Raw genomic sequence first — 57,274 nt, forward strand, 5'->3', positions numbered from 1 at the left:
CCGTACCGCCGCCGGGAACACCGCGGGCCAGCAGGTCGCCCAGAAGGTCGGCTGTATCAGCGAAGGGGTGCTCCGCAACGCGTACATAGCGCGCACCCAGATGGAGGACGGCGGGTGGACCGATCTGCGCACCGACCTCATCGTCTGGAGCCTGCTCCCCGAGGACCTGGAGGGCGCGCCCGAGCAACGGGACGACACCGAGGGCATCAGCGTCTTCCCCACGTACTCCGAGTACACCGACTGGCGCTGAACCCCGGCGCGCCGGGACTCCAATGCGCCCCCGGCGCACCACCCCCGCCCCTGCCCCCGGTCCGGCGGCGCGGGCCGGGCGGGGTAATCTCTCCGGGCTGAGCACCTGCGGGCCGGGCCCGCCCACCGCCGCGATACGGGCGTCCACGGCACGCGCACCGCAGCGCACCCGCCACGGCCGCCGCGGCACGCCACCCGCGCGCACCACGCTCCGCGCGCCGCGCGCACCACCCGCGACCGACCTGCGACACAAATGGGAGACAGACGACGATGGCCGACCGCGTCACGGTGATCGGTTGGGACGGCTCCCCGCTCACGGACGTGGCCCGATCCGCCCTCGGCGCGGCCACCCTCGTGGCCGGTGCCGCCCACCACCTGGCGCTGCCCGAAGTCCCGCCCGGCGCCGAACGCATCCGGCTCGGCAGCGTGGACCTCGCCGCCCGGCGCATCGCCCAGCACCGCGGCTCGGCCGTGGTCCTGGCCGACGGCGACCCCGGCTTCTTCGGCGTCGTACGCGCCCTGCGCGCCCCCGAGCACGGCCTGGAGGTCGAGGTCGTGCCCGCCGTCTCCTCCGTCGCCGCCGCCTTCGCCCGGGCCGGGATGCCCTGGGACGACGCCCAGGTCGTCGTCGCCCACAGCCGCGACCTGCGGCGCGCCGTCAACGTCTGCCGCGCCCACACCAAGGTCGCCGTCCTCACCTCACCGGGAGCGGGCCCCGCCGAACTCGCCCTGCTCCTCGGCCCGGTGCACCGCACCTTCGTCATCTGCGAGGCCCTGGGCACCGAACGCGAGCAGGTCACTGTGCTGACCTCCGACAAGGCCGCCGACCACACCTGGCGCGACCCCAACGTCGTCATCGTCATCGGCGGCTCCGGCGTCGCCGCCACCCGCACCGGCACCCCCACCGGCGCCGCCCGGGGCGCCCTCCAGAGCGGCAGCTGGATCGCCGGGCGCGACCCCGGCTACCCCGGTTCCGTACGCGGCTGGGCGCTGCCCGCCCCCGCGTACGCGACCGTGCTCGGCGAGCACGAGTCGCAGCAGCTGCGCTCCTTCCAACTCGCCCGCCTCGGTCCCCGCGTCGGCGACCTGGTCTGGGACATCGGCGCGGGCAGCGGCGCCGCCGCCGTCGAAACCGCCGGGTTCGGCGCCGCCGTCATCGCCGTCGACCGCGACCGGGACGCCTGCGAACGCGCCGAAACCCTCGCCCGCCGCTTCGGCGTCCAGCTCCAGGTCGTCCACGGCACCGCGCCCGACGTCCTCGAAGACCTGCCCGAGCCGGACGTCGTCCGCGTCGGCGGCGGGGGCGCGCCCGTCGTCGCCGCGTGCGCCGCGCGCCGCCCCGAGCGCATCGTCACCCACGCCACCACCCGCGACGAGGCGGAGGCCATCGGCGCCGCCCTGGAGGACGGCGGCTACGGGGTCGAGTGCCTGCTGCTGCAATCCGTCGAGTTGGACACCCGGGTGTGGTCCGAACGCGAACGCGCGGTCGCCTTTCTCCTCTGCGGACACCGCCCGCACCAGTGATTTTGTCCCTGTGACGTTCCTCCCGAGCTTCGCCCCGGTGACCTTCCGGAAGCGTCGCGCGGGGTAGGCTGGCGGATCGTTGTACTGCCTGTGCCGCTGCCCGGTGTTCGGCGCTTTATCGGCCAAAGGCCGGAATGTGCCCCTTTCTTGCCGGGTCGCGGTGGGCAAGCCTCGGGCGTGCCACGTGCCGCGCACGGCGCACGCTCGTTCTTGCTCACGGGGCTTGCTCCCGGCGGTAGGCGGTTGGAAGGAGCACTAGCGATGGGCGAGGGGTACGCATGACCGACACCGGCCAGGTCCCGGGCGAGGGACTGCCGGAGAACGCAGGCGGACGACTCGGACAACCGCACCCGGCGGATGTCCACGCCCCGCCTGCCGACGCCGGTTACACCGAACAGCCGCAGCCCGGTGTTCCGCCCGGCACCGGATACACCTTCCTCGACGGCCCCGAAACCGGCGGCGAGGAGGACGACCTGCTGCTGATGCCGGGCGCGCAGGGCGCCTGGAGCGAGCAGCAGGCCCAGTACGACCCGCAGACCGCGTACGACCAGCAGGCGCAGTACGAGCAGCAGGCGCAGTACGAGCAGCAGATGCAGGCCGCGATGCAGCAGCCGTACCCGCAAGCGCCGGACCACGGGCTGTACGAGGGCGGCGCGCTGGACCCCGGCATGGCCGCGTACGCCGACGCGCAGATGCCCGAGCCGCAGCCGGTGGCCGAGCCCCTGCCCGGGCCGGTCGAGCACCCGGCGCCGGAGCAGCCCGTCCAGCAGCAGCCCGCACCGCAGCCGCCCCCGGCCGCCGCCGCGCCCCCCACGCCTCCCCGCCGCCCCCTGCACATGGGCCCGCCCGTGCCCGACCACACCTCCGGCGGCGGCATCGTCCGTTCCCTCGCCGACCGCGGCCCGGCCGCCGGCCGGCGCACCGCGCCGCCCGTCCAGCAGCCTCAGCAGACGCCCCCGCCCGAGCCCGAGTACACCGGTGGCGTCGACTACGCCAGCGCCCCCGAGTACGCCGCCGGGCCGCAGTACTTCGCCACCCAGCCCCAGCCCCAGCCCCAGCCCGACGACCCCGGCCCGCTCCCGGGACCGCAGCTCGCCGACCTCCCGCAGATCGGCGACGCCCCGCCGCCCGGCGACGCCTGGGACCCCCAGCCGCCCGCGCCCATGCCCGCACCAGCAGAAACGGTCGGTCTCGGCGACCAGCCGCTGCCGCCGGAGGGCGCCGAGCCCGCGGCGATGGACCTGGGCTACGTCGACCCCGGCTACGCCGACCAGGGGTACGCCGACCAGGGGTACGCCGACCCCCAGGGTGGGACGCCCGCCCCGGAAGCCGGGCAACCGGTCGTCGACATCCCGGCCCAGATCCAGCCGGGCATCGCCCCGGACCAGCTCCATGCGGGCCCGCAGGCCGTCATCCCGGCCCAGATCCCCCACGAGGACGCGGAGGCCCCCCAGCCCTACGCCGACCCGACCGCGGTGGACCCGGGCCACGCGATAGTCGCCGACACGGAGGAGCAGCCCCCGCCCGCCGATGCCGAGGCGGCTGCCGCCGAGGCGCAGGCCCCGGAGGCGACGGCCGTTGAGGCGCAGGCCGCCCCGGCCGAGGCCGCGGTGCCGCAAGTCGACGCGCAGGCGGCGCCCGCGGAGGCGCAGGCCCCGGCGGACCTGGCTGCGCCCGGCGAGGCTCCGGTGCCCGAGGCCGAGGTGCAGGTGGCGCCCGCTGACGGCCAGGTCCCGGCCGCTGACGGGCAGGCCCCGGCGGACCTGGCTGCGCCCGGCGAGGCTCCGGCGCCGGAAGCCGACGTGCAGGTGGCGCCCGCTGACGGCCAGGTCCCGGCCGCTGACGGCCAGGTCCCGGCCGCTGACGGGCAGGCCCCGGCGGACCTGGCTGCGCCCGGCGAGGCTCCGGTGCCCGAGGCCGACGTGCAGGTGGCGCCCGCCGACGCGCAGGCCCAGGTTGCCCCGGACGCGGCTCCGGCGGAGGCCGACGCGCAGGACCCGGCTGCCCCCGCCGAGGCGCAGGCCCCGGCGGACCCGGCTGTGCCGGGCGAGGCTCCGGCGCCGGAGGCTGCCGAGCAGCCGCCGCCCGCAGAGGCACCGGCCGAGCCTGCCCCTGCCGAGATGCCCGTGGCAGAGGCCGCCCCGGCTGCCGCGGACGCGGACTCGGTACCGGAGGCCGACGTACACGCGGCGCCCGCCGATGCGCAGGACCCGGCTGCGCCTGGCGAGGCGCAGGCCCCGGCGGACCCGGGTGCGTCGGCCGAGGCCGAGGTGCCCGAGGCCGCCGCGCAGGTGGCGCCCGCCGAGGCGCCTGCTGAGCCTGACCCCGCCGAGCCGTCCGCGGCAGAGGCCCCGGCCGTGGCCGACCCCGCTGCGCCGGATGAGGCTCCGGTGCCGGAGGCCGATGCCCAGGCGACGCCTGCGGAGGCCGACGCGCAGGACCCGGCCCCGGCAGCCCCGGGTGCGTCGGCCGAGGCCGAGGCGCCGGAGGCTGCCGCGCAAGCGGCGTCCGCGGAGACGCCTGCCGAACCGGCCGTGGCCGACCCGGCTGCGCCGGACGAGGGCCCGGTGCCGGAGGCCGCCGCGCACGCGGCGCCCGCGGAGGCGCCCGCCGAGGCTGCCCCCGCCGAGCCGTCTGCGGCTGAGGCCCCGGCTGAGGCCGACCCGGCCGCGCCGGATGAGGCTCAGGCCCCGGAGGCCGAGGCGCCTGCCGAAGAGGGCGCCCCCGAGGCCGAGGTGGGCGCGGAAGCGCCGGAGGACGAGACAGCCACTGAGCCCGCCGACGATGCGGACGCAGCCGCTGACGCTCCCGAGAGTGAGACGGCGGAGGCTCAGGACGAAGCCGTCAGCCAGGAGGCGCCCGAAGCCACGGAGCCCGAAGAGGCCACGTCCGAGGACGAACCGGACGAAGCCGCCGAAGGCGAGGCAACCGCAGAGGCCCCCGACGCGGAGACCCCCGCCGAAGAGCCGGAGCAGCCGGAGCAGCCCGAGCAGTCCGAACAGGCCGACGCCGCGGACCACAACCCCGAGGCGGACCCCACGGACCAGCAGCCAGCCGACCCGGAAGCGGCAGACACCGAAGCCGCAGACCGCGAAGCCGCAGAAGACCCGGAGACCGCCCCCGGGCCCCTCGCCAACCCCTTCGGCCCCCGCGCCGACGCCGGGTACGACGACGCCGAGCGCGCCGCCGTGCACCGCGTGATGCGCGAGCGCCGGGACATCCGCAACGGCTTCCGGCCCGACCCCATCCCGCACGAGGTGCTGCTGCGCGTGCTGGAGGCCGCGCACACCGCGCCCAGCGTGGGGCAGTCCCAGCCGTGGGACTTCGTCGTCATCCGCTCCGAGGAGACCCGGCGCACCATGCACGAGCTGGCGGTGCGCCAGCGCGACGCGTACGCCAAGTCCCTCCCCAAGGCCCGGGCCAAGCAGTTCAAGGAACTGAAGATCGAGGCGATCCTCGAGACGCCGATCAACATCGTCGTCACCGCCGACCCGACCCGCGGCGGCCGCCACACCCTCGGGCGGCACACCCAGCCGCAGATGGCGCCGTACTCCTCGGCGCTCGCCGTGGAGAACCTGTGGCTCGCCGCCCGCGCCGAAGGGCTCGGCGTCGGCTGGGTCAGCTTCTTCGACGAGCGTGAGATGGTCCGTACGCTCGGTCTGCCGGATCACCTGGAGGCCGTGGCGTACCTGTGCGTCGGGTACGTGGACGAGTTCCCGGAGGAGCCGGAGCTGCTGCGGGCCGGGTGGTCCAAGCGCCGCCCGCTGTCGTGGGTCGTCCACGAGGAGACGTACGGGCGGCGCGCGCTGCCCGGCGAGGACCCGCACAACCTGCTGACGGAGACCCTCCAGGGCATCCGCCCGCTGGACGCCAAGGCGCTCGGCGAGGCGTGGGAGCGGCAGAAGCGGATGACCAAGCCGTCCGGCGCGCTCGGCATGCTGGAGATCATCTCCGCGCAGCTCAGCGGGCTGTCCCGGCAGTGCCCGCCGCCGATTCCGGAGCCCGCCGCGGTCGCGATCTTCGCGGGCGACCACGGGGTGCACGCCCAGGGCGTCACCGCGTGGCCGCAGGAGGTCACCGCTCAGATGGTCGCCAACTTCCTGGGCGGCGGCGCGGTCTGCAACGCCTTCGCGAGCCAGGTCGGCGCCGAGGTGTGCGTCGTGGACGTGGGCGTGACGAGCGAACTGCCGTCCACCCCCGGCCTGCTGCCGCGCAAGGTCCGCGCGGGCACCGGCGACTTCACCACCGGCCCCGCCCTCACCCGCGAAGAGGTGCTGCGCGCCCTCGAAGTGGGCATCGAGACCGCCCGCGACCTGGTCGCCGCCGGGAACAAGGCGCTGCTCACCGGCGAGATGGGCATCGCCAACACCACCACATCGGCCGCCCTGGTCTCGGTGTACACGGGCGCCGACCCGGCCGAGGTGACCGGCCGCGGTACCGGCATCAACGACGAGATGCACGCGCGCAAGATCGACGTCGTACGCCGCGGTCTGGAGCTGCACCAGCCCGATCCCGCCGACCCCATCGGCGTCCTCTGCGCCTTCGGCGGCCTGGAGCACGCCGCCATGGCCGGGCTGCTGCTGGGCGGCGCCTCCCTGCGGACGCCCGTCATCCTGGACGGGGTCAGCGCGGGCGCCGCCGCCCTCGTCGCCCGCGCCATCGCCCCCGAGGTGCTGGCGGCGTGCATCGCGGGCCACCGCAGCGCCGAGCCGGGCCACGTCGCGGCCCTCAACAAGCTGGGTCTGCGCCCTCTGGTCGACCTGGACCTGCGCCTCGGCGAGGGCACGGGCGCCCTGCTCGCCCTCCCCGTGGTGCAGAGCGCCGCACGGGCGATGCACGAGGTGGCCACGTTCGACTCCGCGGGAGTCACGGAGAAGAACTGACGTGCGCCCCCGCCACGTAGGGTGTCGGCGGGGGCCATGCCCCACCACTAGATCAGCCGCTCCAGTGCCGCAGCGGCAGGCATTCTGTACGAGGAGAGCCGCACCGCCATGTCCGAGAACTTCGCATACCCCGTCGGACTGCGCCTCACGGGGCGGCGCGTCGTCGTCCTCGGAGCGGGCCAGGTCGCCCAGCGTCGGCTGCCCGCGCTGATCGCCGCGGGCGCGGACATCCTGCTGATCTCGCCCTCCGCGACGCCCTCCGTCGAGGCCATGGCCGAGGCGGGGGAGGTGCGCTGGAAGCGCCGCCGCTACAGGGACGGCGACTTCGAGGACGCCTGGTACGCGCTGATCACCACCGACGACCCGGCCGCCAACGCCGCCGCCTCCGCCGAGGCCGAGGCGCGCCGGGTGTGGTGCGTACGCAGCGACGACGCCGAGGCCGCCTCCGCGTGGACCCCGGCCACCGGGCGCAGCGAGGGCGTCACCGTCGCCGTGCTCACCGGGCAGGACCCGCGACGCTCCGCCGCCGTGCGCGACGCCGTGGTCGAGGGCCTGCGCGACGGCACCCTCGCCGCGCCCCGCCACCGCACCCGCGGCCCGCACGTCGCCCTGGTGGGCGGCGGCCCCGGCGACCCGGACCTGATCACCGTCCGCGGCCGCCGTCTCCTCGCCGAGGCCGACGTCGTGGTGGCCGACCGGCTCGGCCCCCGCGACCTCCTCGACGAACTCCCGCCGCACGTCGAGGTCATCGACGCCGCGAAGATCCCGTACGGCCGCTTCATGGCGCAGGAGGCGATCAACAACGCGCTCATCGAGCACGCCAAGGCGGGCAAGTCGGTCGTCCGGCTCAAGGGGGGCGACCCGTTCGTCTTCGGCCGCGGCATGGAAGAGGCCGAGGCGCTCGCCGAGGCCGGTATCCCCTGCACCGTCGTCCCCGGCATCTCCAGCTCCATCAGCGTCCCCGCCACCGCCGGGATCCCGGTCACCCACCGCGGGGTCGCCCATGAGTTCACCGTGGTCAGCGGCCACGTCGCCCCCGACGACCCGCGCTCCCTCGTCGACTGGTCCGCGCTCGCCCGCCTGCGCGGCACGCTCGTCCTCCTGATGGCCGTCGAGAAGATCGGCGCCATCGCCGCCGCCCTCGTCCACCACGGCCGCGGCGCGGACACCCCCGTCGCCGTCATCCAGGAGGGCACCACCGCCGCCCAACGCCGCGTGGACGCCACCCTCGCCACCGTGGGGGACACGGTCGCCGCCGAGGGCGTCCGGCCGCCCGCGGTCATCGTCATCGGCGAGGTGGTCGCCGTCGGCTCCCGTCGGACGTAACCACCGGTAACTTCCTCACGTCGCCGCATTGGCACGGCATCCAGGACAAGGCAGTATCACTCAAGTGGCTGATCTCATCACCGTCGATGATCCCGACGACCCGCGGCTGCGCGACTACACGGGTCTGACCGATGTGGAGCTACGGCGCAAGCGCGAGCCCGCCGAAGGTTTGTTCATCGCCGAGGGCGAGAAGGTGATCCGGCGGGCTCGCCTCGCCGGTTACGAGATGCGCTCGATGCTGCTGTCGTCCAAGTGGGTCGACGTCATGCGCGACGTCATCGAGGACGTCCCCGCTCCCGTCTACGCCGTCAGCCCCGACCTGGCCGAACGCGTGACGGGCTACCACGTCCACCGCGGCGCCCTCGCCTCCATGCAGCGCAAACCGCTGCCCGAAGCCGGGGAACTCCTCACCCGCGCCCGACGCGTCGTGATCATGGAGTCCGTCAACGACCACACCAACATCGGCGCCATCTTCCGCAGCGCCGCCGCGCTCGGCATGGACGCCGTCCTCCTCTCCCCGGACTGCGCCGACCCCCTCTACCGCCGCTCCGTGAAGGTCTCCATGGGCGCCGTCTTCTCCGTCCCGTACGCCCGGCTGGAGACCTGGCCGCGCGGTCTCGAAGCGGTCCGGCACGCGGGCTTCAAGATCCTCGCCCTCACCCCCGACGAAAAGGCCACCTCCCTCGACGACGCCGCCCCCCACCGCCTCGACCGCGTCGCCCTGATGCTGGGCGCCGAGGGCGACGGCCTCTCCACCCAGGCCCTGATGTCCGCGGACGAATGGGTCCGCATCCCCATGGCCCACGGCGTCGACTCCCTCAACGTGGGCGCGGCGGCGGCGGTGGCCTTCTACGCCGTAACAACGGGCCGCCCCGAGGCGTAACGGGGGGCTCCGCCCCCCGAACCCCCCGCCGGGGCTCCGCCCCGGACCCCGTGTTTCGCCTGGTGGGCTGTGCGGGTGGGGGCGCGGTCGGTGCGGTGGGTGGTGCCGGTGCGGGGCCTCCGGGGCGGGGTCCCGGACCGTCTATTTACGGCGCCGCTGCCGTAAAGCGTGGGGTGGGCCGGGAGTCCACGGCGCCACAAATACACGTGGCGTCCGGAACCCCACCCCTGCGACCCCGCCCCTCCCGCCATCGGCGGCCACCCCCCGGTGGGCATCACCCAGGCCAGCCCCCCCATGCGCACTGGCCCCAGCCCGGACAGTCGAGGGGACGGGATCACGTCGGCCGGTGGCACCGAAGGCCGCCAGACGCCCGCCCTCTGGGCAACCCGCAGCCGGTACGGGGCCACTGACCGCTGGCACCGACGGCGAGGGCGGGGGCACTCACTCCGCCCGGGATCCGCCATTGGGCGGGCGGGAGACGGAGGGGCTGGGGCGACCGGTGGGAAGTCACCCCCGGTCGGCGCGCGAGGCGAGGCCGCTCCAACACCTGCCCGCCGGGCGGGCAGGAGCGCGGTCCACTCGCCGGTGGTCGCTGACGATGGGGGAGGGGCGGGGTTGTTCCCACCCCCGCCCGGCGCCCGGCCCGCCGGGTGAACCGGAGCCGGGCCGGAGCGCGGGCCACTCGCCGGTGGTCGCAGACGATGCGGGAGGGGCGGGGTTGTTCCCACCCCCGCCCGGCGCCCGGCCTGCCGGGTGAACCGGAGCCGGGCCGGAGTTGCGGGGCACTCGCCGGTGGTCGCAGACGATGCGGGAGGGGGCGGGGTCGCAGGGGTGGGGTCCTGGACGCCACGTGGATGTGTGGCGCCGATTGGTCGACGTTCACGACACGCTCTACGTCAGCGGCGCCGTAAAGAGACGGTCCAGGGACCCGCCCCGGAGGCGCCGCACCCGGCACCCACCACCGCACCGACCGCGCAGCCCCGCCAGGTCAGAGCCCGCCCTCAGGACCTGCCTCCGCCGCCCTCGGCGCCGTAGGCGCCCCCGGCGCCCCCGGCGCCGTCGGGACGCCCAGGCCGCGCGGCGGACCCTGGCAGCCCTGGGCCGCCGCGATGCCCAGCGCGACCAGCAGCGTCACCACCACGAAGACCGTCAGCCGCTGGCGCAGCAGCCGGACCCGGTCCGGGCTGTTGGGGCGGCGGCCGTTCGGGGAGGTGCGGACCGTACGGGCCGGGGGGCGCTGGCCGCCGCGGCGCGGCGCCGGGGGCCGCGCCGGGGTGTTGCGTCCCGTCGTACGCGCCGCCCCCGCACCGGGCGGTCCCGACCGCGGCGACGACGCCCGCGGCGCCGCCGCACCCCGGGGCGGCGTACCCGCTCCGGGGCGGCGCTCCGTGTGCTGGTCCGCGTACGCGTCGGCGCGCCGCCCCGCGGGACGCCCGTCCGCGGCATGGCCATGCTGCGCACCGTGCCCGGGCCCGTGCGGCGCATGCCCATGGGCCTCACGCGCCGCGATCTCCTTGAGCCGCAGCGAGAGCTGAAGCGTCGACGGCCGGTCCTCCGGATCCTTCGCGAGGCACGCGTGCAGCAGCGGAGCCAGCGCATCCGGCACCCCCAGCAGCTGCGGCTCCTCGTGCACGACGCGGTACAGCATCACCTCGGAACTCCCGTGCCCGAACGGCGAATCCGCCGTCGAGGCGTACGCGAGCGTGGCGCCCAGCGCGAAGACGTCCGTCGCCGGGGTGACGGCCGCGCCCCGCACCTGCTCGGGCGCGAGGAAGCCGGGGGAGCCGACGGCAGTGCCGACGTGGGTCAGCGTGCTGGCGCCGGTGGCCCAGGCGATGCCGAAGTCGATGATGCGCGGGCCCTTGGGGGAGAGCAGGATGTTCGACGGCTTGAGGTCGCGGTGGACGACCCCCGCCTCGTGCACCGCCAACAGCCCCTCGGCCAGCGCGGACCCGATGGACGCGACGTGCGCGGCCGGCAGCGGGCCCCCCTCGTTCACCTTGTCGTGCAGGGAGGGGCCGGGCACGTACTGGGTGGCGAACCACGGCCGGTCGGCCTCCAGGTCCGCGGCCACCAGCCGCGCCGTACAGCCGCCGCGGATCCGCCGCGCGGCGGACACCTCGCGGGCGAATCTCGACCGGAACTCCCGGTCCTCCGCCAGATCCGGCCGGATGACCTTCAGCGCCACCCGCTGCCCGCGCCGGTCGGACCCGAGGTAGACGACCCCCATACCGCCCGCACCGAGCCGCCGGTGAAGCCTGAAGGAGCCGACGACACGCGGGTCCTCGCGCCGGAGCCGCATCATCGCCATGTCCGTCCCCTACCTCCGGTGGGGAGCCCATCTACCCCTTGGTGGGGAGCCCCATCCGCTGCCGTCTGCTGCCGGTCCACTGCCGTCCGTCTGACGTGCACAGCTTACGGATTGACGGCCCCGCGCGCTGAGAGGCCGCGCATGCGTCGGCCTACGGATTGTCAGTGGTGCCTGGGATCCTGGAGAAGTGGGCCGGAATCGTGGCAATCCGTGCTCCGGTCTGCGCGTGCGTGATCTCAAAAGACCGTCTCAGAAGGGGGATTGAGACCGTGAAGGGTGATCGTGTGGAGATAGTGGTGGACGCGGGTGACACGACGCGTACGTATGAAGTGGTAGCCGAGAGGGCGGGGCGGCGGGTCGAGACGGCCGTGCGGCGCGGGGTGGTGGAAGTGAGCGAAGTCACCCGAAACGGGTCCGTCGTGCGGACGGCCCGCTTCATGGCGAACCGAGTCCTGGCGCTGGTGGAGCAGCCGGTGCCGCGGGGCGCGGACGGGGACGGTGAGTAGGGGCCGTTCCACCCGCCGTTCCACCCGCCCGCTCCACCCCCGGAGGGCCCCGCTCCGGCGGACCCCTCCGGGAAGACCCCAAGTCCCGGGCGGATTCTCCACCCAGGGGAGTACGAGGCCCGGTCCGGCGTCATCCTCCGGGAGGCCCGGCAAGCGGTACGAGGGCATGACGCCGGGGACCGGGTCGCGCGCCTAATGTTGAGGTCAAGCGGCGGGCGCAGCACTCGTCCCCCGAGGTCAGACGCTCGCCGCTGTAGATGTGACGGAGGAAGGACGATGGCGGACACGGTGGGACGCACGGTCGTCAGGGCGCGCAGGCGCGCGGCCCTCGACGCGTTCGGCAGCCCGCAGACCGGCACCCGCCATCCTCTGGTCGCGGTGGCGATGGTGCTGCCGCTGGCCGTCCTGCTGAGCATCGCGTTCGGCGGCTGGGAAGCCGTCGTCACACAGGCGTCGTCCGTGGCGGGAATGCTGGGGCGCTGAGCGCCCCAGGTCCGGGAGAGCGGCCCGGGCCGGGGACTTCCGGCCATCAGCCCCGTGGGGACGGGGGTGCGGCGGACGGCACGAAGCCCGGACAGCTGGGGAGCTGTCCGGGCTCGCGCCGTTCCGAACACGCTGTGAACACGCTGAACACCACACTGAACAGGGCATACGACAAAGGGCCGGAGCTTTCGCTCCGGCCCTCGGCCGATCGGTGTGGACGATACTGGGATTGAACCAGTGACCTCTTCCGTGTCAGGGAAGCGCTCTCCCGCTGAGCTAATCGTCCCGGGACTGCGTGCGCGATACTGGGATTGAACCAGTGACCTCTTCCGTGTCAGGGAAGCGCTCTCCCGCTGAGCTAATCGCGCGGGTGTGGGGCCGCGAGGGCCCCGGTGGGTGGGACCCGAAGGTCCCGAGTGGACGATACTGGGATTGAACCAGTGACCTCTTCCGTGTCAGGGAAGCGCTCTCCCGCTGAGCTAATCGTCCGAGGTGGAGACGGGATTTGAACCCGTGTAGACGGCTTTGCAGGCCGTTGCCTCGCCTCTCGGCCACTCCACCAGACGCAGGGGCGTGAACCCCCACTCCGAGCGGACGACGAGATTCGAACTCGCGACCCTCACCTTGGCAAGGTGATGCTCTACCAACTGAGCCACGTCCGCAGGTGTCGTTTCCCGGGGCGCTTCCGCGTCCCGGCGACGTGTTGAACTCTAGCGGATTCCGGAGCCAGCTCAAATTCCGTTTCCGCAGCGTGCTGCCCTGCTCACCTGGCGGCCACCTCGCCGCGGTCCCTGCCGCGACCCCCGTGACCAGGCGCCATAGACTCGCAAGCGTGCACGACCTGCCCCCTCTCGCCCGCTTCGGTGGCCTGCTCGCCACCGATCTTCGCGATGTGACCAGCGACCCCTCGGCTCTCGACACCGAGGGTTTCTGGGCTGTTGTCGCGGACTTCGAGGGGCGTGTGGTCTGTGCCCGCTTCGGTGACGTACGCCGCGAACCCGTGCCCGCCCCCGAGCCCGGCGCCTGGCACGGTCCCCGGCCCACCGACTGGACCTCCTCGCTGGACCGGGCCGGGTACACCGAGGGCGTGCGCCGCGTCCGCCGTCACATCGCGGCGGGCGAGGTCTACCAGGCCAATCTGTGCCGCGTGCTCTCCGCGCCGCTGCCCGACCCGTACGCGGCGGACGTGGACGCGCTGACCGCCCTGCTGGCCCGCGGCAACCCGGCCCCGTACGCGGGCACCGTGCGGCTGCCGGAGCACGGCGTGGAGGTCGCCACGGCCTCGCCCGAGCTGTTCCTGCGCCGCTCCGGACGGACCGTCGAGTCCGGGCCGATCAAGGGCACCGGCCGCCACGCGGAGGACCTGCTGGAGAAGGACCACGCCGAGAACGTGATGATCGTGGACCTGGTCCGCAACGACCTGGGGCGGGTCTGCGCCACCGGCACGGTGACCGTTCCCGCGCTCTGCGCGGTCGAGCCGCACCCGGGACTGGTGCACCTGGTCTCCACGGTCCGCGGCGAGCTGGCGCCGGGGGCGGGCTGGGCGGAGCTGTTCGCGGCGGCCTTCCCGCCCGGGTCGGTGACGGGTGCGCCCAAGTCCAGTGCCCTGCGCATCATCGGGGAGCTGGAGACCGCGCCCCGCGGCCCGTACTGCGGCGGCATCGGCTGGGTGGACGCGGACCGCGGCACCGGCGAGCTGGCCGTGGGGATACGCACCTTCTGGATCGACCGGCCGTCGCCCGCCGACGCCGTGCTGCGGTTCGGCACCGGAGCCGGGATCACCTGGGGCTCCGACCCGGACCGCGAATGGGACGAAACCGAACTCAAGGCGGCGCGACTGCTCGCGGTAGCGTCGGAAGTACAGCAGCCGACGGGAAGGACCATGCGGTGACGATCTGGCTCGACGGATCCCTGCACGAAGCCGACAGCGCCCAGGTGTCGGTCTTCGACCACGGGCTGACGGTCGGCGACGGCGTCTTCGAGACGGTCAAGGCGGTGGACGGCCGCGCCTTCGCGCTCACCCGCCACCTCCACCGGCTCGCCCGCTCCGCACACGGCCTCGGCCTGCCGGAACCCGACCTCGACGAGGTGCGGCGGGCCTGCGAGGCGGTCCTCGCCGACAACCCCATGGCGCTGGGGCGGCTGCGGATCACCTACACCGGCGGGTTCTCGCCCCTCGGCTCCGACCGGGGCACGGCGGCCCCCACGCTCGTCGTCGCGCTCGTCGAGACCCACCGCCGGGCGGACACCACGACCGTGGTCACCGTCCCCTGGACCCGCAACGAGCGCGGCGCGCTCGCCGGGCTCAAGACCACCTCGTACGGCGAGAACGTGGTCGCGCTCGCCCGCGCCCGGGAACACGACGCCACCGAGGCCCTGTTCGCGAACACCGTCGGCGGACTCTGCGAGGGCACCGGGACCAATGTCTTCGTCGTCCTCGACGGCGAACTCCACACCCCGCCGCTCGCCTCGGGCTGTCTCGCGGGCATCACCCGCGCCCTCGTCCTGGAGTGGGTGGGCGCGCGGGAGACCGAGCTGCCGTTCGACGTCCTGGAGCGGGCCGACGAGGTCTTCCTGACCTCCACGACCCGGGACGTCCAGGCCGTACGGCAGGTGGACGACCGGATCGTGCCCGGCACGCCGGGACCGGTCACCGCCAAGGCCATGCGGATCTTCACCGAGCGGGCCGCCGACGACATCGACCCGTGACGCCCATCGGCCCCGGACAAGCGGAACGAAGGCCTCCCGCCGTAAACCTGATGACGTGCGCCCCGGGCCCGGGTACAACACCATCGTGACCACCACCCTGCGGCCCACCACGCCCGAGCGGCACACCGATGACGGCGGGCGCGCTCGCTCGTACGAGGTGTGCGTCAACAGCCGTCCCGTCGGCAGCGTCCGGCTCACCACCGACGCCCGGCTGGGCCCGTCCGTCGGGCGGATCGAGCACCTCCACATCGACGCCGCGGACCGGCACCGCGGCCGTGGCACGGTCGCCGCGCTCGCCGCCGAGGAGGTGCTGCGCGGCTGGCGCTGCACCCGGCTGGTGGCGAGCGTCCCCGCGCAGGCGGCGACCGCCCTCGGGCTGGCGGCCGCCCTCGGCTACCGCGAGCGCGGCCGCAGAATGATCAAACCGCTGACGGGCCCGCCCGAGCTGCCCTCGGGCAGCGCGATACGGGCCATGGCGGAGGCCGACTACCCGGCCTGGCACGCCCATAGGCGCGCCCACTACGCCCGCAGCGCCCTCGACAGCGGGCTCACCCCGGAAGAGGCCGAGGCCAAGGCGGACACCGACTACGCGACGCTGCTGCCGCACGGCCCCGCCACCCCCGGCACGGTGCTGCGGATACTCGCCCACGACGGCACGGACGTGGGCACCCTCTGGGTCGCGCTGCGCGCCGGGGAGCCGGACGCCGAGGAGCGGGGCGAGGCGTACGTGTACTCCGTCGAGGTCGCCGAGGGGCACCGCGGGCGCGGCCACGGCCGGACCCTGATGCTGGCCGCCGAGCGCGACAGCCTGGCCGCCGGGGCGCGCAGCCTCGGCCTGCACGTCTTCGGCGGGAACACCCCCGCGCTGCGGCTGTACGAGTCGCTGGGCTACGAGGTGGTGGAGCACAACCTCATCAAGCAGCTGCTCTAGCCGCGCTCGGCCAGCAGCCGGGCCGCGATCTCCTCGATCCGCTCCCGCAGCCCCTCCTGGCTCTTGCCGCCGTCGAGCCGCTCGCCACCGATCACATACGTCGGGGTGCCGGTCACCCCGATCGCCTTGCCCTCGGCCTGGTCCGCGTCGACGATCAGGATGTGCCGGCCGTCGATCAGCGCGGTGTCCATCTCCTCGGCGTCCAGGCCCAGTTCCCGCGCCACGTCGACGAGCAGCAGCTCACCCCGGGCGCCCAGCTGGTCGGTGCGCTCCAGCACGGCTTCGACGTACGGCCAGCCCTGCCCCTGCGCCACGGCCTCCTCGGCGGCCTGCGCCGCCGCGTGGGCGTGCTTGTGGCGCTCCAGCGGGAAGTGCCGCAGCCGGATCTCCAGGGCGTCGCCGAAGCGCTCGCGCAGGGCGCGCACGTCCGTCAGCGCGGTACGGCAGTCGGGGCACTGGAGTTCGCACCACACGTCGAGTACGGGTCGGGCGGGATCGGTGTCGCTCATGAAGGCCAGTCTTCCAGCACCCGCGGACTCCTCCGAACCCGGAGATGACCCTGATCCCGCGCCCCGGCTGTGGCCCTTGCCGCCCGGTGGGGTGCACGATGGATATATTGACCCGTCGGCGGGAGGAACCGATGCTGACCGACACCATCTGCGCCGCGCTGTCCGCGGCCGGTCTGGGCATCGCCGGTCTGACCGCGTACCGCAAGCGCTTCCGGACCGCGGCCCGGATAGCGGCCTACGCGCTGCTGCCGGTGGGCCTGGCGATGACCGGGATCCTGGACTGGCTGACCGATCTGGTCTTCAACCCGACCGTCTGGGCGGGCTTCGGCCTGCTCGGGCTCTCCTGGCTGCTGTTCATGGTGAGCCGGGCGGCCGAGCGCCGGGCGGGCGGCACCCGCAAGGAGCGGCGCGCGGCGGCCGCCGCGGAGCGGGACGGGGCGCTGGCCCCCGGAGCCTCGGAACCCGCCCTGGGACCCGGCCGCGGGGCCACCGGAGCGAAGGCGGCGGGCAAGGGGAAACCGACCGCGGCAAGCAGCTCCGGTACAGAAGATTTCTCAGACATCGAAGCCATTCTCAAAAAGCACGGGATCTGACAAGCTCCCGATCAAAAATCGCTCGTCGGTCGCAGCGGGGGTTCGCGCTGCGCCATGATCTCCGGCGAGATGCTGCAATCACCCGGGGAGCAATCCCCTATCGAAGGACCCCCTGTTCCACCGAGCGACGAGCCGCGCGGCTGCCTGTTCGCCCTCTCCCAGCCGCCGCTGATGCTTTTCCTCGCCTTCATAGGCATGCTGCTCTTCGGCACCGCGCTCCATGACCTCTACCGATGGTGACGCGACCCCACCGCGCGTCCCTGGGCTCAGCCCGCGGCCCGGGCTCAGCCCGCGGCTTCCTTGCGCCGCGCGCGATACGCGGCGACGTGCAGCCGGTTGCCGCAGGTGCGGCTGTCGCAGTAGCGCCGGGAGCGGTTGCGCGACAGGTCCACGAAGGCGAACCGGCAGTCCGGGGCCTCACAGCGCCGCAGCCGCTCGTGTTCGCCCGCCACCACGAGGAACGCCAGCGCCATGCCGCCGTCGGCCGCGAGATGGTCGGCCAGGGACGCTCCCGGGGCGAAGTAGTGCACATGCCAGTCGTAGCCGTCGTGGTCGGTCAGCCGGGGTGTGGTCCCGGCCGCCGCGATCATCGCGTTGAGGAGTTCGGCGGTGTGCCGGGTGCCGTTGCCGGCCGTGGTGAAGACCTCGGTGAACCGGGCCCGTACGGACCGTACGGCGGTCAGGTCGCGCTCACCGAGCGTGCCGATGTCGCTGATGGCGTTGCGCTCGACGAACTGACGCAGCGCGGCCACGTCCGCGAGGCGATCCTCGCTCTCCTCGCCGGGCGGCGCGGTGTTCACCAGGTCGACGACCGCGTCGAGCGCGCACTGGGTGTCGTGGTTGATCAGCACGATTGGCTCCCTGGCCCGCTGGGTCGGCGGTGGTCCTCGACTGCCCCTCCGATGCGCTCGACTCTAGCGGCGCCGGGCCCGGAACGTGACACGGCCGTGTCCGCTCCGGAGCGTGACACGGAGCGGGCACGGAGCGTGACGCGGCGGTGCCGCCGCCGCGGACGGTACCGCGGCGGCGGCACCGCCGCCTGCCTCTGCCACTGTTTCGGGATGTCACTGCCGGAATGTCACTGCCGGGATGTTCACTACCGGAATCTCACGTCCCGGCTCGCGCCGTCTCCCCGAGTCGGACGGCCGCGCTCAGCTCTCGTCGGGTCTCAGCTCTCCGCCAGGATGTGGGAAAGCTCTGTGTCGAGGTCGAAATGACGGTGTTCGGTGCCGGGTGGCACAGCGGCGTCGGTCCGCTTCAGGAACGACTCCAGGGCCCGCGCCGGGGCCTCGAGCAGAGCCTCCCCCTCCGGGGAGCTCAGGGCGATGCAGACGACGCCCTGGCCGTGGCTACGGGATGGCCACACTCTGACGTCGCCGGTGCCGGTGGGCCGGTGCAGGCCCTCGGCGAGAAGGTCGCGGGCGAAAACCCATTCGACCGTCTCTTCGGCTCCGGTGTGGAAGGTGGCGTGCACGGCGTAAGGGTCGGCCGTGTCATACCGCAGTCCCGCGGGTACAGGCAGTGAGGACTCGCTCGACACAACGAGGCGCAGGTGCAGCTCGCAGCTGACCGTGGTGTTCATAAGCGCCAGGGCCTTTCGCTCAGTGTGCGCTCGGGGATTCGCACGTCGGCGAAATCGACATGCCACCTACGGTGCCGTTGTAAACCCCTCTGACCGTTTTGCGGGTCTTCCGATAGCTCCAGCGGCCGAGTCGCGGGCCCGCCGGTGCCGCCATTACGGTGACTTCGGCGCATCGGGTAGGTTGGGTCGCATGAATGCGGAGAGTGACGAGCGACGGGCGGGTGCCGTTCCACCGGCACCCGAGGTCGCGACGGGGGACGGTGCGTCGGAGGAGTCGGTTTTCGGTTCCCGGGCGCCGCAGTTCATCAAGCGGTCGCGCACGCTGCACCTGAGCTGGCAGGTCGGGGTCTTCGTCGTGGGCCTCGCGGTCGTGGTGGCGGGCATCATCATGCTGCCGCTGCCCGGTCCCGGCTGGCTGGTGATCTTCGGCGGGATGGCGATCTGGGCGACCGAGTTCGTCTGGGCGCAGTTGGTGCTGCGCTGGACGAAACGCAAGGTGACCGAGGCTGCCCATCGCGCCCTGGATCCGAAGGTGCGCAAGCGGAACATCATCCTGACCTCGATCGGGCTGGTGATCTGTGCCGTGGCGCTGACCGTGTACGTGTGGAAGTTCGGCCTCGTCATGCCCTGGAAGATCAAGGAGTGACCGGTGGCCGTCGGTCGGCCCGGCTCCCGGGCCGACCGTGATGGTCATGAGCACGGTCCGGCATGCGCTAATGTTGGGCGTGCGCCCGGGCGATTAGCTCAGCGGGAGAGCGCTTCGTTCACACCGAAGAGGTCACTGGTTCGAACCCAGTATCGCCCACCCCGGACCGAGGACCCGGAGGCTTCACGCCTCCGGGTCCTCGGCGTTTTCGTGCCCCTTCGCACCCCGTGACGTGCCCGGTGGGGCGCCGCGGGCGCCCCGTCGTTGAAGCGCTTCCGCATCGATCCTGTCCGAACCGTTGACGTACGCGGCATCGATCCCTACTTTGGCCCGGCAAGCGCTTACCTAAAACGTTTCAAGCTTGGTTCTGGGGGCAGCTCGGACAGACCTGCCCGGGAGGGGCGTGTCATGAGTGCTCGGCGATGGACGGTGAGGGCGAGAGGGCTTCGGGGGGCCGCGGCGGGGCTGGTCGCGCTGGGGCTGCTGGCCACCGGCTGCGGCGGCGACGGCGGCAGCTCGTCCGGCGGGAAGGTGACCATCCGTTACGCCTGGTGGGGCGCGAAGGACCGGTCCGTCATGATCAAGAAGACGGTGAAGCTCTTCGAGGAGAAGCACCCGAACATCACCGTGAAGACGGACTTCGCCGAATACGCCGACTTCTGGAGCAAGTTCAATACGCAGGCCGTCGGCGGCAATGCGCCGGACGTCTTCCAGAACTCGTACGCGTTCCTGCGCAAGTACGGTGAGAAGAATCTTCTCCTCGATCTCAACAAGCAGGTCAAGGAGGGCAATCTCAATCTGAAGGGTTTCCGGAACGGCCTGGAGAAATCCGGGGACATCGACGGAAAGCTCTACGGAGTGCCGGTCGGCGCCAATACCTTCGGCTTCTTCTACAACCCGGCCGCCTTCAAGAAGGCGGGCGCCACCGTCAAGGACGGATGGACGTGGGACGACTTCTTCGCCGCCGCCAAGAAGGTGCGGAAGTCCGACGGCACGCTCTACGGATCCAGCGACAACGCCGGTGTGATGTACCTGTACGACCTGTACCTGCGTCAGCACGGCAAGGCCTTCTTCACCGAGGACAAGAAGCTCGGCTTCACCGAGGACGACCTCAAGCAGTGGTGGAACACCTGGCAGCAGCACGCCAAGGCGGGTGAGCTGGTGCCGGGCAAGAAGACCGAACAGGCCAAGCCCAAGGCGACGATCAGCGCCGACCTGTCGGCCGCCGAGTTCACCTGGGACAACTTCATGGTCCGCTTCGCGGCCGAGACCGACACCCCGCTCGAACTCGGGCCGCTGCCGACCACGGACGGCAAGAAGACCGGGCAGTACCTCTCCTCGCTGATGCTCAGCGGCTCGGCCCGCACCCAGCACCCCAAGGAAGTCGCCCAGCTCATCGACTTCATGACGCACGACCCCGAGGTCGGCAAGATCATGGGCTACAACCGCGGCATTCCCGCGACCACCGCCCAGTACGAGGCGTACAAGCCCACGGGCGTCGACGCCAAGATCGCCGCGTATGAGAAGAGCGTGGCCGGGAAGCTGGAGCCGATCACTCCGCATCCGGCCGGCACCGATGTCGCCGAGGCCGCCTTCCTGCGCACCTACACCGATGTCACGGTCGGCCAGAGCTCGGTGGACAAGGCCGTGGACCAGTTCTTCGACGAGGCGGAATCCGCGCTCGGCTCGTGAGGAGAGCTTCCGTGACACGAACCACGACGCGCGCGGCGGAGAAGGGGGCGGAGCGGTCGGCCGCCCCGCCCCGGCCCGAGGCCCGCAAGGGTGCCGCGCCGGACGCTCCGGGCGCGGCGGCCGGGCGGCGGTCCGGCCGCCGGGAAACCCTGGCGGGCTATCTCTTCCTGACGCCCTGGTGCATCGGGATCCTGCTGCTCACGCTCGGCCCGATGCTGGTCTCGCTCTATCTGGCGTTCACCGACTACACCCTCTTCGACTCGCCCCGCTGGGTCGGGTTCAAGAACTTCCAGGAGATGTTCCAGGACGAGCGGTGGTGGACGTCGGTCGAGGTGACGCTGAAGTACGTCCTGATCGGCACCCCGCTGAAGCTGCTGGCCGCGCTGGGGGTGGCGCTGCTGCTGGTCAAGCCGCGCAAGGGACAGGGCTTCTACCGCTCGGCGTTCTACGCGCCCTCGCTCATCGGCGCGAGCGTGAGCATCGGCATCGTCTGGCGGGCGATCTTCAACGACGACGCGATCGTCGACAAGTCGATGAGTCTGTTCGGCTGGGACATCGGCGGCTGGATCGGGGATCCGGACTGGGCCCTGCCCACGCTGATCACGCTGACCGTCTGGCAGTTCGGCGCCCCGATGGTGATCTTCCTCGCCGGGCTGAAGCAGGTGCCGCGCGAGCTGTACGAGGCCGCCGAGATGGACGGCGCGGGGGCGTGGCGGCGCTTCCGCTCCATCACCCTGCCGATGATCTCCCCGGTGCTCTTCTTCAACCTGCTGCTGGAACTCATCCACTCCTTCCAGGTCTTCACCTCGGCCGTCGTGCTCGCGGGCTCCGGCACCAACACCGGCGGCCCGGGCGACTCGCTGCTGGTCTACGGCTGGTACCTGTACGAACAGGGCTTCCGGAACCTGCGCATGGGCTACGCCGCCGCGATGGCCTGGATGCTGATGCTCGGCATCGGCCTGGTGACCGCGGTGCTGTTCAAGACCCAGCGCGGCTGGGTGCACTACGAGGAGGACGCCCGGTGACCACTCCCTCGACCTCCCTGACGTCCTCGACGTCCCTGACCGGTTCGGGGCGGGCGCGGATCCGCTCGGTGGCCTGGCACCTGGGCGCGCTCGCCGTGCTGGCCGTGATCCTCTACCCCGTGGTGTGGGTGATCGGCGGTTCGTTCAAGCCCGGCGACGAGATCATCGGCAGTCTTCAGCTGCTGCCCACCGATCCGATCACGGAGAACTACCGGAGGCTCGGCGACGGCATCGCCGACGTCCCCGTCACGACCTTCTTCACCAACTCGCTTTTCCTGGCGGTCGGTTCGGTGATCGGGGTGCTGTTCTCCTGCTCGCTGGCGGCGTACGCGTTCGCCAGGATCCGGTTCGCGGGGCGGAACGCGCTGTTCACGCTCATGATCTCCACCCTGCTGCTGCCCTTCCAGATCTTGATCATTCCGCAGTACATCCTGTTCCAGAAGATGGAACTGATCAACACCTATGTCCCGCTGCTGCTCGGCAAGTACCTGGCGGCGGACGCCTTCTTCGTCTTCCTGATGGTGCAGTTCATGCGGGGCCTGCCCCGCGAGCTGGACGAGGCGGCGCGGCTGGACGGCTGCGGCCATCTGCGCATCTACTGGAGCATCGTGCTGCCCCTGTGCCGTCCGGCCCTGATCACCAGCGCGATCTTCACCTTCATCTGGTCCTGGAACGACTTCATCGGCCCGCTGCTGTATCTCAACGAGCCCGACAAGTACACGGTCTCGATGGGGCTGAAGCTCTTCATCGACCAGGACAGCGTCGCCGACTACGGAGGCATGGTCGCCATGTCGCTGGTGGCCCTGCTGCCGGTGCTGCTGTTCTTCCTCGCCTTCCAGCGCTATCTGGTCGAGGGCGCCTCGACCTCCGGGCTGAAGGGCTGAGGGGACCCGCCATGGAGCGAGCGATACGCAGGTCCGAGCGGCCCTCGCGGAGGCTGGTGCGCTTCTCGCTGTTCGCCGAGTGCCTGCTGACCGGGGTCTGGGTGGTGCTCGCCGCGCTGCCGCTGCTCACCCTGCTCCCGTCGTTCGCCGCCGGATGCGCGCATCTGCGCCGCCATCTGGACGGCGAGCGCTCCACACTGCGGGACTTCGTTTCCGGAGTGCGGGAGGCGACCCGCGGCGGCTGGCGCTTCTCCCTGCTGTGGTGGGCGGCGCTCGCGCTGCTCGCCTTCGATCTGCGCGTGGCCCGCACCGGAGCCCTGCCGGGCGGGCCCGCCCTGGTCGCCGTGAGCGTGGCGGGCACGCTCGCGGTGATCGTCCTGGGGCTGCGGACGGCCGCCGCGTGGCGGCCTGGCACCGGCTGGGCGGCGGTGGCCCGTACCGCCGTACGCCGCGGCCTGGCCGCCGACCCGGGCGGATCGCTGCTGCTGGCGGGCGGGCTGGCGGTGGTCACCGTCGCCGCCTGGCAGATGCTGCCGCTGGCCGCCCCGGCGGTGGGCGCCCTCGCGGCCTGTGCGGTCGCGGTCGAGCGCCGCGCCCGCGCCCGCGTCTGACCCGGGGGCGCCCGTTCCCGCGCCGCCCCCCGCCGCCGATGTCATGCACCTGCCCCCGTAGCTCCCGTACGCCCCGTAGCCCCCGTACGAAAGGTGAGAGCGACATGCCCCCGATTCCCCGGCGCAATCTCCTCAAGGCCGCCGCCGTCACCGGCGCCGCCGTCCCGTTCTCCTGGATGCTCGCGCAGAACGCCCCGCAGGCGGCCGCCGCGGAGCAGGAGAAGGCCGCCGACGAACCCGTGAAGATCACCTGGCTGGAGGAGGGCGGCCTCGGCGCCGCCGCGGGCAGCACCTTCGGCGTCCCCTGGCCCAAGGGCGCCCACCCCGCCGACCGCACGTTCGCGCTCACCACGGCCGACGGCAAGGACGTCCCCCTCCAGACCTGGGCCACCGCCTACTGGCCCGACGGCTCGCTCAAATGGACCGCGCACGCGGCGGGGGAGGGGCTGGGCGACGGCACGGCCTACCGGCTCACCACGGATGAGCCCGCCGCCCCGGCCAAGAAGGTCACCGTCACCGAGAAGGGCGGCAGGATCACCGTCGACACCGGCGTGATCAAGGCCGTGATCGGCAAGGACGGCGAGAAGCTCGTACGCTCCGTCACCCGTGGCAGCACCGAGATCGCCCGCGACGGCCGCCTCGTCCTGCTCCGCCAGGGCGACATCGACGACGGCGACCACGGCAGAGCGAAGTGGGACCGGTTCGACGGTGAGATCAGCGCCGCCAAGGTCGAGCAGAAGGGGCCCGTCCGCGCCGTCGTCCGCATCGACGGCAAGCACCGCAAGGGCGGTCGCGGCTGGCTCCCCTTCAGCGTCCGGCTCTACTTCTACGCGGGCGCCGACTCGTTCCGCATGGTGCACACGATCACCTTCGACGGGGACCAGACCGCCGGTCGTGAGTCCGGGGACTTCATCCGCGGCCTCGGCGTCCGCTTCTCGGTCCCCATGCGCGACGAGGCGTACGACCGCCACATCCGTATCGCGGGCGAGGGCAAGGGATTCCTCACCGAGGCCGTCAAGGGCATCACCGGACTGCGCCGCGACCCCGGCGCGAGCGTCCGCAAGGCCCAGGTCAAGGGCGAGAAGCTGGCCGACCCCGCCACCTGGGACCAGCGGGTCACCAGCCGGCTGCACCTCATCCCCACCTGGGGCGACTACACCCTCTCCCAGCTCTCCGCCGACGGCTTCACCCTGCGCAAGCGCACCAAGCCGGGCCACGGCTGGATCCCCGCGGGCGGCGGCGGCCGGGCGTCCGGCTTCGGCTACGTCGGCGGGGTCAGCGGCGGGCTCTCCTTCGGACTGCGCGACTTCTGGGAGAAGTTCCCCGCCCAGCTCGACATCCGCGGCGCCGCGGGCGACGAGGCCGAGGTCACCCTGTGGCTGTGGTCGCCCGAGGCCCAGCCCATGGACCTGCGCTTCTACCACGACGGCCTGGGCCAGGACACCTACGCCGAGCAGCTGGAGGGCCTCAACATCACGTACGAGGACTACGAGCCGAAGTTCGGCACCCCGTACGGCATCGCCCGCACCAGCGAGCTGACCTTCTGGGCCAACGCCGCCACCCCCAGCGCCGACACCCTCGTCCAGCAGGCAGCCGCCCTGCGCACCCCGCCGCAACTCGTCGCCGGACCCGCCGACCTGGCCCGCGCCAAGGTCTTCGGCGGCCTCTTCTCGCCCGTCGACCGCTCCACCGCCGCCAAGGCGAAGATCGAGGACCGCCTGGACTTCCTCTTCGAGTACCACAAGGGCCAGGTCGAACAGCGCCGCTGGTACGGGTTCTGGGACTACGGCGACATCATGCACACCTACGACGAGAACCGGCACCAGTGGCGGTACGACGTCGGCGGCTACGCCTGGGACAACTCCGAACTCTCCCCGGACCTGTGGCTCTGGCTCGCGTATCTGCGCTCCGGGCGCGCCGACATCTACCGCTTCGCGGAGGCCATGACCCGGCACACCGGCGAGGTCGACGCCTACCACCTGGGCAAATGGACCGGGCTCGGCACCCGGCACGGCGTCCAGCACTTCGCCGACAGCGCCAAGCAGCAGCGCATCTCCACCGCCCTCTACCGCCGCTACCTCTACTTCCTCACCGCCGACGAGCGGATCGGCGACATCATGCACGCCCTCGTCGACTCCGACGAGTCCTTCCTCGTCCTCGACCCGCAGCGCAAGGTCCGTCCCGACCCCGACTACAAGCCCGACCGGCACGCCCTGTCCATCGGCTTCGGCACCGACTGGAGCGGGCTGGCCGGCGCCTGGCTCACCGAATGGGAGCGGCGCGGGCCCCAGGCCGAGAAGGCCGAGGCCCGGCTGCGCAGCACCATGGAGACCATCGCCGCGCAGACCAACGGCTTCGTCCAGGGCGCCGCGCTGTACGACCTCGACACCGGCAAGTACGCCATCGACGACAAGCCCAAGGTCAGCGTCTCCCACCTGTCCGCCGTCTTCGGCCTGGTCGAGGTGTGCGCCGAGGTCATCGACCTGATCGAGATGCCGAAGTTCAAGGAGGCCTGGCTCGACTACTGCCGCTACTTCAACGCCACCAAGGCCGAGCAGAAGGCCCGCTACGGCACCGACTTCGGCTCGCTGATCCTGGTCCAGGGCCACTCCCGGCTCGACGCGTACGCCGCCGTACAGCTGAAGGACGACACGCTGGCCGCCCGCGCCTGGCAGAAGTTCACCGAATTCCACGAGGGCGACGGCTACCCCGAGGACTCCGTCAGCTGGAAGAGCACCAAGGTCACCGGCCCGGACGTGCTGGTGCCCGGCGTCGAGGCGCCCTGGGTGAGCACCAACGCCACCGCGCAGTACGGCCTCGCCGCCATCCAGAACCTGGCCCTGCTCGGCGACAAGCTGCCCGGCTAGCGGCAGCTACCGCACACTGAGGACATGGACTGGTGCCACTACCGCTTCCACAGCCGATGGGATCTCGACGCACCGCCCGCCGCCGTCTTCGAGGCGCTGGCGGACGGAGACGGTTACCCGCGGTGGTGGCCCCAGGTCCGCGAGGTGCGGCGGATCGACGACCGCACCGGAACGGCCCGCTTCCGCTCCCTCGTCCCGTACGACCTGCGCCTCACCGTCACCGAGGCGCACCGGGACACCGCCCGGGGCACCCTGCGGATCACCTTCTCCGGCGATCTGGAGGGCTGGGCCCGCTGGACGGTCACGGCGCGCGGCGCGGGCACCCGCGCCCTGTTCGAGCAGGACGTGGTGGCGCGCAAGCCGCTGCTCCGCCGCTTCGCGGTGCTCGGACGGCCGTTGTTCCGCGTCAACCACGCCCTGATGATGCGCGCCGGGTGCCGGGGACTGCGGGCCCGGATGCTCGACCGGCGGCCCGGCCGGAATCCGGTTTGAACCGCACCTCGCCCGACCTGTATTGTTCAGGTCGTTCCACCGGGGAAAACCCCGGAAGAACACACCCGGGCGATTAGCTCAGCGGGAGAGCGCTTCGTTCACACCGAAGAGGTCACTGGTTCGAACCCAGTATCGCCCACCCTTACCGGGGCCGGACCGCCAGCAGGCGGTCCGGCCCCGGCGTTTTCCGGGCTTGCCACCGCCGGACATGGGTACCCGCCAGGCTCTCGCGGATGAATCGGAGGGGTACCCCATGGCCGTCGCCACCGCAGCCGTCCTGTCCCTGGACTGCGCCGAGCCCGAAGAGCTGGCCAAGTTCTACGCCACCGTGCTCGGCGCCGAGATCACGCCGGTGACCGTCCTCGACCGGATCGACATCACCGTCCCCGACGGGACGCGCATGTCCTTCCTCCGGGACCACGGGTACGCCCCGCCGAGCTGGCCCCGGCCGGACGACTCCCAGCAGGCCCACCTGGAGCTGCTGGTGGACGACATGGACGCCGCCGAACGGCAGGTCGTCGACCTGGGGGCACGGCCGCTGGACACCAAGGACAACGGCGGCCCGAACGACGTCCGCCTCTACTCCGACCCGGCCGGACACCCGTTCAGGCTCCGGCGCTGCTGAGGCGGAGGCGGGGGCAGAGGCAGACGCAGACGCAGGGGCGCCGTTACGCCGCCGCCGGAAGGTCCGGACGCAGCGGCCACGCCGGGTCGCAGACCTCGTCCGAGCCGTTGAGCGCGAACCAGGCCTGGAGGCCGCGCGCCTGCGCCGCGTACCAGGCCGTCTGCCGGGCGTGCAGCTCACTGGGCGTCAGCTTCTCCAGCCGTGACGCGTAGCGGCGGCCCACCGCCCGCACGACCTCCAGGGCGGCCATGGCGTCCGCCGCCGCGTCATGCGCGCCCGTCAGCTCGACGCCGTAGTGCGCACACAGATCGGTGAGCGTGCGGCGGCCCTTGCGATAGCGGTCCAGGTGTTTGTCCAGCACCCGGGGGTCGAGGACGGACAGCGAACGCAGCGACAGATAGGTCGCCAGCGTGGCATTGCGGTGCCGCTTCAACTCGCGGTCCAGCAGCGTCAGATCGAACGGCGCGTTCATCACCACCACCGGGGTGCCCCGCGCCGTCTGCTCGGCCAGCGCCCGCGCCACCTCGTCCATCACCGGCGCCGGCCACCGGCCGTGCTGCTGGAGATGGGTGTCGGTCAGCCCGTGTATCTCGGTCGCGGCCCGCGGCACCGGTATGCCCGGACTCACCAGCCAGCGCCGCACCTCCGGCAGGCTGCCCGCGCCGCGCTGGACGACGAGAGCGGCCGACACGATCCGGTCGTGCTCGACGTCGATGCCGGTCGTCTCCGTGTCGAACGCGGCGAGCGGCCCCTCGAACCAGGACGACATGGCCTCAACTCCTCGTGCATACGTGCCCCATGACCTCCGGATCCCGCCCCGACCTGGTGATACCCGGAGGGGGGTGGCCGAACCACCGCTGTTTGCACGGCATGTGACGGGGAGACAACACAGGTGTACGGACACCGGCGACGACCGGAAGGCGTCACGCACATGGCGCTCGCGCAGCCCGACCCGGCCCCGTCGGCGAGCGGTCTGCTGCCCGAGCGGACCGCACCCTCGCGCGGCCACATCGCCACCACCGCCTGCATGGAGACGTTGCAGGTCGGCTATCTCCACGCGGTCGCGGCGGCCGCGGGCTGCTCGCTCGCGCAGCCCTTCCCGGACCACGGCATCGACTGGCACGTCAGCCACAGCGCGCCCGGCCACGCCGTGGACGACGAGGTGACGATCAAGGTGCAGCTGAAGGCCACGTACCAGCTGGCACCGCATCCGCCCGGCCCGACCTTCGCCTTCACGCTCGACAACGAGCACCTGGTCAAGCTCGCCCGCAGCCCGGTCTCCGTGCACAAGATCCTTGTTGTGATGATCGTGCCGCGCGGCCGGGACGACTGGATACGGGCCGGTCACGACCGTCTGGCCCTGCGGCACTGCTGCTACTGGATCAACCTGGCGGGCCACCCGGTGACGGGCCGCCGCCGGACCACCGTGCGGATCCCGACCTCGCGGATCTTCGACGACCGCGCGCTCTGCGAGATCATGACCCGGGTCGGGGCGGGAGGGAGACCCTGATGGACCGCGACCCTCCGATGCACCGCGACCCCTTGACGGACCGCGACCGCGGTCCCGCGCCGCGCCCCGACGGCCTCGCGCCGCGCCCCGACGAGGTGGACCCCGCCGTCCTCGCCGCGCTGCTCGCGCGGCACGGCTGGCACCGCCGCGGCGGCGCCCGCGGGCGGTACGCCCGCTGGACGCCCCCGGGCGAGCTGCCGGGCACCAGCCTGCTCGTGCCCGAGCGCCGCGACTTCCCCGACAGCGCCGACCTCCTCGGCGAGGCGCTGCTCGCGCTGGCCCGCAGCGCCGCGCCCTCCGCCCGCGAGGTGCTCACCGGCCTCGCCATGCCCAGCGATGAGATCCGCTGGTGGCGCGAGGTGTCCGAGTCCCACGGCGGCACCGCCGCCTGGCCCGCGCAGGAGCGGCTGCGCGCCGCCGCCCGGGCCACCCTGCTGGCCGGGGCGCTCGCCGCCCGGGCCAGGGCCGGGTACTACGGCGCGCGGCACCGGCGGGTGGCCGAGGCGTCCCTGGAACGCGTGCTGACCGGCCCGTCCGGCGCCGCGGCCGACGGCCATCGGCTGACCGTCTTCGTCCCCGTCGAGGACGGCCGGGCCACCACCGCCACCCTGCTGCGCGCCCTGTACGCGCTGCGTGACGCCGCCGACTACCAGCGCGCCACGGGCGGCATGGAGGCGTTCGACGCGGCCGTGGCGGCGGGGGTGAGCCGCGAGCTGACCGAGGCCGTCGTGGCGCTCGTCCAGGGCACCGAGGGCGCCCGTATCGCCCTGGCGTGGTCACCGGCCGCCGGTCCGCCGCCGGGGTTCTCCACCCGGCCCGAACCGGTCGCGTTCACCCCCGGTGACCTGCCGGGGCTGCGCGAGGCCGGGGCCCGCTACGTACGGGACGAGCCGTCCGTACCCGTGCGGGTCACCGGCGCCGTGGTGCGCCTGGGCCGCGCCGGGCCGGGCGGTCCCGGGACGGTGCGGCTGCGGGTGCTGGCCGGGGCGGATGTGGCGCGGCTGCGGATCGTGCTGGACGAGGACGACTACCGGATCGCGGGCCATGCCCATCTGGTCGGGCTGCCGATCCGGGTGAGCGGGCGGCTGGAGAGCCGCGGCGGCTTCCGGCGGCTGAGCGGAGCCGGTGGCGTCACCCCGGTGCGGGTGGACGACGCGGAGCGGGACCGGCTGCTCAAGTCGCTCCAGGAGAACCTGGACTTCTTCGAGGAGGCGTGCGGTGAGGAGGCGTGCGGCGAACCCTGATCGCGCCGGGGCGCCGCCTCCGCCGGTCGCGCGGACAACCGTTTCGCGGTCGGGCCGGTCGGCTCGGTACGATTCTCGCTGCGCGGCATTCGCCGCGGGTAGCGATCCTTCAGTCAGGAGAGACCGGTGTCAGACGTCCGTGTGATCATCCAACGCGATTCCGAGCGGGAAGAGCGCGTGGTGACGACGGGCACTACGGCGGCGGACCTCTTCGCCGGCGACCGCTCGATCGTCGCCGCGCGCGTGGGCGGGCAGCTGAAGGACCTGGCGTACCAGCCCGCCGACGGCGAAGAGATCGAGCCGGTGGAGATCACCAGCCAGGACGGTCTGGACATCCTGCGCCACTCGACCGCGCATGTGATGGCGCAGGCCGTGCAGGAGCTGTTCCCGGAGGCCAAGCTCGGCATCGGCCCGCCGATCAAGGACGGCTTCTACTACGACTTCGACGTCGAGACCCCGTTCCAGCCGGAGGATCTCAAGCGCATCGAGAAGAAGATGCAGGAGATCCAGAAGCGGGGCCAGAAGTTCTCGCGCCGTGCGGTCACCGACGAGGCCGCCCGCGAGGAGCTGGCCGCCGAGCCGTACAAGCTGGAGCTGATCGGACTCAAGGGCTCGGCCGCGGACGCCGCCGAGGGCGCCTCCGCCGAGGTCGGCGCGGGCGAGCTGACCATCTACGACAACCTCGACGCGAAGTCCGGTGAGCTGTGCTGGCGTGATCTGTGCCGTGGCCCGCACCTGCCGACCACCCGGAACATCCCGGCCTTCAAGCTGATGCGCAGTGCCGCCGCGTACTGGCGGGGGAGCGAGAAGAACCCGCAGCTCCAGCGGATCTACGGCACCGCCTGGCCGACCAAGGACGAGCTGAAGGCGTACCTGGACTTCCTGGCCGAGGCCGAGAAGCGCGACCACCGCAAGCTGGGTGCCGAGCTGGACCTGTTCTCCTTCCCGGACGAGCTGGGCTCGGGCCTGGCGGTCTTCCACCCGCGCGGTGGCGTGATCCGCAAGGAGATGGAGGACTACTCGCGGAAGCGGCACGAGGAGTCGGGGTACGAGTTCGTCAACACCCCGCACATCACCAAGGCCAAGCTCTTCGAGACCTCCGGCCACCTGCCGCACTACATGGACGGCATGTTCCCGCCCATGGAGTTCGAGGGCCAGGACTACTACCTCAAGGCCATGAACTGCCCGATGCACAACCTGATCTTCAGGGCGCGCGGGCGGTCGTACCGGGAGCTGCCGCTGCGGCTGTTCGAGTTCGGCACGGTCTACCGGTACGAGAAGTCCGGCGTCGTCCACGGCCTGACCCGGGCCCGCGGCTTCACCCAGGACGACTCGCACATCTACTGCACCAAGGAGCAGATGGCCGATGAGCTGGACAATCTGCTCACCTTCGTGCTGGACCTGCTCCGCGACTACGGTCTGAACGACTTCTATCTGGAGCTGTCCACCCGGGACGACTCCGACAAGTTCATGGGCGAGCCGGAGCAGTGGGAGGAAGCCACCGAGGAGCTGCGCAAGGCCGCCGAGAAGCAGGGCCTGGAGCTGGTCATGGACCCGGGTGGCGCGGCCTTCTACGGCCCGAAGATCTCGGTTCAGGCGAAGGACGCCATCGGCCGTACCTGGCAGATGTCGACCATCCAGGTCGACTTCAACCAGCCCGCCCGGTTCAACCTGGAGTACACGGCCGCGGACGGCTCGCGCCAGCAGCCCGTCATGCTCCACCGGGCGCTGTTCGGGTCGATCGAGCGCTTCTTCGCGGTGCTGCTGGAGCACTACGCGGGCGCCTTCCCGGCCTGGCTCGCCCCGGTCCAGGCAGTGGGCATCCCGATCGGCGACGGCCATGTGCCGTACCTGGAGGAGTTCGCCGCCCAGGCGCGGGCGAAGGGCCTGCGGGTGGAGGTCGACTCGTCGTCCGACCGGATGCAGAAGAAGATCAGGAACGCCCAGAAGTCCAAGGTGCCGTTCATGGTCATCGCCGGTGACGACGACGTGGCGGCCGGGGCGGTCAGCTTCCGCTACCGCGACGGCTCGCAGAAGAACGGCATCCCGGTCGACGAGGCGATCGCCGAGATCATCGACGTCGTGGAGCGCCGGGTCCAGGTGTGACCCGCCGGCATGATCGGCAAGACACCCCCGAGGGGCGGTCCCGTGCCGGGGCCGCCCCTCGGGGCATCCCCGGCCGCCGGGGACGAATATGCTGGCCCGCATGACGAGTGAGCCGGAACAGCAGATCGGAGTGGGAACGCCGGACGCGTTCCAGCGCCTGTGGACGCCCCACCGGATGGCGTACATCCAGGGCGAGAACAAGCCCAGCGGCCCGGGGGCGGGCGACGGCTGTCCGTTCTGCTCCATCCCGGACAAGTCCGACGAGGACGGCTTGATCATCGCCCGGGGGGAGCGCGTCTACGCCGTGCTCAACCTGTACCCGTACACCGGCGGCCACCTCATGATCGTCCCGTTCCGGCATCTCGCCGACTACACCGAACTGGACTCCGAGGAAACGATCGAGCTGGCGGAGTTCACCAAGACCGCCATGACCACGCTCCGCACCGCCTCGGGCGCGCACGGTTTCAACATCGGGCTCAACCAGGGCACCGTCGCCGGGGCCGGGATCGCCGCCCATCTGCACCAGCACGTGGTGCCCCGCTGGGGCGGCGACAGCAACTTCATGCCAGTCATCGGCAACACCAAGGTGCTGCCGCAACTGCTGGCCGACACCCGCCGGTTGCTCGCCGACGCCTGGCCGAAGTCGTAGCACACCCCTGGCCATGGGCCCGGCGGCACCGCCGCCGGGCCCATGGCCTTGCGCGTCGCCTTACGCGTCGTACAGGTCGGCCTTCTTCGGGGAGGCGTCCTGGACCTGGCCGCTGAGGGCCAGCGAGCGGCTGCCGAAGCGCTCGGTGTCCACACCGTGGTGCTTGAGCACGCCGATCGCCGCCTCGTGGACGACCCGCAGCACGGGGGCCGCCGTCCGCAGCGCGTCGTCCGCCATGAAGCGGTGCCGCCAGGGCTTGTCGGCCCAGGCATGGCGCAGCCCGAACGGCTCCGGCAGCACGAGCTTGCCGCCGAGGTGGTCGAGGATCGGCGGGTACCAGGTGAAGGGGGCGCGCGCGGCGAGCCGCACCACCTCCTGGGGCTTCACGAGCGGCAGCGGAACCGACTTGGTCTCCCAGAACCGGAAGGTCTTGGGGACCGTCTTCGAGGGCGCCGACGGCTTGCCGAAGAACAGCGGGTGCACCGGACCCAGGGCGTGCCCGGTGACCTCGATCCGCATCGTCTTGTGCAGCAGCGTCACCGTGATCATGAGCGTGATCACCAACTGGCCGTCCCACAGCACGAACTGCACGCCCAGGTAGTGCCGGTCACCGGAGTCGAACTGCTGCTGATCGCAGATCCGCTGGAGCTCGACGCCCTTTATCTGGAAGCCTTCCTCCTCGGAAGTGCCACCGCGCTCCACCGACTTGGCGCCCTCGGGGACGGCGGAGACCACCCAGTGGCGCACCTGGGGCGGGGTGGTGAAGCCACCGGTGTGCAGCGGGGTGCGCTCCAGCAGGCGCAGCTGGTCGTGGATCGCCCGTATGACGTCCCAGCTGCGGAAGGGGTCGATCTCCTTGTCGGGGTCGGCCGACACCAGGTCCTCGGCGAGCTGCCAGCTGCCCCAGCGGGTGCCCATGCCGAGTATGCCCTTGGCGCCGGCGTAGAAGACCACGTTGCTGTACTGCTCGGCGGTGAGCTTGTGCAGGGACTTGCGCAGCACCTCGGCGGAGGTCTGGCCCGGGTGGTTGGGCACGGTCTCGGGCACCTTGGCGCCGACCCCGGTCCCCGAGACCAGCCCGCCCCAGTAGTCCCGCAGCTCCTTGGCGGTGCGCTCGCAGATCTGCTTGGCGATGAACCAGCCGATCACCGGCGCGACCACCACGCCCCGCAGATATATGCCCCAGAAGCCGTTGAACGGCAGCTTGATCAGGAAGATGAGGACGAAGATGCCGAGCGCCAGCATCAGAGCGGTACCCAGCGCTCCCATCCGCTTGTCCTGGGCACCGGCCACCGAGCGGCGCAGCTGGAAGGCGCCGAGCCACAGCAGCGCCCCGGGGAGGAACAGCAGCCCGAAGATCACCATGACGACGGTGAGGCGGGCGTCCCGGACCTTGCGGATCCGGTTGGCGGCCAGGCAGTGCTCGACGATCGTCTGGGGCTCGGTGCCGAAGGACTGGATCACCTGGTTGCGGCCGCCGCCGAGCATGCGCAGCTGCACGGCGCGCGAGAACGCCTCGCCCAGGTTCGGCTCGAACAGCGAGATCTTGGGCGCCTTCACCTCCGAGACCGTCCACTCGGAGTTGGCCTCCAGCAGCTTCGCCACCGGGTCGTCACGATAGGCGGCGGAGGCGAGCGCCTGTGTCGCCGCCGTCTCTCCCGCAGACCCGGACAGGGGCACCTGTGCCCCGGGACTGAAATCGAATCCGTCCGTCACCAACGCCCCCAATACCGCACGCTGCTTGCGCTGCGACCTCAGCGTATAGGGGGTGCGTACCGCCTGTCGCCAGGGCGTCGTGGCCTGTGGATAACTTCCCCGTTCACGGGCGCGGGCGGACCGCCGCCCGCCCCGACCGAGTTGGGCGGGCGGCGTACGGCGGCCCTCTCGACTACGTCCCGGCCCCGGCCCGTTCGCCGCGCACCCGCTCGGCCACCTGCGGCGGCATCGGCTCGTGCCGGGCGTAGGAGCGGCTGAACCGCCCGGTGCCGTGCGACAGCGACCGCAGGTCGACCGCGTACCGGCCGATCTCGATCTCCGGGACCTCCGCCTGGATCAGGGTTCGGCCGCCGCCCGCCTGTTCGGTGCCGACGACCCGGCCGCGCCGCCCGGACAGGTCGCTCATGACGGCGCCGACATAGTCGTCGGAGATCAGGACGCCGACCTTGACCACCGGCTCCAGCAGCTCGATCGAGCAGTCGGCGGCCGCCTCGCGCAGCGCGAGCGCACCCGCCGTCTGGAACGCGGCGTCGGAGGAGTCCACCGAGTGCGCCTTGCCGTCGAGCAGCGTGATCCGCACGTCGACCAGCGGGTTTCCGGTGGAGACGCCGCGCGCCGCCTGGGCCCGTACGCCCTTCTCGACGGACGGGATGAACTGCCGGGGCACCGCGCCGCCGACGACCTTGTCCACGAACTCGATGCCCGAGCCGCCCGGCAGCGGCTCCACCTCGATCTCGCAGATCGCGTACTGGCCGTGCCCGCCGGACTGCTTGACGTGCCGCCCGCGCCCGGCGGCCTTGCCGCCGAACGTCTCGCGCAGCGCGACCCTGTACGGCACCGCGTCCACCTGTACGCCGTACCGGGCGCGCAGCCGCTCCAGCGCGACGTCCATATGGGCCTCGCCCAGGCACCACAGCACCACCTGGTGGGTGTCCGGGTTCTGCTCCAGCCGCATCGTCGGGTCCTCGGCCACCAGCCGTGACAGGCCCAGCGACAGCTTGTCCTCGTCCGCCTTGCTGTGTGCCTCGATGGCGACGGGCAACAGCGGGTCGGGCATCTGCCAGGGCTCCATCAGCAGCGGCCGGTCCTTGGCCGAAAGCGTGTCCCCGGTCTCGGCGCGGGTCAGTTTGGCGACGCACGCCAGATCGCCCGCGATGGCCTGGGACAGCATGCGCTGCTGCTTGCCGAACGGCGTGGACAGGGCGCCCACCCGCTCGTCGACGTCATGGTCCTCGTGGCCGCGGTCCTCCAGGCCGTGCCCCGAGACATGCACCGTCTCGTCCGGGCGCAGTGTCCCGGAGAAGACCCGGACCAGCGAGATCCGGCCGACGTACGGATCGGAGGAGGTCTTGACGACCTCGGCGGCCAGCGGGCCGTCCGGGTCGCAGGTCAGCGCCGGGCAGGCGGCGCCCTGCGGGGTGGTGACCGCGGGTGCCTCGCGCTCCAGCGGGGTCGGGAAGCCGCGGGTGATCAGCTCCAGCAGCTCGGTGGTGCCCAGGCCCTGCCGGGAGCCGCCCGCGGCGGGCGCGGCGGCCAGCACGGGGTGGAAGCTGCCGCGGGCGACGGCCTTCTCCAGGTCGTCGATCAGCGTCTTGACGTCGATCTCCTCGCCGCCCAGATAGCGGTCCATGAGGGTCTCGTCCTCGCTCTCGGCGATGATCCCCTCGATGAGCCGGTCGCGGGCCTCCGCCACCATCGGGACCTGGCCGTCGGTGGGCGGGGTCTCGGTCCGTACGCCCGAGGAGTAGTCGTAGACCTGCTGGGAGAGCAGGCCGATCAGCCCGGTCACCGGGGCGTGCCCGTCCGGCGCCGGTTCGCCGCGCAGCGGCAGGTACAGCGGCAGGACGGCGTCGGGGTCGTCGCCGCCGAAGGTCCGGCGACAGATCTCGGTCATTTCCTCGAAGCTGGCGCGGGCCGCCTCCAGGTGCGTGATCACGATGGCGCGCGGCATCCCGACCGCCGCGCACTCCTCCCACACCATGCGGGTGGCGCCCGCTATGCCGACGGCGTCCTGGGCCGCCGAAACGACGAAGAGGGCCGCATCCGCTGCCCGCAGACCGGCCCTCAATTCCCCGACGAAGTCGGCATAACCTGGGGTATCGAGGAGATTGATCTTGATCCCGCCCCATTCGACGGGGACCAGGGACAGCTGCACCGAGCGCTGCTGCCGGTGCTCGATCTCGTCGTAGTCGGAGAGACAGCCGCCGTCCTCGACCCGACCGGCCCGGTTGATCGCGCCGGTCGCCAGCGCGAGGGCCTCCACCAGCGTCGTCTTCCCGGACCCGCTGTGGCCGACCAGCACCACATTCCGCAGGGAGCTGGGCCGGTCGGCCGCCGCTGCCCTTCCGGCGGCCCCTGGGTGTGTGTTCGTCTTCTCGCCCATGTGTCTCGCCTCCAGGTCGACACCTTGCGATACTTCGAGCTTTCCACCGAGGTCACGGTGCGTCCATACGTCGCACATCCGGGCATCCCGCGGGAGGGGCGTGGGAGCGGTCCGACAGGTGCGCGGCGGCCCGGTGGCGCCTGGCTACGATGGGCCCGCCGGTGGCCTCTTGGCCATCCGGCCCGTATCGACCACCGGGAAGGCCATGCTGAACAAGTACGCGCGTGCTTTCTTCACGCGTGTTCTCACACCGTTCGCCGCCCTGCTCATCCGCCTCGGCGTCAGCCCGGACGCGGTGACGCTCACCGGAACCGGTGGTGTGATCGCGGGGGCGCTGGTCTTCTACCCCCGGGGCGAATTCTTCTGGGGCACCGTCGTCATCACGCTCTTCGTCTTCTCGGACCTGATCGACGGCAATATGGCGCGGCAGCTGGGCCGCTCCAGCCGCTGGGGCGCGTTCCTGGACTCGACGCTGGACCGGGTCGCCGACGGGGCGATTTTCGGCGGTCTGGCGTTGTGGTACGCGGGCGGGGGCGACGACAATGTGTTGTGTGCGGTGACGATCTTCTGTCTCACCAGTGGCCAGGTGGTCTCGTACACCAAGGCGCGCGGCGAGAGCATCGGGCTGCCGGTGAACGTCAACGGGCTGGTGGAGCGCGCCGAGCGGCTGGTGATCTCACTGGTCGCCTGCGGCCTCTCCGGCCTGCACATGTTCGGCGTTCCGCACATCGAGATCCTGCTTCCGATCGCGCTGTGGATCGTCGCCGTCGGCAGTGCCGTGACCCTCGTACAGCGCGTGGTCACCGTGCGCCGGGAGGCCGCCGAGGCGGACGCCACGGAGCGCGCGGTGCCCCAGGGGGGCGAAACGCGGTGAAGGACAGGCTGACCGACGCGCTCTACGGGCTCGGCTGGAGCACGGTCAAGAAGCTCCCCGAGCCGGTCGCCGTGGCGCTGGGGCAGCGCATCGCCGACCAGGCGTGGAAGCGGCGCGGCAAGGGCGTGCGGCGGCTGGAGGCCAATCTCGCGCGCGTCGTCCCCGAGGCCTCGCCGCGGCGGCTGGCCGAGCTGTCCCGGGCGGGCATGCGGTCGTACATGCGCTACTGGATGGAGTCCTTCCGGCTCCCGACGTGGAGCGCGGAGCGCATCCGCGGTGGCGTGGAGATCAAGGACGCGCACTATCTGGTCGACGGTCTTGCCAGTGGCCGCGGGGTGGTCCTCGCCCTGCCCCACATGGGCAACTACGACCTCGCCGGGGCCTGGGTCACCACCAAGCTGGAGGTGCCGTTCACCACGGTCGCGGAGCGGCTGAAGCCGGAGTCGCTGTACGACCGCTTCGTCGCCTACCGCGAGGGGCTGGGCATGGAGGTGCTGCCGCACGAGGGCGCCAGCGCTTTCGGGACGCTGGCGCGGCGGCTGCGGGCGGGCGGGCTGGTCTGCCTGGTGGCCGACCGGGACCTGTCCGCCTCCGGCGTGGAGGTGTCGTTCTTCGGCGAGACCACGAAGATGCCCGCGGGCCCGGCGCGGCTCGCGGCGCAGACCGGCGCGCTGCTGCTGCCGGTCACGCTCTGGTACGACGAGTCCCCGGTCATGCGGGGGAGGGTGTACCCGCCCGTGGAGGTGCCGGAGAGCGGCACCCGGCAGGAGCAGACCGCCGTCATGGCCCAGCAGATCGCCGACGCCTTCGCCGAGGGGATCGCCGAACACCCGGAGGACTGGCACATGCTCCAGCGGCTGTGGCTCGCCGACCTTGATCAGGGCCCCGGAGGCCCGGGCCGGGGTTCCGCAGGCCGGGATCAAGGTTCCGGAGACCGGGATCCGGGTCCCGGAGGGGAGAAGGCGTGAGGATCGGGATCGTCTGCCCCTACTCCTGGGACGTCCCGGGCGGAGTGCAGTTCCACATCCGTGACCTGGCGGAGCACCTCACCCGGCGCGGCCACGAGGTCTCCGTCCTCGCCCCCGCGGACGACGAGACGCCGCTGCCGCCCTACGTCGTCTCCGCGGGGCGCGCGGTCCCGGTGCCGTACAACGGATCCGTCGCCCGGCTCAACTTCGGCTTCCTGTCCGCCGCCCGGGTGCGGCGCTGGCTGCACGACGGCGCGTTCGACGTCATCCACATCCACGAGCCCACCTCGCCCTCCCTCGGGCTGCTCGCCTGCTGGGCGGCGCAGGGGCCGATCGTGGCCACCTTCCACACCTCCAACCCCCGCTCACGGGCCATGATCGCCGCGTATCCGATCCTCCAGCCCGCGCTGGAGAAGATCAGCGCGCGGATCGCGGTCAGCGAGTACGCGCGGCGGACCCTGGTCGAGCACCTGGGCGGCGACGCCGTCGTCATCCCCAACGGCGTCGACGTGGGCTTCTTCGCCGACGCCGAGCCGAAGGAGGAGTGGCAGGGTGACACGATCGGGTTCATCGGCCGCATCGACGAGCCCCGCAAGGGGCTGCCGGTGCTGATGCGCGCCCTGCCGAAGATCCTCGCCGAGCGCCCCCGGACCCGGCTGCTGGTCGCCGGGCGCGGCGACGAGAAGGAGGCGGTCGCGGGCCTGCCGGAGCAGCTGCGGGACCGGGTCGAGTTCCTGGGGATGGTCAGCGACGAGGACAAGGCGCGCTTCCTGCGCAGCGTGGACGTGTACATCGCGCCCAACACGGGCGGCGAGAGCTTCGGCATCATCCTGGTCGAGGCCATGTCGGCGGGCGCCCCGGTCCTCGCGAGCGACCTGGACGCCTTCGCGCAGGTCCTGGACGGGGGAGCGGCCGGTGAGCTGTTCGCCAACGAGGACGCGGACGCGCTGGCGGCCGCCGCGGTACGGCTGCTGGGCGACCCGGACCGGCTCGCCGAGCTGCGGGAGCGGGGCAGCCGCCATGTGCGGCGCTTCGACTGGTCGACCGTGGGGGCGGACGTCCTGGCGGTCTACGAGACGGTGACGGACGGTACGTCCTCGGTCGACGCCGACGACCGCGTCGGCCTCCTGACCCGGCTGGGCCTGACCCGGGACTAGCTGGCGCGGGCCCCGGCGGCGGTAAGCGGTAGCGTGGCGCGGCGTGAGCACACTGATCTGGGTCGCGGTCGCGCTGGTCGTCGTCGCCGTCTATCTGAGCTGGACCGCGGGGCGTCTGGACCGGCTGCACAGCCGTCTGGACGCGGCGCGGGCGGCGTTGGACGCGCAGCTGCTGCGCCGCGCTTCCATCACCCAGGAGCTGGGCACCGCCGGAGTGCTCGACCCCGCCTCGTCGATGGTGCTCTACCAGGCCGCGCACGCAGCCCGGCAGGCCGAGGAGGAGCACCGCGAGGTCGCCGAGAGCGAGCTGAGCCAGGCGCTGCGGGCCGTCTTCGAGGAGCCCGCGCAGGTCGAGGCGGTGCGGGAGGCGCCGGGCGGTGAGGCGGCGCTGGAGGAGCTGGCGGAGGCGGTGCGCCGGGTGCCGATGGCGCGGCGGTTCCACAACGACGCGGTGCGGGCGGCGCGGGCGCTGCGCCGCCACCGCAAGGTGCGCTGGTTCCGGCTGGCGGGCCATGCCCCGTTCCCGCTGGCGTTCGAGATGGACGACGAGCCTCCGGCGGCCCTGGTGGCACGCGCGGCGCACTGACCCCTCAGAGGGCGTAGAGCCACCGGCCTTCGATTGGCCCTTGCCGGGGTCCGCCCCGAGCGGGTTTGGTTGATGCGTGTACCACACACGTCCATGACCCGAGCCGGATGGCCGGGTCATGAACAGGTATCGAACGGCCCTACGATGGGTTCATCGCACTTTTCACTATCGAGTGAGGTCAAACCGTGTCCACCACGTCCGCCAGCACGTCCCCGTCCGCAGAGAATCCGGCGGCTCCCGCGACCGGCACCGCCCGCGTCAAGCGCGGCATGGCCGAGCAGCTCAAGGGCGGCGTGATCATGGACGTCGTCACGCCGGAGGAAGCCAAGATCGCCGAGGACGCCGGTGCCGTCGCGGTCATGGCGCTGGAGCGGGTTCCGGCCGACATCCGCAAGGACGGCGGCGTGGCCCGGATGTCCGACCCGGACATGATCGACGGCATCATCAGCGCGGTCTCCATCCCGGTCATGGCGAAGTCCCGGATCGGCCACTTCGTCGAGGCGCAGGTGCTCCAGTCCCTGGGCGTCGACTACATCGACGAGTCCGAGGTGCTGACCCCGGCCGACGAGGTCAACCACAGCGACAAGTGGTCCTTCACCACCCCGTTCGTGTGCGGTGCCACCAACCTGGGCGAGGCACTGCGCCGGATCGCCGAGGGCGCGGCGATGATCCGTTCCAAGGGCGAGGCCGGCACCGGCAACGTCGTCGAGGCGGTCCGTCACCTCCGCCAGATCAAGGGCGAGATCGCCCGGCTGCGCGGCCTGGACAACCACGAGCTGTACGCCGCGGCCAAGGAGCTGCGCGCCCCGTACGAGCTGGTCGCGGAGATCGCGCAGACCGGCAAGCTGCCGGTCGTGCTGTTCTCCGCCGGTGGTGTCGCCACCCCGGCCGACGCCGCGCTGATGCGTCAGCTCGGCGCGGAGGGCGTCTTCGTGGGCTCGGGCATCTTCAAGTCCGGCGACCCGGCGAAGCGCGCCGCGGCGATCGTGAAGGCGACCACCTTCTACGACGACCCGAAGGTGATCGCGGACGCGTCCCGCGACCTGGGCGAGGCCATGGTCGGCATCAACTGCGACACCCTCCCCGAGGCCGAGCGGTACGCCAACCGCGGCTGGTAACCACCGCATCGACGCGTCCGGTGGACGGCCCGCGCCGCCCGCGGGCCGTCCACCGACGCGTATCCCCCTGACATTCGAGAGGTCCCCGAACCGTGTCCGAGACGTCCGAAACCCCCCTCGTCGGCGTGCTCGCCCTCCAGGGCGACGTCCGTGAGCACCTGGCCGCGCTCGCCGAGGTCGGCGCCCACGCCCGGCCGGTGCGCCGCCCCGAGGAACTGGCCGAGGTCGAGGGCCTGGTGATCCCCGGCGGCGAGTCCACCACCATGTCCAAGCTCGCGGTGATCTTCGGGCTGCTGGAGCCGCTGCGCGAGCGCATCCGGGCGGGCCTGCCGGTGTACGGCACCTGCGCCGGTATGATCATGGTCGCGGAGAAGATCATCGACGGCCGGGACGACCAGGAGACCCTGGGCGGCATCGACATGATCGTGCGCCGCAACGCCTTCGGCCGCCAGAACGAGTCCTTCGAGGCCGCGGTCGACATCAAGGGCATCGACGGCGGCCCGGTGGAGGGCGTCTTCATCCGCGCGCCGTGGGTCGAGTCGGTGGGGGCCGGCGCCGAGGTGCTGGCGACGTACGGCGATCACGCGGTCGCGGTCCGGCAGGGCAATGTCCTCGCGACGTCGTTCCACCCGGAGCTGACCGGCGACCACCGGGTGCACGCCCTGTTCGTGGAGATGGTTCAGCGCGCGTAGCGCTCCGTTGGGGGGCGGGAGGGCGGGGACCGCACGCTGAGCGGCGATCCCGGTAGGATCGCAGGCGTTCGTACAGCATTGGGTAACGCGAAGGAGACAGGCGGATGTCCGGCCACTCTAAATGGGCTACGACGAAGCACAAGAAGGCCGTGATCGATGCCAAGCGCGGCAAGCTCTTCGCGAAGCTGATCAAGAACATCGAGGTTGCGGCCCGGATGGGCGGTGCCGACATCGAGGGCAACCCGACGCTCTTCGACGCCATCCAGAAGGCCAAGAAGCAGTCGGTTCCCAACAAGAACATCGACAGCGCGGTCAAGCGCGGTGCCGGTCTCGAGGCGGGCGGCGCCGAGTACGAGACGATCATGTACGAGGGCTACGGCCCCAACGGTGTCGCGGTGCTCATCGAGTGCCTGACCGACAACCGCAACCGCGCCGCCTCCGACGTCCGCGTGGCCATGACCCGCAACGGCGGCTCGATGGCCGACCCGGGCTCCGTGGCCTACCTGTTCAACCGCAAGGGCGTCGTCATCGTCCCCAAGGGTGAGCTGAGCGAGGACGACGTGCTGGCCGCGGTGCTCGACGCGGGCGCCGAGGAGGTCAACGACCTCGGCGAGTCCTTCGAGGTCCTCAGCGAGGCCACCGACCTGGTCGCGGTCCGCACCGCGCTCCAGCAGGAGGGCATCGACTACGACTCGGCCGACACCAACTTCGTGCCCACCATGCAGGTGGAGTTGGAGGAGGAGGGCGCGCGCAAGATCTTCAAGCTGATCGACGCGCTCGAGGACAGCGACGACGTGCAGAACGTCTTCGCCAACTTCGACGTCTCCGACGACGTCATGGCCAAGGTCGACGCCTGAGACACATCGCCTGAGACACATCGCCTGAGGGCGCATCAGCACACGCATGGCGGGCGGGTCGGCGGGGACACACCCCACCGGCCCGTCGGCGTTGTCGGACGGCGTTGTCGGTGGCAGCCGCTAGCCTGCGGGCACAGATGCAGGAACAGATGACCGAAGCGCGATGAGGGGAGGGGCGCGGTGCGGGTGCTCGGTGTGGACCCGGGGCTGACCCGGTGCGGCATCGGCGTGGTCGACGGGGTCGCGGGCCGCCCGCTGCGGATGGTGGGCGTCGGCGTCATACGGACCCCGGCGGACGCCGGGATCGGCGACCGCCTCGTCCTCGTCGAGCGCGGCATCGAGGAGTGGCTGGACACGCACCAGCCCGAATGCGTCGCGGTGGAGCGGGTGTTCAGCCAGCACAACGTGCAGACGGTGATGGGCACCGCGCAGGCCAGCGCCGTGGCCATGCTCTGCGCGGCGCGCCGCGGGCTGCCGGTCGCGCTGCACACCCCCAGCGAGGTCAAGGCGGCCGTCACCGGCTCGGGGCGCGCCGAGAAGGCGCAGGTCGGCGCGATGGTCACCCGGCTGCTGCGGCTGGACGCCCCGCCCAAACCGGCCGACGCCGCCGACGCCCTGGCGCTCGCCATCTGCCACATCTGGCGTGCCCCCGCGACCAACCGGCTCCAGCAGGCCGTCGCCGCCCACCGCACCTCGCGTGCCCCGCGCTCTCCGCGAGCCCCCCGCTCCACGAAAGGCCGTATTACATGATCGCGTTCGTCTCCGGTCCGGTCGCGGCCCTCGCCCCGAACACCGCCGTCATCGAGGTCGGCGGTGTCGGGATGGCGCTCCAGTGCACCCCGGGCACCCTGTCCGGGCTGCGGGTCGGCGAGGCGGCCCGGCTCGCCACCTCGCTCGTGGTCCGCGAGGACTCCCTCACGCTCTACGGCTTCGCGGACGACGACGAGCGCCAGGTCTTCGAGCTGCTCCAGACCGCCAGCGGGGTCGGCCCCCGGCTCGCCCAGGCCATGTTGGCCGTGCACGCGCCGGACGCGCTGCGGCTCGCCGTCTCCACCGGTGACGAGAAGGCGCTCACCGCCGTCCCCGGCATCGGCAAGAAGGGGGCGCAGAAGCTGCTGCTGGAGCTGAAGGACCGGCTCGGCGAGCCGGTCGGCACCACGGTGCCCGCCGCCCGCCCGCCCGCGGCCGCGGGCTGGAGCGATCAGCTGCACACCGCCCTGGTCGGCCTCGGCTACGCCCCCCGGGAGGCCGACGAGGCGGTGTCCGCCGTCACCCCGCAGGCCGAGGCGGCCCTGGCCGAGGGCGGCGCGCCGCAGGTGGCGCAGCTGTTGCGGGCCGCCCTCCAGACCCTGAACCGCACCCGCTGACCGGCCGCCGGGGCGCAGTGCCGCGCCCGGCCGGACCGCTCGATGAGATCTCGCGAGGCGAAACGCAGTGAACTGGGACGAGACCGCACCGGCCGACGCCGACGACGCCCTGTCCGGCGCCCTCCCCGGCGGCGCGGGCAGTCGGCTGGTGGGCGCCGACGCCGACGGGGACGACCAGGCGGTGGAGGCCGCCCTCCGCCCCAAGGACCTGGGGGAGTTCGTCGGCCAGGAGCGGGTCCGTGAGCAGCTGGACCTGGTCCTCAAGGCCGCCCGGCAGCGCGGCGGCACCGCCGACCACGTGCTGCTCTCCGGTGCGCCCGGGCTCGGCAAGACCACCCTGTCGATGATCATCGCGGCCGAGATGGGCGCCCCGATCCGCATCACCTCAGGACCGGCCATCCAGCACGCGGGCGACCTCGCGGCGATCCTCTCCTCGCTCACCGAGGGCGAGGTGCTGTTCCTGGACGAGATCCACCGCATGTCCCGGCCCGCCGAGGAGATGCTGTACATGGCGATGGAGGACTTCCGCGTCGACGTCATCGTCGGCAAGGGCCCCGGGGCCACCGCCATCCCGCTGGAGCTGCCGCCGTTCACCCTGGTCGGCGCGACCACCCGGGCCGGGCTGCTGCCGCCCCCGCTGCGCGACCGCTTCGGCTTCACCGGCCACATGGAGTTCTACGCCCCCGCCGAGCTGGAGCGCGTGATCCACCGCTCCGCCCGGCTCCTGGAGGTGACCATGGAGCCCGAGGGCGCGGCCGAGATCGCCGGGCGCTCCCGCGGCACGCCCCGTATCGCCAACCGGCTGCTGCGCCGGGTGCGGGACTACGCCCAGGTCAAGGCGGACGGCGTCATCACCCGGGAGATCGCCGCGAGCGCCCTGGCGGTCTACGACGTGGACGGCCGGGGCCTCGACCGGCTGGACCGGGCGGTGCTCAGCGCCCTGCTCAAGCTGTTCGGCGGCGGCCCGGTGGGCCTGTCGACCCTGGCGGTCGCGGTGGGGGAGGAGCGTGAGACGGTGGAGGAGGTCGCCGAGCCGTTCCTGGTGCGCGAGGGCCTGCTGGCCCGTACGCCCCGGGGCCGGATCGGGACCCCCGCGGCCTGGGAGCACCTGGGCCTCACCCCACCGCAGCGCGGCACCGGGGGCGGCCAGAGCGGCCTGTTCGAGGCGTGAAGGCGCGTATTCTCCGGCTTTGTGGCGTGAAGAGCGAATAATGGCGGGGTCAGGAACCCGGGTGCCACGCCGGGCGTTGTTCCATAGGTGCGGGCTCGCTTAGACTCCGCCGATGCCGTCCGTATGCCGGACGCTACTCCGTACGGCATACCCACCCCCGTAGACCAGGCCGCGCCCCAGCGGTCGTGTGAAGGATCTCCGTCCCGTGAATATCGTGACTCTCCTGCCGTTCATCGTGCTCATCGGGGCCATGTTCCTGATGACTCGGTCGGCCAAGAACAAGCAGCGCCAGGCCGCACAGATGCGGGACACCATGCAGCCGGGCACCGGCGTGCGGACCATCGGCGGCATGTACGCGACGGTCAAGGAGGTCCACGACGACACGGTCCTCCTCGAGGTGGCCCCCGCCGTTCACGCGATCTACGCGAAGAACGCGATCGGCGCCGTCCTCTCCGACGCCGAGTACAACCACATCGTCCACGGCATCGACCCCGATGACAGCGCCGACGAGGCCGTCGACGGCGCCGACACCCCTGTCGTCCCCGACGACGCCTCCTCGCTGACCACCACGCCCGCGGGCGGCGCCGACTCCGCCGACGAGGTGACGACGGCCGGTGAGCCGGAGGGTGAGAAGGCCGACGCCAAGAAGATCGACCTCGGTAAGAACGACGCCGACGCGGCCGACGCGCCCGAGGACGAAAAGCGGGACGGCGGCGCCGACGCCAAGTAGTCCTGATGTATGAACCACGGCGTGCCACCGCTCGGCGCGCCGTGATTCATGGACGCTCCAGGCTCCGGCGGGGGCACACCCCCACAAGACTTCGTGGCCGCCCCGCGCACATCCGCTGCGGGGCGGTTGGACAGGGAGATACGACAAGGTGGCAGCACCGAAGAAGGGCCGCAGGTCCCCCGGGTCACAGGGCAGGCCCGGGCGCGCGCTGGCCATGATCGTGATCGCCATGGTGGCGCTCATCGGGGGGATGTTCCTCTCCGGTCACACCACACCGCGGCTGGGCATCGATCTGGCGGGCGGCACCAGCTTCACGCTGGAGGCCAAGAACCAGCCGGGCAAGCCCAACGCGATCAACACGGCCAACATGAACACCGCCGTCGGCATCATCGAGCGGCGGGTCAACGGTCTGGGTGTGTCCGAGGCCGAGGTCCAGACGCAGGGCGACAAGCACATCATCGTGAACATCCCCAAGGGGACGAACGCGAAGCAGGCCCGGCAGCAGGTCGGCACCACCGCCCAGCTGTACTTCCGGCCGGTGATGACCACCACGTCCGGCGGCAAGACCAAGCAGCCCAGCAGCACCCCGTCGCCCTCCGCGAGCGCGTCGAAGGGCAAGACGGACAAGGGCGGCCAGAGCGCCGGCGAGAAGCCAAAGGGCTCGCCCACCCCGACCTCCACCACCCAGGGCCGTGCCGTGCCCGAGGCGCTGAAGGCCGACAAGGCGGCGCCGACCCCCACCCCGTCCAAGACCCCCAAGAGCGGCGAGACGGGCAAGCCCTCGGATACCCCCAGCCAGCCCAGCCAGGCCGACCAGGAGAAGCTGGCCAAGGAGTTCGCGGCGCTGGACTGCACCAAGCCGGCGGGGCGTGCCGCGGCGGCCGAGAAGGCGGCCAACAGCAAGCCGACCGAGCCCGTTCTGGCCTGTAGCCAGAAGGGTGACTCCAAGTTCGTCCTGGGCCCCTCCGAGGTCGAGGGCACCGACGTCGACGACGCCTCGTCCGTCTTCGAGAGCCAGAACGCCTCGGGCTGGATCGTGCAGCTCGACTTCAACGACAAGGGCGCCAAGAAGTTCGCCAAGACGACCGGCGAGCTGACCAAGCAGCAGTCGCCGCAGAACCGCTTCGCGATCGTCCTGGACGGCGAGGTCGTCTCCGACCCCGAGGTCACCCAGGGCGCCATCACCGGCGGCCGGGCCACCATCTCCGGCGGCTTCACCCAGCAGAGCTCCGCGGACCTGGCCAACGTGCTGTCCTTCGGTGCGCTGCCGCTGTCCTTCGACATCGCGGACGAGACCACCGTCTCCGCGGCCCTCGGTGGCGAGCAGCTCCAGGCCGGTCTGATCGCCGGCGCCATCGGCCTCGCCCTCGTGGTGATCTACCTGGTCGTCTACTACCGCGGACTGTCGCTGGTGGCCATGGCCTCCCTCGCGGCCTCCGCCATACTGACGTACACGATCATGGTGCTGCTCGGCCCGGGCATCGGCTTCGCGCTGAACTTGCCCGCCGTCTGCGGTGCGATCGTGGCGATCGGTATCACCGCCGACTCGTTCATCGTCTACTTCGAGCGGATCCGTGACGAGATCCGGGAGGGCCGCTCCCTGCGCCCGGCCGTCGAGCGCGGCTGGCCCCGGGCCCGGCGCACCATCCTGGTCTCCGACTTCGTGTCGTTCCTCGCCGCCGCGGTGCTCTTCATCGTGACCGTCGGCAAGGTGAAGGGCTTCGCCTTCACCCTGGGGCTGACCACGCTGCTCGACGTCGTCGTGGTGTTCCTGTTCACCAAGCCGCTGATGACGATCCTCGCCCGCCGCCCGTTCTTCGGGAACGGCCATCCGTGGTCCGGTCTGGATCCCAAGCGCCTCGGGGCCAAACCACCGCTGCGCCGCCGTCGTCCCGCCGCCCCCGGCCCCGCCGACACGAAGGAGGCGTGAGATGTCGCGACTCGGCAATCTCGGCGCCAGGCTCTACCGAGGCGAGGTCGGCTACGACTTCGTCGGCAAGCGGAAGATCTGGTACGCCATCTCGATACTGATCACCATCACGGCCATCGCGGGCCTGGCGGTGCGCGGCCTCAACATGGGCATCGAGTTCTCCGGCGGCGCGGTCTTCAACACCCCGAGCAGCAAGGTCTCGGTCTCCCAGGCCCAGGAGGTGGCGGAGAAGGCGTCCGGCGGCCACACGGCCGTCGTCCAGGAGCTGGGCCGCGGCGGCCTGCGGATCCAGATCAGCGAGCTGGGCACCAAGGAGGCCGTGCCGGTCCAGGAGAACCTGGCCAAGGAGCTGGGCGTCAAGACCGACAAGATCGACACCCAGCTGGTCGGCCCGAGCTGGGGTGAGGAGATCGCCGGTAAGGCCTGGCAGGGCCTCGCGATCTTCATGGTCCTGGTGGTGATCTACCTCGCCATCGCCTTCGAATGGCGCATGGCGCTGGCCGCCCTGATCGCCCTGATCCACGACCTCACCATCACCGTGGGTGTCTACGCGCTGGTCGGCTTCGAGGTCACCCCGGGCACCGTGATCGGTCTGCTGACGATCCTCGGTTACTCCCTCTACGACACCGTCGTGGTCTTCGACGGCCTCAAGGAGGGCTCCAAGGACATCACCAAGCAGACCCGCTTCACCTACGCCGAAGTGGCCAACCGCAGCCTCAACTCGACCCTGGTGCGGTCCATCAACACCACGGTCGTGGCGCTGCTGCCGGTCGGCGCGATGCTCTTCATCGGTGGCGGTCTGCTCGGCGCGGGCATGCTCAACGACATCTCGCTCGCCCTGTTCGTCGGCCTCGCCGCCGGTGCGTACTCCTCGATCTTCATCGCCACCCCGCTGGTCTCGGACTTCAAGAGCCGTGACCCGCAGATGAAGGCGCTGGCCAAGCGGGTGCGCGCCAAGCGCGCCGCGGCCGCCAAGGCGGAGGCGGAGCGCGGGCCCAAGGACGAGGACCACCCGGACGCCGAGGGCGACGAAGCGGACCTGGAGGACGCGGCCCCGGCCGGAGTCGTCGGCCAGCGCCGCCAGCCCGCCTCCCGCAACCGCGGCCGCGGCCGACCCTCGGGGAAGCGCCGATGAGCGAGCAGACAGCAGCGGAGACGGCCCTGACGGCGGCCGCCGGACCCCTCGGCACCGAGGAACTGCGCGGGCTGCTGCTCAGCCGGATCCAGGACGTGCCGGACTACCCGCAGCCGGGCGTGATGTTCAAGGACATCACGCCGCTGCTCGCCGACGCCGCGGCCTTCTCCGCGCTGACCGAGGCGCTCGCCGAGCTGTGCGTGCGGCACCGGGCGGACAAGGTCGTGGGCCTGGAGGCGCGCGGTTTCATCCTCGCCGCCCCGGCCGCCGTGCGCGCCGGGATCGGCTTCGTACCGGTCCGCAAGGCCGGGAAGCTCCCCGGGGCGACCCTGGGGCAGGCGTACGAGCTGGAGTACGGCACCGCGGAGATCGAGATACACGCCGACGCGCTGGAGCCCGGCGACCGCGTCCTGGTCATCGACGACGTGCTCGCCACCGGCGGCACCGCCGAGGCGTCCCTCCAGCTCATCCGGCGGGCCGGCGCCCAGGTCGCCGGTGTCGCCGTGCTCATGGAGCTGGGCTTCCTCGAGGGCCGCAGACGCCTGCTGAGCGCGCTGGACAGCGCCCCGCTGGAGGCCCTGATCACGGTCTGACCGGAATCCGCCGACACCGCCGCCGGAGGGCGGGGACCTGAGCGAGGGAACAGGTCCCCGCCCTCCGTCGTTCCCCGGGTCTCCCGGCCGAGAGGCAAGCGGAGTGGCGGGATCGATACCATTGGCACCCCGACCCCCGGGGTCCGGACCGCTTGAGGAGTGCTCTCTTGCCAGACGAGGCCCAGCCGCTCTCTCCCGGAGCCCGTCCCGCTCCGGACGCGACCGCCGCCGCCGAGCAGACGACGGCGGGCTCCGCCACGCCCGGAAACGGCGCGGACCGTCCGGCACCGGCGTCCGGCGCCCCCGAGCAGACGCGGCCCAAGCCCCCCGCGGCGGGGCGCGGCGGCGAGCTGCGGCCCGCCCCGGCCGCGCCGCGCACCACGCAGAGCCCGGCCCCGCGTTCCGGCTCGTCGAACCGGGTGCGGGCCCGCCTGGCCCGCCTCGGAGTGCAGCGCTCCAGCCCGTACAACCCGGTCCTGGAGCCCCTGCTGCGCATCGTGCGCGGCAACGACCCCAAGGCGGACGGCGCCACGCTGCGCCAGATCGAGCGCGCGTACCAGGTGGCCGAGCGCTGGCACCGCGGCCAGAAGCGCAAGAGCGGCGATCCGTACATCACCCACCCGCTCGCGGTGACCACGATCCTCGCCGAGCTGGGTATGGATCCGGCCACGCTGATGGCCGGGCTGCTGCACGACACCGTCGAGGACACCGAGTACGGCCTGGACACCCTGCGCCGCGACTTCGGCGACCAGGTCGCCCTGCTCGTCGACGGCGTCACCAAGCTGGACAAGGTCAAGTTCGGCGAGGCGGCCCAGGCCGAGACCGTGCGCAAGATGGTCGTCGCGATGGCCAAGGACCCCCGGGTCCTGGTGATCAAGCTCGCCGACCGGCTGCACAACATGCGCACCATGCGCTACCTGAAGCGGGAGAAGCAGGAGAAGAAGGCCCGCGAGACGCTGGAGATCTACGCCCCGCTCGCCCACCGGCTGGGCATGAACACCATCAAGTGGGAGCTGGAGGACCTCGCCTTCGCGATCCTCTACCCCAAGATGTACGACGAGATCGTCCGGCTGGTCGCCGAGCGCGCCCCCAAGCGCGACGAGTACCTGGCCGTCGTCACCGACCAGGTCCAGGGCGATCTGCGGGCGGCGAGGATCAAGGCGACCGTCACCGGCCGCCCCAAGCACTACTACTCCGTCTACCAGAAGATGATCGTGCGGGGCCGGGACTTCGCCGAGATCTACGACCTGGTGGGCATCAGGGTGCTCGTCGACACCGTCCGTGACTGCTACGCGGCGCTGGGGACCATCCACGCGCGGTGGAACCCGGTGCCCGGGCGGTTCAAGGACTACATCGCGATGCCCAAGTTCAACATGTACCAGTCGCTGCACACGACGGTCATCGGGCCCAGCGGGAAGCCGGTCGAGCTACAGATCCGCACCTTCGACATGCACCGCCGCGCCGAGTACGGCATCGCCGCGCACTGGAAGTACAAGCAGGAGGCGGTCGCCGGGACCTCCAAGGTGCGCACCGACGTGCCCCGGGGCAAGGCGGGCAAGGACGACGCCGTCAACGACATGGCGTGGCTGCGGCAGCTCCTGGACTGGCAGAAGGAGACCGAGGACCCGGGCGAGTTCCTGGAGTCGCTGCGCTTCGACCTCTCCCGCAACGAGGTCTTCGTCTTCACGCCCAAGGGCGATGTCATAGCGCTGCCGGCCGGGGCCACCCCGGTGGACTTCGCGTACGCCGTCCACACCGAGGTCGGCCACCGCACCATCGGGGCCCGGGTCAACGGGCGGCTGGTGCCGCTGGAGTCGACCCTCGACAACGGCGACCTGGTGGAGGTCTTCACCTCCAAGGCGGCCGGTGCCGGGCCGTCCCGCGACTGGCTGGGCTTCGTCAAGTCCCCGCGGGCCCGCAACAAGATCCGCGGCTGGTTCTCCAAGGAGCGCCGCGACGAGGCCATCGAGCAGGGCAAGGACGCGATCGTCCGGGCGATGCGCAAGCAGAACCTGCCGATCCAGCGGATCCTGACCGGCGACTCGCTGGTCACCCTCGCCCACGAGATGCGCTACCCGGACATCTCCTCGCTCTACGCGGCCATCGGCGAGGGCCACGTCTCCGCGCAGAACGTGGTCGGCAAGCTCGTCTCGGCCCTCGGCGGCGAGGAGGCCGCCAACGAGGACATCGCCGAGACCGCCCCGCCCATCCGGCGCTCCAAGCGCCGCTCCAGCGCCGACCCGGGCGTCGTGGTCAAGGGCGTCGAGGACGTGTGGGTCAAGCTGGCCCGCTGCTGTACGCCGGTGCCGGGCGACCCGATCATCGGCTTCGTCACCCGCGGCAGCGGCGTCTCCGTCCACCGCGCCGACTGCGTCAACGTGGACTCGCTGTCCCAGCAGCCCGAGCGCATCCTCGACGTCGAATGGGCGCCCACCCAGTCCTCGGTCTTCCTGGTCGCCATCCAGGTCGAGGCGCTGGACCGGTCCCGGCTGCTGTCGGACGTCACCCGCGTCCTGTCCGACCAGCACGTCAACATCCTCTCCGCGGCCGTCCAGACCTCCCGCGACCGGGTGGCCACCTCGCGCTTCACCTTCGAGATGGGCGACCCCAAGCATCTGGGACACGTCCTGAAGGCCGTACGCGGCGTCGAGGGCGTCTACGACGTGTACCGGGTCACTTCGGCCCGCGCACGCTGAGAAAGCGCCGCAGAACGCGAAGGGCGGCCCCGGTCTCCCGGGGCCGCCCTACGCGTCAGGTGCCGGGCGTCAGCCGCCGAACTCCTCCAGGCCCTTCAGCGCCTGGTCCAGCAGCGCCTGCCGGCCCTCCAGCTCCTTGGAGAGCTTGTCGGCCTTCGCGTTGTTCCCCGCCGCGCGGGCCGCGTCGATCTGGGAACGAAGCTTGTCGACCGCGTCCTGGAGCTGGCCGGTGAGCCCCTGGGCGCGCGCCCGCGCCTCGGGGTTCGTACGCCGCCACTCGGCCTCCTCGGCCTCCTGGAAGGCGCGCTCGACCGCGTGCAGCCGGCCCTCGATGCGGGAGCGGGCGTCCCGCGGCACATGGCCGATGGCCTCCCACCGCTCGTTGATCGACCGGAACGCCGCGCGGGACGTCTTCAGGTCCGAGATCGGCAGCAGCTTCTCGGCCTCGACGACCAGCTCCTCCTTGCGGGTCAGGTTCTCCCGCTGCTCGGCGTCGCGCTCCGCGAAGACCGCGCCCCGGGCCTGGAAGAAGACGTCCTGGGCGCCCCGGAAGCGGTTCCACAGGTCGTCCTCGTGCTCGCGCTGCGCGCGGCCCGCGGCCTTCCAGTCGGCCATCAGCTCCCGGTAGCGGGCCGCGGTCGGCCCCCACTCGGTGGAGCCGGACAGCGCCTCCGCCTCGGCGACCAGCTTCTCCTTGGTCTGCCGGGCCTCCTCCCGCTGCGCGTCCAGCGCCGCGAAGTGCGCCTTACGCCGCTTGGAGAACGCCGAGCGGGCGTGCGAGAACCGGTGCCACAGCTGGTCGTCCGTCTTGCGGTCCAGCCGCGGCAGGCCCTTCCAGGTGTCGACCAGGGCGCGCAGCCGCTCCCCGGCCGCCCGCCACTGCTCGCTGGCCGCCAGCTCCTCCGCCTCGGCGACCAGCGCCTCCTTGGCCTGGCGCGCCTCGTCGGCCTGGACCGCCTTGGCCGCCCGGCGCTGCTCGCGGCGCGCCTCGACGTCCTTGGCCAGCTGGTCGAGCCGCTTGCGCAGCGCGTCCAGGTCGCCGACCACATGGTGCTCGTCGACCTGCTGCCGGATGTGCTCGATGGCCGCCGTCGCGTCCTTGGCCGACAGGTCGGTGGTCTTGACCCGGCGCTCGAGAAGGTCGATCTCGACGACCAGACCGTCGTACTTGCGCTCGAAGTAGGCGAGGGCCTCGTCCGGCGATCCCGCCTGCCACGATCCGACGACCTGCTCACCGTCGGCCGTACGCACGTACACGGTCCCCGCCTCGTCGACGCGGCCCCAAGGCTCGCTGCTCACAGCGCCTCCTCCACATGATGCCGGGGCGGGCGTGCGGCCCGCGGGCATCGTCCACAGTTTCTTCCGGCCGGGCAGCGACGCCCGGGCCGGTCTCCCAGCAGGGTGGTGCGGCCATCGCGGCAGACACCCTGCACACCGCCAACATAGGCGACCGGTGCCCCGGCTGTCCGTATCCTGCGCGACCGAAATTTCGCAAGTGCACGCCCGGCGACCTCAGGACTTGCCGACCGTCGCCTTGTTGATCACCACGCTGGCGTTCGGAGCGGTGTTCTGCATCTGGTCCGGGGGCGCCGCTCCGGCGGAGGCGATCTTCTTCAGGACCTTCATGCCGTCCTTCGAGACCTTTCCGAAGGGCGTGTAGTCCGGCGGCAGCGGGCTGTCCTGGTAGACCAGGAAGAACTGGCTGCCGCCGCTGTCGCGGCCCTGCTTGGTCTGCGCGTTGTACTGGTTCGCCATCGCGACCGTGCCCGCCGGGTACTTGCCGCCCTTGAGCGAGGGGTCCTTCAGGTTCTCGTCCGGCAGCTTGTAGCCGGGGCCGCCCGCTCCGGTGCCCTGCGGGTCACCGCACTGGAGCACGTAGATCCCCTGGTTCACCAGCCGGTGGCACTTGGTGTGGTCGAAGTACCCCTTTCCGGCCAGGAAGTCGAACGAGTTGACCGTGTTCGGCGCCTTCTTGGCGTCCATGTCGATGGAGATGTCCCCGCAGGTGGTCTCCAGCTTCATCGTGTACGTAGCCGACTCGTCGATGGAGAGCGCGGGCTCCTTCTTGAACGACATCTTCTTCGGCTTCTTGTCCGCGACCGCCTTCGCCTCCTTGGCGCACGGGTCCGGCGCCTTGCTGGTCGCGGGGGCCGAAGGAGTGGCCGCGGCGGAGTCGTCCTTCTTCTTGTCCTTGTCGTCCCCGGAGAACGCGCCCGCGGCCGCCGCGGCGCCGCCGCCGAGCAGCGCCACGGCCAGTACGGAGGCGATCACCACATTGCGCTGCCGGGCCTTGCGCCGTGCCGTCTCGCGCCGCTGCTGCTGCCGCAGGTACTTCTCCCGGGCAAGTTGCCGCCGCCGCTGCTCGCTACTGACCACCGGGTCGTCTCCTCACGCCGTATGTCATTCGGTGTCCTGCCGGAGGGCTCGGCCGTACCGTATACGGGTTCGCTGTGCCGGGCCCGCCGCCGGTAGGCTCTGGAGCTGCCGACATTCTTCCGCCGGCCGACTCTTCCGGACGACATTTAAGGACGATCGTGCTCATTGCCGGGTTCCCCGCCGGGGCCTGGGGGACCAACTGCTACCTGGTCGCCCCCGCCGCAGGCGAGGAGTGCGTGATCATCGACCCGGGCCACCAGGCGGCCGAAGGCGTCGAGGAGGCCGTCGCCAAACACCGGCTCAAGCCCGTCGCCGTCATCCTCACCCACGGCCACATCGACCACGTCGCCTCGGTGGTCCCGGTCTGCGGCGCCCATGACGTACCGGCGTGGATCCACCCCGCCGACCGCTACATGATGAGCGACCCGGCCAAGGCGCTCGGGCGGTCCATCGGTACGCAGTTGATGGGCGAGCTGACCGTCGGCGAACCGGACGACGTCAAGGAGCTGGCCGACGGCTCCGAACTGAAGCTGGCCGGGCTGGAGTTCACCGTCGCGCACGCGCCGGGGCATACCAAGGGGTCGGTGACCTTCAGGCTGCCCGAACAGGCGGACATCCCGTCCGTGTTCTTCTCGGGCGACCTGCTCTTCGCCGGCTCCATCGGACGCACCGATCTGCCCGGCGGCGACCACGGCGAGATCCTCGAGTCCCTGGCCCGTGTGTGCCTGCCGCTCGACGACTCGACCGTGGTGCTGTCCGGCCACGGCCCCCAGACCAGCATCGGCCGCGAGCGCGCCACCAACCCCTTCCTGCGGCAGGTGGCCGCCGGCCCCGGAGACGCCGCCGACGCGGCCGCGCCTCCGCGACGAGGAATGTGACGAGAGACCCCACGTTGAGCACCTTCAAGGCCCCCAAGGGCACCTACGACCTGATCCCGCCGGCCTCCGCGACCTACCTCGCGGTGCGGGACGCCATCGCCACCCCGCTCCGGCGGTCCGGCTACGGCTACATCGAGACGCCCGGCTTCGAGAACGTCGAACTCTTCGCGCGCGGCGTCGGCGAGTCCACCGACATCGTCACCAAGGAGATGTACACCCTCACCACCAAGGGCGGCGACGAGCTGGCGCTGCGCCCCGAGGGGACCGCGTCGGTGCTGCGCGCCGCGCTGGAGGCCAACCTGCACAAGGCGGGCAGCCTGCCGGTCAAGCTCTGGTACTCCGGCTCGTACTACCGCTACGAGCGCCCCCAGAAGGGCCGCTACCGCCACTTCTCGCAGGTCGGTGCCGAGGCGATCGGCGCCGAGGACCCGGCCCTGGACGCCGAGCTGATCATCCTCGCGCACGACGCCTACCGGTCGCTGGGGCTCCGTAACTTCCGGATCCTGCTGAACTCGCTGGGCGACGCCGAGTGCCGCCCCGTCTACCGGGCCGCCCTCCAGGACTTCCTGCGCGGGCTCGACCTGGACGAGGACACCCGGCGGCGCATCGACATCAACCCGCTGCGGGTGCTCGACGACAAGCGCGACGCCGTCCAGAAGCAGCTGGCCGGGGCGCCGCTGCTGCGCGACTACCTGTGCGACGACTGCCGGGAGTACCACGCGCGGGTGCGCGAGCTGATCACCGCGCAGGGCGTGGTCTTCGAGGACGACGTGAAGCTGGTCCGCGGCCTCGACTACTACACCCGGACCACGTTCGAGTTCGTCCACGACGGGCTCGGCTCGCAGTCCGCGGTCGGCGGCGGCGGCCGGTACGACGGCCTGTCCGAGATGATCGGCGGCCCGGCCCTGCCGTCGGTGGGCTGGGCGCTCGGCGTCGACCGTACGGTGCTGGCGCTGGAGGCCGAGGGCATCCGGCTGGACCTGCCCGACGCGACGAGCGTCTTCGCCGTGCCGCTGGGGGAGGAGGCCCGGAAGGTCCTCTTCGGCCTGGTCGGCGAGCTGCGCAAGGAAGGCGTGGCGGCGGACTTCGCGTACGGCGGCAAGGGGCTCAAGGCCGCGATGAAGGCCGCGAACCGCAGCGGCGCGCGGTACGCGATCGTGGCGGGCGAGCGGGACCTCAGCGAGGGCGTGGTCCAGCTGAAGGACAT

Annotated in this window: 50 protein-coding genes and 7 tRNA genes (2 of these 57 only partly in view); 43 read left to right on the forward strand and 14 right to left on the reverse strand. The window is 72.0% G+C overall.

Annotation, left to right across the window (positions count from 1 at the left end; all coding sequences use genetic code 11):
- The 5 genes from LCH29_RS09290 to LCH29_RS09310 form a co-directional block, all read left to right on the forward strand.
- Window positions 1-250, forward strand: partial view of a GNAT family N-acetyltransferase gene (locus tag LCH29_RS09290; RefSeq protein ID WP_446461211.1) — the 3' portion only. 407 nt of this gene lie to the left of the window's left edge; the window shows 250 of its 657 coding nt (coding positions 408-657); its start codon lies beyond the left edge, outside the window; the stop codon is at window positions 248-250.
- A gap of 269 nt (window positions 251-519) precedes the next feature.
- Window positions 520-1,773 (forward strand): precorrin-6y C5,15-methyltransferase (decarboxylating) subunit CbiE, encoded by a 1,254-nt coding sequence (gene cbiE, locus LCH29_RS09295; RefSeq protein ID WP_446461212.1) that lies wholly within the window; start codon window positions 520-522, stop codon window positions 1,771-1,773.
- Window positions 1,774-2,051: 278 nt separating this feature from the next.
- On the forward strand, window positions 2,052-6,656 hold the full coding sequence (gene cobT, locus LCH29_RS09300) for a nicotinate-nucleotide--dimethylbenzimidazole phosphoribosyltransferase (RefSeq protein ID WP_446461213.1): 4,605 nt from the start codon (window positions 2,052-2,054) through the stop codon (window positions 6,654-6,656).
- 108 nt (window positions 6,657-6,764) lie between these two features.
- Window positions 6,765-7,982 carry a uroporphyrinogen-III C-methyltransferase gene (cobA, locus tag LCH29_RS09305; RefSeq protein ID WP_446461214.1) on the forward strand — a complete coding sequence of 406 codons (1,218 nt, stop codon included), beginning with the start codon at window positions 6,765-6,767 and terminating at the stop codon, window positions 7,980-7,982.
- A 64-nt stretch (window positions 7,983-8,046) separates the two neighbouring features.
- The gene (locus LCH29_RS09310; RefSeq protein WP_446461215.1) at window positions 8,047-8,865 is read left to right on the forward strand and encodes a TrmH family RNA methyltransferase; all 819 of its coding nucleotides are present in this window, start codon (window positions 8,047-8,049) and stop codon (window positions 8,863-8,865) included.
- A 988-nt stretch (window positions 8,866-9,853) separates the two neighbouring features.
- Here the strand turns inward: LCH29_RS09310 and LCH29_RS09315 are convergent.
- Window positions 9,854-11,176, reverse strand: a complete 1,323-nt coding sequence (locus LCH29_RS09315) for a protein kinase domain-containing protein (RefSeq protein WP_446461216.1) — start codon at window positions 11,174-11,176, stop codon at window positions 9,854-9,856.
- Between the two features lie 269 nt (window positions 11,177-11,445).
- Here LCH29_RS09315 and LCH29_RS09320 point away from each other — a divergent pair, with 269 nt between their 5' ends.
- Both LCH29_RS09320 and LCH29_RS09325 read left to right on the forward strand, forming a co-directional pair.
- Window positions 11,446-11,682 carry a hypothetical protein gene (locus LCH29_RS09320; RefSeq protein WP_123100528.1) on the forward strand — a complete coding sequence of 79 codons (237 nt, stop codon included), beginning with the start codon at window positions 11,446-11,448 and terminating at the stop codon, window positions 11,680-11,682.
- Window positions 11,683-11,958: 276 nt separating this feature from the next.
- On the forward strand, window positions 11,959-12,165 hold the full coding sequence (locus LCH29_RS09325) for a hypothetical protein (RefSeq protein WP_446461217.1): 207 nt from the start codon (window positions 11,959-11,961) through the stop codon (window positions 12,163-12,165).
- Between the two features lie 214 nt (window positions 12,166-12,379).
- Here the strand turns inward: LCH29_RS09325 and LCH29_RS09330 are convergent.
- The 5 genes from LCH29_RS09330 to LCH29_RS09350 form a co-directional block, all read right to left on the reverse strand.
- Window positions 12,380-12,451, reverse strand: a tRNA-Val gene (locus LCH29_RS09330).
- A gap of 10 nt (window positions 12,452-12,461) precedes the next feature.
- Window positions 12,462-12,533, reverse strand: a tRNA-Val gene (locus LCH29_RS09335).
- Between the two features lie 49 nt (window positions 12,534-12,582).
- A tRNA-Val gene (locus tag LCH29_RS09340) sits at window positions 12,583-12,654 on the reverse strand.
- 1 nt (window position 12,655) lies between these two features.
- Window positions 12,656-12,726, reverse strand: a tRNA-Cys gene (locus tag LCH29_RS09345).
- A 28-nt stretch (window positions 12,727-12,754) separates the two neighbouring features.
- Window positions 12,755-12,827 (reverse strand) — tRNA-Gly (locus LCH29_RS09350).
- A gap of 170 nt (window positions 12,828-12,997) precedes the next feature.
- Here LCH29_RS09350 and LCH29_RS09355 point away from each other — a divergent pair.
- From LCH29_RS09355 to LCH29_RS09365, 3 genes are all read left to right on the forward strand, one after another.
- A complete protein-coding gene (locus tag LCH29_RS09355) occupies window positions 12,998-14,056 on the forward strand; it encodes a chorismate-binding protein (protein ID WP_446461218.1) in 1,059 nt (352 codons plus the stop codon).
- Window positions 14,053-14,874: an aminotransferase class IV gene (locus LCH29_RS09360; RefSeq protein ID WP_446461219.1), complete on the forward strand. Its 822-nt coding sequence runs from the start codon at window positions 14,053-14,055 to the stop codon at window positions 14,872-14,874. The genes LCH29_RS09355 and LCH29_RS09360 overlap by 4 nt, the downstream gene beginning before the upstream one ends.
- 85 nt (window positions 14,875-14,959) lie before the next feature.
- Window positions 14,960-15,805 (forward strand): N-acetyltransferase family protein, encoded by an 846-nt coding sequence (locus LCH29_RS09365; protein ID WP_446461220.1) that lies wholly within the window; start codon window positions 14,960-14,962, stop codon window positions 15,803-15,805.
- On the opposite strand, the gene LCH29_RS09370 is transcribed toward LCH29_RS09365, so the two are convergent.
- Complete coding sequence (locus LCH29_RS09370; protein WP_123105409.1) at window positions 15,802-16,314, reverse strand: DsbA family protein; 513 nt, start codon at window positions 16,312-16,314, stop codon at window positions 15,802-15,804. The two genes, LCH29_RS09365 and LCH29_RS09370, sit on opposite strands and share 4 nt — an antisense overlap.
- Before the next feature lie 131 nt (window positions 16,315-16,445).
- Here LCH29_RS09370 and LCH29_RS09375 point away from each other — a divergent pair, with 131 nt between their 5' ends.
- The gene (locus LCH29_RS09375) at window positions 16,446-16,907 is read left to right on the forward strand and encodes a hypothetical protein (protein ID WP_446461221.1); all 462 of its coding nucleotides are present in this window, start codon (window positions 16,446-16,448) and stop codon (window positions 16,905-16,907) included.
- 54 nt (window positions 16,908-16,961) lie between these two features.
- Window positions 16,962-17,147 carry a hypothetical protein gene (locus LCH29_RS09380; protein WP_009713678.1) on the forward strand — a complete coding sequence of 62 codons (186 nt, stop codon included), beginning with the start codon at window positions 16,962-16,964 and terminating at the stop codon, window positions 17,145-17,147.
- A gap of 44 nt (window positions 17,148-17,191) precedes the next feature.
- On the opposite strand, the gene LCH29_RS09385 is transcribed toward LCH29_RS09380, so the two are convergent.
- Window positions 17,192-17,758, reverse strand: coding sequence for a CGNR zinc finger domain-containing protein (locus LCH29_RS09385; RefSeq protein ID WP_446461222.1), 567 nt, complete (start codon window positions 17,756-17,758; stop codon window positions 17,192-17,194).
- Between the two features lie 317 nt (window positions 17,759-18,075).
- The gene (locus LCH29_RS09390) at window positions 18,076-18,489 is read right to left on the reverse strand and encodes an SsgA family sporulation/cell division regulator (protein ID WP_003959770.1); all 414 of its coding nucleotides are present in this window, start codon (window positions 18,487-18,489) and stop codon (window positions 18,076-18,078) included.
- A 190-nt stretch (window positions 18,490-18,679) separates the two neighbouring features.
- On the opposite strand from LCH29_RS09390, the gene LCH29_RS09395 reads away from it, so the two are divergent.
- The 10 genes from LCH29_RS09395 (at window position 18,680) to LCH29_RS09440 (ending at window position 27,331) form a co-directional block, all read left to right on the forward strand.
- Window positions 18,680-19,135, forward strand: a complete 456-nt coding sequence (locus tag LCH29_RS09395) for a TIGR02611 family protein (RefSeq protein ID WP_446461223.1) — start codon at window positions 18,680-18,682, stop codon at window positions 19,133-19,135.
- An 87-nt stretch (window positions 19,136-19,222) separates the two neighbouring features.
- Window positions 19,223-19,294: transfer RNA gene (locus tag LCH29_RS09400), tRNA-Val, on the forward strand.
- A 249-nt stretch (window positions 19,295-19,543) separates the two neighbouring features.
- Window positions 19,544-20,827, forward strand: a complete 1,284-nt coding sequence (locus LCH29_RS09405; RefSeq protein WP_446461224.1) for an ABC transporter substrate-binding protein — start codon at window positions 19,544-19,546, stop codon at window positions 20,825-20,827.
- A gap of 11 nt (window positions 20,828-20,838) precedes the next feature.
- A complete protein-coding gene (locus LCH29_RS09410) occupies window positions 20,839-21,852 on the forward strand; it encodes a carbohydrate ABC transporter permease (RefSeq protein ID WP_446461225.1) in 1,014 nt (337 codons plus the stop codon).
- Window positions 21,853-21,869: 17 nt separating this feature from the next.
- The gene (locus LCH29_RS09415; RefSeq protein WP_446461301.1) at window positions 21,870-22,736 is read left to right on the forward strand and encodes a carbohydrate ABC transporter permease; all 867 of its coding nucleotides are present in this window, start codon (window positions 21,870-21,872) and stop codon (window positions 22,734-22,736) included.
- A gap of 11 nt (window positions 22,737-22,747) precedes the next feature.
- Window positions 22,748-23,347, forward strand: coding sequence for a DUF624 domain-containing protein (locus LCH29_RS09420; RefSeq protein WP_446461226.1), 600 nt, complete (start codon window positions 22,748-22,750; stop codon window positions 23,345-23,347).
- A gap of 104 nt (window positions 23,348-23,451) precedes the next feature.
- Window positions 23,452-26,214 (forward strand): exo-rhamnogalacturonan lyase family protein, encoded by a 2,763-nt coding sequence (locus tag LCH29_RS09425; protein WP_446461227.1) that lies wholly within the window; start codon window positions 23,452-23,454, stop codon window positions 26,212-26,214.
- A 24-nt stretch (window positions 26,215-26,238) separates the two neighbouring features.
- A complete protein-coding gene (locus LCH29_RS09430; RefSeq protein WP_446461228.1) occupies window positions 26,239-26,706 on the forward strand; it encodes an SRPBCC family protein in 468 nt (155 codons plus the stop codon).
- Between the two features lie 67 nt (window positions 26,707-26,773).
- Window positions 26,774-26,845, forward strand: a tRNA-Val gene (locus tag LCH29_RS09435).
- A 114-nt stretch (window positions 26,846-26,959) separates the two neighbouring features.
- Window positions 26,960-27,331: a VOC family protein gene (locus LCH29_RS09440; RefSeq protein WP_446461229.1), complete on the forward strand. Its 372-nt coding sequence runs from the start codon at window positions 26,960-26,962 to the stop codon at window positions 27,329-27,331.
- Between the two features lie 43 nt (window positions 27,332-27,374).
- Here the strand turns inward: LCH29_RS09440 and LCH29_RS09445 are convergent, their stop codons facing one another.
- Entirely contained in the window at window positions 27,375-28,100 is a 726-nt protein-coding gene (locus LCH29_RS09445; RefSeq protein ID WP_446461230.1) for an exonuclease domain-containing protein, read from the reverse strand.
- Between the two features lie 162 nt (window positions 28,101-28,262).
- Between LCH29_RS09445 and LCH29_RS09450 the strand changes: the two genes are divergently transcribed.
- The 4 genes from LCH29_RS09450 to LCH29_RS09465 all read left to right on the forward strand — a co-directional run bounded on the left by LCH29_RS09450 (window position 28,263) and on the right by LCH29_RS09465 (window position 32,840).
- Window positions 28,263-28,841: a DUF4365 domain-containing protein gene (locus tag LCH29_RS09450; protein WP_446461231.1), complete on the forward strand. Its 579-nt coding sequence runs from the start codon at window positions 28,263-28,265 to the stop codon at window positions 28,839-28,841.
- A gap of 17 nt (window positions 28,842-28,858) precedes the next feature.
- A complete protein-coding gene (locus LCH29_RS09455) occupies window positions 28,859-30,085 on the forward strand; it encodes a hypothetical protein (protein ID WP_446461302.1) in 1,227 nt (408 codons plus the stop codon).
- 126 nt (window positions 30,086-30,211) lie between these two features.
- Entirely contained in the window at window positions 30,212-32,191 is a 1,980-nt protein-coding gene (gene thrS, locus LCH29_RS09460) for a threonine--tRNA ligase (RefSeq protein WP_446461232.1), read from the forward strand.
- An 88-nt stretch (window positions 32,192-32,279) separates the two neighbouring features.
- A complete protein-coding gene (locus tag LCH29_RS09465) occupies window positions 32,280-32,840 on the forward strand; it encodes an HIT family protein (protein ID WP_446461233.1) in 561 nt (186 codons plus the stop codon).
- A 60-nt stretch (window positions 32,841-32,900) separates the two neighbouring features.
- Here LCH29_RS09465 and LCH29_RS09470 read toward each other — a convergent pair whose 3' ends face one another.
- Window positions 32,901-34,556: a hypothetical protein gene (locus LCH29_RS09470; RefSeq protein WP_446461234.1), complete on the reverse strand. Its 1,656-nt coding sequence runs from the start codon at window positions 34,554-34,556 to the stop codon at window positions 32,901-32,903.
- Window positions 34,557-34,728: 172 nt separating this feature from the next.
- On the reverse strand, window positions 34,729-36,939 hold the full coding sequence (locus LCH29_RS09475; protein WP_446461235.1) for an elongation factor G-like protein EF-G2: 2,211 nt from the start codon (window positions 36,937-36,939) through the stop codon (window positions 34,729-34,731).
- Window positions 36,940-37,144: 205 nt separating this feature from the next.
- Between LCH29_RS09475 and pgsA the strand changes: the two genes are divergently transcribed.
- The 15 genes from pgsA to LCH29_RS09550 all read left to right on the forward strand — a co-directional run bounded on the left by pgsA (window position 37,145) and on the right by LCH29_RS09550 (window position 52,813).
- Window positions 37,145-37,813 (forward strand): phosphatidylinositol phosphate synthase, encoded by a 669-nt coding sequence (pgsA, locus tag LCH29_RS09480; protein WP_123107894.1) that lies wholly within the window; start codon window positions 37,145-37,147, stop codon window positions 37,811-37,813.
- A complete protein-coding gene (locus LCH29_RS09485; protein ID WP_446461236.1) occupies window positions 37,810-38,781 on the forward strand; it encodes a phosphatidylinositol mannoside acyltransferase in 972 nt (323 codons plus the stop codon). Before pgsA ends, LCH29_RS09485 begins: the two co-directional genes overlap by 4 nt.
- Entirely contained in the window at window positions 38,778-39,938 is a 1,161-nt protein-coding gene (locus LCH29_RS09490) for a glycosyltransferase family 4 protein (protein WP_446461237.1), read from the forward strand. Before LCH29_RS09485 ends, LCH29_RS09490 begins: the two co-directional genes overlap by 4 nt.
- A 43-nt stretch (window positions 39,939-39,981) precedes the next feature.
- The gene (locus LCH29_RS09495) at window positions 39,982-40,524 is read left to right on the forward strand and encodes a hypothetical protein (protein ID WP_009713659.1); all 543 of its coding nucleotides are present in this window, start codon (window positions 39,982-39,984) and stop codon (window positions 40,522-40,524) included.
- Between the two features lie 185 nt (window positions 40,525-40,709).
- Window positions 40,710-41,642: a pyridoxal 5'-phosphate synthase lyase subunit PdxS gene (gene pdxS, locus LCH29_RS09500; RefSeq protein WP_009713658.1), complete on the forward strand. Its 933-nt coding sequence runs from the start codon at window positions 40,710-40,712 to the stop codon at window positions 41,640-41,642.
- Between the two features lie 92 nt (window positions 41,643-41,734).
- Entirely contained in the window at window positions 41,735-42,334 is a 600-nt protein-coding gene (gene pdxT, locus LCH29_RS09505; protein ID WP_446461238.1) for a pyridoxal 5'-phosphate synthase glutaminase subunit PdxT, read from the forward strand.
- A 104-nt stretch (window positions 42,335-42,438) separates the two neighbouring features.
- Entirely contained in the window at window positions 42,439-43,191 is a 753-nt protein-coding gene (locus tag LCH29_RS09510; RefSeq protein WP_123107899.1) for a YebC/PmpR family DNA-binding transcriptional regulator, read from the forward strand.
- Between the two features lie 180 nt (window positions 43,192-43,371).
- Complete coding sequence (gene ruvC / locus LCH29_RS09515) at window positions 43,372-43,941, forward strand: crossover junction endodeoxyribonuclease RuvC (RefSeq protein ID WP_446461239.1); 570 nt, start codon at window positions 43,372-43,374, stop codon at window positions 43,939-43,941.
- On the forward strand, window positions 43,938-44,558 hold the full coding sequence (gene ruvA, locus LCH29_RS09520; RefSeq protein WP_123107901.1) for a Holliday junction branch migration protein RuvA: 621 nt from the start codon (window positions 43,938-43,940) through the stop codon (window positions 44,556-44,558). The genes ruvC and ruvA overlap by 4 nt, the downstream gene beginning before the upstream one ends.
- A gap of 67 nt (window positions 44,559-44,625) precedes the next feature.
- The gene (ruvB, locus tag LCH29_RS09525; protein WP_446461240.1) at window positions 44,626-45,729 is read left to right on the forward strand and encodes a Holliday junction branch migration DNA helicase RuvB; all 1,104 of its coding nucleotides are present in this window, start codon (window positions 44,626-44,628) and stop codon (window positions 45,727-45,729) included.
- Between the two features lie 205 nt (window positions 45,730-45,934).
- Entirely contained in the window at window positions 45,935-46,459 is a 525-nt protein-coding gene (gene yajC, locus LCH29_RS09530; protein ID WP_446461241.1) for a preprotein translocase subunit YajC, read from the forward strand.
- A 148-nt stretch (window positions 46,460-46,607) separates the two neighbouring features.
- Window positions 46,608-48,389: a protein translocase subunit SecD gene (secD, locus tag LCH29_RS09535; protein WP_446461242.1), complete on the forward strand. Its 1,782-nt coding sequence runs from the start codon at window positions 46,608-46,610 to the stop codon at window positions 48,387-48,389.
- 1 nt (window position 48,390) lies between these two features.
- Complete coding sequence (gene secF / locus LCH29_RS09540) at window positions 48,391-49,524, forward strand: protein translocase subunit SecF (protein ID WP_446461243.1); 1,134 nt, start codon at window positions 48,391-48,393, stop codon at window positions 49,522-49,524.
- Window positions 49,521-50,117 carry an adenine phosphoribosyltransferase gene (locus LCH29_RS09545; protein WP_446461244.1) on the forward strand — a complete coding sequence of 199 codons (597 nt, stop codon included), beginning with the start codon at window positions 49,521-49,523 and terminating at the stop codon, window positions 50,115-50,117. Before secF ends, LCH29_RS09545 begins: the two co-directional genes overlap by 4 nt.
- A gap of 167 nt (window positions 50,118-50,284) precedes the next feature.
- On the forward strand, window positions 50,285-52,813 hold the full coding sequence (locus tag LCH29_RS09550) for a RelA/SpoT family protein (RefSeq protein WP_446461245.1): 2,529 nt from the start codon (window positions 50,285-50,287) through the stop codon (window positions 52,811-52,813).
- A 69-nt stretch (window positions 52,814-52,882) separates the two neighbouring features.
- Here LCH29_RS09550 and LCH29_RS09555 read toward each other — a convergent pair whose 3' ends face one another.
- Together LCH29_RS09555 and LCH29_RS09560 are read right to left on the reverse strand one after the other, a co-directional pair.
- Window positions 52,883-54,112 (reverse strand): DUF349 domain-containing protein, encoded by a 1,230-nt coding sequence (locus LCH29_RS09555; protein WP_446461246.1) that lies wholly within the window; start codon window positions 54,110-54,112, stop codon window positions 52,883-52,885.
- 213 nt (window positions 54,113-54,325) lie between these two features.
- A complete protein-coding gene (locus tag LCH29_RS09560; RefSeq protein WP_446461247.1) occupies window positions 54,326-55,189 on the reverse strand; it encodes a peptidylprolyl isomerase in 864 nt (287 codons plus the stop codon).
- Window positions 55,190-55,347: 158 nt separating this feature from the next.
- Here LCH29_RS09560 and LCH29_RS09565 point away from each other — a divergent pair, with 158 nt between their 5' ends.
- On the forward strand, window positions 55,348-56,067 hold the full coding sequence (locus LCH29_RS09565; RefSeq protein WP_446461248.1) for an MBL fold metallo-hydrolase: 720 nt from the start codon (window positions 55,348-55,350) through the stop codon (window positions 56,065-56,067).
- A 14-nt stretch (window positions 56,068-56,081) separates the two neighbouring features.
- Window positions 56,082-57,274: the 5' portion of a histidine--tRNA ligase gene (hisS, locus tag LCH29_RS09570; RefSeq protein WP_446461249.1), read on the forward strand. It continues 70 nt past the right edge of the window; the window shows 1,193 of its 1,263 coding nt (coding positions 1-1,193); the start codon lies at window positions 56,082-56,084; its stop codon lies beyond the right edge, outside the window.

It is taken from the genome of Streptomyces sp. BRA346 (assembly GCF_052851135.1).

What these genes read in the sequence shown, in the direction of transcription:
- cbiE (WP_446461212.1), top strand. Translation starts at nt 520, where the DNA reads ATGGCCGACCGCGTCACGGTGATCGGTTGGGACGGCTCCCCGCTCACG.
- secF (WP_446461243.1), top strand. Translation starts at nt 48,391, where the DNA reads ATGTCGCGACTCGGCAATCTCGGCGCCAGGCTCTACCGAGGCGAGGTC.
- LCH29_RS09325 (WP_446461217.1), top strand. Translation starts at nt 11,959, where the DNA reads ATGGCGGACACGGTGGGACGCACGGTCGTCAGGGCGCGCAGGCGCGCG.
- LCH29_RS09440 (WP_446461229.1), top strand. Translation starts at nt 26,960, where the DNA reads ATGGCCGTCGCCACCGCAGCCGTCCTGTCCCTGGACTGCGCCGAGCCC.
- LCH29_RS09405 (WP_446461224.1), top strand. Translation starts at nt 19,544, where the DNA reads ATGAGTGCTCGGCGATGGACGGTGAGGGCGAGAGGGCTTCGGGGGGCC.
- LCH29_RS09450 (WP_446461231.1), top strand. Translation starts at nt 28,263, where the DNA reads ATGGCGCTCGCGCAGCCCGACCCGGCCCCGTCGGCGAGCGGTCTGCTG.
- LCH29_RS09475 (WP_446461235.1), bottom strand. Translation starts at nt 36,939, where the DNA reads ATGGGCGAGAAGACGAACACACACCCAGGGGCCGCCGGAAGGGCAGCG.
- LCH29_RS09510 (WP_123107899.1), top strand. Translation starts at nt 42,439, where the DNA reads ATGTCCGGCCACTCTAAATGGGCTACGACGAAGCACAAGAAGGCCGTG.
- LCH29_RS09420 (WP_446461226.1), top strand. Translation starts at nt 22,748, where the DNA reads ATGGAGCGAGCGATACGCAGGTCCGAGCGGCCCTCGCGGAGGCTGGTG.
- LCH29_RS09455 (WP_446461302.1), top strand. Translation starts at nt 28,859, where the DNA reads ATGCACCGCGACCCCTTGACGGACCGCGACCGCGGTCCCGCGCCGCGC.
- LCH29_RS09395 (WP_446461223.1), top strand. Translation starts at nt 18,680, where the DNA reads ATGAATGCGGAGAGTGACGAGCGACGGGCGGGTGCCGTTCCACCGGCA.
- LCH29_RS09425 (WP_446461227.1), top strand. Translation starts at nt 23,452, where the DNA reads ATGCCCCCGATTCCCCGGCGCAATCTCCTCAAGGCCGCCGCCGTCACC.
- pgsA (WP_123107894.1), top strand. Translation starts at nt 37,145, where the DNA reads ATGCTGAACAAGTACGCGCGTGCTTTCTTCACGCGTGTTCTCACACCG.
- LCH29_RS09375 (WP_446461221.1), top strand. Translation starts at nt 16,446, where the DNA reads ATGCTGACCGACACCATCTGCGCCGCGCTGTCCGCGGCCGGTCTGGGC.
- LCH29_RS09430 (WP_446461228.1), top strand. Translation starts at nt 26,239, where the DNA reads ATGGACTGGTGCCACTACCGCTTCCACAGCCGATGGGATCTCGACGCA.
- LCH29_RS09370 (WP_123105409.1), bottom strand. Translation starts at nt 16,314, where the DNA reads ATGAGCGACACCGATCCCGCCCGACCCGTACTCGACGTGTGGTGCGAA.
- LCH29_RS09380 (WP_009713678.1), top strand. Translation starts at nt 16,962, where the DNA reads ATGATCTCCGGCGAGATGCTGCAATCACCCGGGGAGCAATCCCCTATC.
- LCH29_RS09545 (WP_446461244.1), top strand. Translation starts at nt 49,521, where the DNA reads ATGAGCGAGCAGACAGCAGCGGAGACGGCCCTGACGGCGGCCGCCGGA.
- cobA (WP_446461214.1), top strand. Translation starts at nt 6,765, where the DNA reads ATGTCCGAGAACTTCGCATACCCCGTCGGACTGCGCCTCACGGGGCGG.
- ruvA (WP_123107901.1), top strand. Translation starts at nt 43,938, where the DNA reads ATGATCGCGTTCGTCTCCGGTCCGGTCGCGGCCCTCGCCCCGAACACC.
- LCH29_RS09390 (WP_003959770.1), bottom strand. Translation starts at nt 18,489, where the DNA reads ATGAACACCACGGTCAGCTGCGAGCTGCACCTGCGCCTCGTTGTGTCG.
- LCH29_RS09465 (WP_446461233.1), top strand. Translation starts at nt 32,280, where the DNA reads ATGCTGGCCCGCATGACGAGTGAGCCGGAACAGCAGATCGGAGTGGGA.
- LCH29_RS09445 (WP_446461230.1), bottom strand. Translation starts at nt 28,100, where the DNA reads ATGTCGTCCTGGTTCGAGGGGCCGCTCGCCGCGTTCGACACGGAGACG.
- LCH29_RS09315 (WP_446461216.1), bottom strand. Translation starts at nt 11,176, where the DNA reads ATGGCGATGATGCGGCTCCGGCGCGAGGACCCGCGTGTCGTCGGCTCC.
- cobT (WP_446461213.1), top strand. Translation starts at nt 2,052, where the DNA reads ATGACCGACACCGGCCAGGTCCCGGGCGAGGGACTGCCGGAGAACGCA.